Annotated in this window: 48 protein-coding genes (2 of these 48 only partly in view); 27 read left to right on the forward strand and 21 right to left on the reverse strand. The window is 74.9% G+C overall.

The annotated features are described in order from the left end of the window. Positions 1 to 1,260: the final stretch of an NB-ARC domain-containing protein gene (locus tag K1J57_RS01935; protein ID WP_220562771.1), read on the forward strand. 1,908 nt of this gene lie to the left of the window's left edge; only the last 1,260 of its 3,168 coding nucleotides appear in the window; its start codon lies beyond the left edge, outside the window; the stop codon is at positions 1,258 to 1,260. An 87-nt stretch (positions 1,261 to 1,347) separates the two neighbouring features. Here K1J57_RS01935 and K1J57_RS01940 read toward each other — a convergent pair whose 3' ends face one another. From K1J57_RS01940 to K1J57_RS01960, 5 genes are all read right to left on the reverse strand, one after another. Continuing rightward, positions 1,348 to 2,061 carry a YqjF family protein gene (locus K1J57_RS01940; protein WP_255646784.1) on the reverse strand — a complete coding sequence of 238 codons (714 nt, stop codon included), beginning with the start codon at positions 2,059 to 2,061 and terminating at the stop codon, positions 1,348 to 1,350. A 162-nt stretch (positions 2,062 to 2,223) separates the two neighbouring features. After that, positions 2,224 to 3,147 carry an ornithine cyclodeaminase family protein gene (locus tag K1J57_RS01945; RefSeq protein WP_220562773.1) on the reverse strand — a complete coding sequence of 308 codons (924 nt, stop codon included), beginning with the start codon at positions 3,145 to 3,147 and terminating at the stop codon, positions 2,224 to 2,226. After that, a complete protein-coding gene (locus tag K1J57_RS01950) occupies positions 3,144 to 4,496 on the reverse strand; it encodes an MFS transporter (RefSeq protein ID WP_220562774.1) in 1,353 nt (450 codons plus the stop codon). The genes K1J57_RS01945 and K1J57_RS01950 overlap by 4 nt, the downstream gene beginning before the upstream one ends. A 164-nt stretch (positions 4,497 to 4,660) precedes the next feature. Further along, the gene (locus tag K1J57_RS01955; protein WP_220562775.1) at positions 4,661 to 5,353 is read right to left on the reverse strand and encodes a GntR family transcriptional regulator; all 693 of its coding nucleotides are present in this window, start codon (positions 5,351 to 5,353) and stop codon (positions 4,661 to 4,663) included. A gap of 374 nt (positions 5,354 to 5,727) precedes the next feature. Further along, on the reverse strand, positions 5,728 to 6,675 hold the full coding sequence (locus tag K1J57_RS01960) for a helix-turn-helix transcriptional regulator (RefSeq protein ID WP_220562776.1): 948 nt from the start codon (positions 6,673 to 6,675) through the stop codon (positions 5,728 to 5,730). Between the two features lie 646 nt (positions 6,676 to 7,321). Between K1J57_RS01960 and K1J57_RS01965 the strand changes: the two genes are divergently transcribed. Continuing rightward, positions 7,322 to 7,537 carry a hypothetical protein gene (locus tag K1J57_RS01965; protein ID WP_220562777.1) on the forward strand — a complete coding sequence of 72 codons (216 nt, stop codon included), beginning with the start codon at positions 7,322 to 7,324 and terminating at the stop codon, positions 7,535 to 7,537. A 163-nt stretch (positions 7,538 to 7,700) separates the two neighbouring features. Here K1J57_RS01965 and K1J57_RS01970 read toward each other — a convergent pair whose 3' ends face one another. After that, positions 7,701 to 8,711 (reverse strand): hypothetical protein, encoded by a 1,011-nt coding sequence (locus K1J57_RS01970; RefSeq protein ID WP_220562778.1) that lies wholly within the window; start codon positions 8,709 to 8,711, stop codon positions 7,701 to 7,703. A 379-nt stretch (positions 8,712 to 9,090) separates the two neighbouring features. Here K1J57_RS01970 and K1J57_RS01975 point away from each other — a divergent pair, with 379 nt between their 5' ends. From K1J57_RS01975 to K1J57_RS02015, 9 genes are all read left to right on the forward strand, one after another. After that, on the forward strand, positions 9,091 to 11,112 hold the full coding sequence (locus tag K1J57_RS01975) for an acyltransferase family protein (protein ID WP_220562779.1): 2,022 nt from the start codon (positions 9,091 to 9,093) through the stop codon (positions 11,110 to 11,112). A gap of 301 nt (positions 11,113 to 11,413) precedes the next feature. Next, positions 11,414 to 11,971, forward strand: a complete 558-nt coding sequence (grpE, locus tag K1J57_RS01980) for a nucleotide exchange factor GrpE (protein WP_220562780.1) — start codon at positions 11,414 to 11,416, stop codon at positions 11,969 to 11,971. Continuing rightward, complete coding sequence (locus tag K1J57_RS01985; protein ID WP_220562781.1) at positions 11,968 to 13,599, forward strand: Hsp70 family protein; 1,632 nt, start codon at positions 11,968 to 11,970, stop codon at positions 13,597 to 13,599. The genes grpE and K1J57_RS01985 overlap by 4 nt, the downstream gene beginning before the upstream one ends. A gap of 68 nt (positions 13,600 to 13,667) precedes the next feature. Further along, positions 13,668 to 16,778: a fibronectin type III domain-containing protein gene (locus K1J57_RS01990; protein WP_220562782.1), complete on the forward strand. Its 3,111-nt coding sequence runs from the start codon at positions 13,668 to 13,670 to the stop codon at positions 16,776 to 16,778. Beyond that, the gene (locus K1J57_RS01995; protein ID WP_255646785.1) at positions 16,775 to 17,980 is read left to right on the forward strand and encodes a hypothetical protein; all 1,206 of its coding nucleotides are present in this window, start codon (positions 16,775 to 16,777) and stop codon (positions 17,978 to 17,980) included. The genes K1J57_RS01990 and K1J57_RS01995 overlap by 4 nt, the downstream gene beginning before the upstream one ends. Further along, the gene (locus K1J57_RS02000; RefSeq protein ID WP_220562783.1) at positions 17,980 to 20,406 is read left to right on the forward strand and encodes a GTPase-associated protein 1-related protein; all 2,427 of its coding nucleotides are present in this window, start codon (positions 17,980 to 17,982) and stop codon (positions 20,404 to 20,406) included. Before K1J57_RS01995 ends, K1J57_RS02000 begins: the two co-directional genes overlap by 1 nt. After that, complete coding sequence (locus tag K1J57_RS02005; RefSeq protein ID WP_220562784.1) at positions 20,403 to 21,923, forward strand: hypothetical protein; 1,521 nt, start codon at positions 20,403 to 20,405, stop codon at positions 21,921 to 21,923. The genes K1J57_RS02000 and K1J57_RS02005 overlap by 4 nt, the downstream gene beginning before the upstream one ends. Continuing rightward, positions 21,920 to 22,090 (forward strand): hypothetical protein, encoded by a 171-nt coding sequence (locus tag K1J57_RS02010; protein WP_220562785.1) that lies wholly within the window; start codon positions 21,920 to 21,922, stop codon positions 22,088 to 22,090. The genes K1J57_RS02005 and K1J57_RS02010 overlap by 4 nt, the downstream gene beginning before the upstream one ends. A gap of 135 nt (positions 22,091 to 22,225) precedes the next feature. After that, positions 22,226 to 22,528, forward strand: a complete 303-nt coding sequence (locus K1J57_RS02015; protein ID WP_220562786.1) for a YciI family protein — start codon at positions 22,226 to 22,228, stop codon at positions 22,526 to 22,528. Positions 22,529 to 22,550: 22 nt separating this feature from the next. Here the strand turns inward: K1J57_RS02015 and K1J57_RS02020 are convergent, their stop codons facing one another. Beyond that, positions 22,551 to 23,585, reverse strand: a complete 1,035-nt coding sequence (locus K1J57_RS02020) for a TAXI family TRAP transporter solute-binding subunit (RefSeq protein WP_220562787.1) — start codon at positions 23,583 to 23,585, stop codon at positions 22,551 to 22,553. Between the two features lie 233 nt (positions 23,586 to 23,818). Continuing rightward, a complete protein-coding gene (locus tag K1J57_RS02025; protein ID WP_220562788.1) occupies positions 23,819 to 24,241 on the reverse strand; it encodes a VOC family protein in 423 nt (140 codons plus the stop codon). A gap of 111 nt (positions 24,242 to 24,352) precedes the next feature. Between K1J57_RS02025 and K1J57_RS02030 the strand changes: the two genes are divergently transcribed. After that, the gene (locus K1J57_RS02030) at positions 24,353 to 24,931 is read left to right on the forward strand and encodes a TetR/AcrR family transcriptional regulator (RefSeq protein ID WP_220562789.1); all 579 of its coding nucleotides are present in this window, start codon (positions 24,353 to 24,355) and stop codon (positions 24,929 to 24,931) included. 58 nt (positions 24,932 to 24,989) lie between these two features. Here the strand turns inward: K1J57_RS02030 and K1J57_RS02035 are convergent, their stop codons facing one another. The 3 genes from K1J57_RS02035 to K1J57_RS02045 all read right to left on the reverse strand — a co-directional run bounded on the left by K1J57_RS02035 (position 24,990) and on the right by K1J57_RS02045 (position 27,032). Next, entirely contained in the window at positions 24,990 to 25,472 is a 483-nt protein-coding gene (locus K1J57_RS02035; RefSeq protein WP_220562790.1) for a YkvA family protein, read from the reverse strand. Between the two features lie 972 nt (positions 25,473 to 26,444). After that, on the reverse strand, positions 26,445 to 26,831 hold the full coding sequence (locus K1J57_RS02040; RefSeq protein ID WP_220562791.1) for a hypothetical protein: 387 nt from the start codon (positions 26,829 to 26,831) through the stop codon (positions 26,445 to 26,447). 45 nt (positions 26,832 to 26,876) lie between these two features. Beyond that, positions 26,877 to 27,032, reverse strand: a complete 156-nt coding sequence (locus K1J57_RS02045; RefSeq protein WP_220562792.1) for a hypothetical protein — start codon at positions 27,030 to 27,032, stop codon at positions 26,877 to 26,879. Between the two features lie 375 nt (positions 27,033 to 27,407). Here K1J57_RS02045 and K1J57_RS02050 point away from each other — a divergent pair, with 375 nt between their 5' ends. The 8 genes from K1J57_RS02050 to K1J57_RS02085 all read left to right on the forward strand — a co-directional run bounded on the left by K1J57_RS02050 (position 27,408) and on the right by K1J57_RS02085 (position 34,306). Further along, the gene (locus K1J57_RS02050) at positions 27,408 to 27,938 is read left to right on the forward strand and encodes a hypothetical protein (protein ID WP_220562793.1); all 531 of its coding nucleotides are present in this window, start codon (positions 27,408 to 27,410) and stop codon (positions 27,936 to 27,938) included. Positions 27,939 to 27,995: 57 nt separating this feature from the next. Further along, entirely contained in the window at positions 27,996 to 28,778 is a 783-nt protein-coding gene (gene cpaB, locus K1J57_RS02055) for a Flp pilus assembly protein CpaB (protein ID WP_220562794.1), read from the forward strand. Continuing rightward, positions 28,775 to 30,130 (forward strand): AAA family ATPase, encoded by a 1,356-nt coding sequence (locus K1J57_RS02060; RefSeq protein WP_220562795.1) that lies wholly within the window; start codon positions 28,775 to 28,777, stop codon positions 30,128 to 30,130. The genes cpaB and K1J57_RS02060 overlap by 4 nt, the downstream gene beginning before the upstream one ends. A 37-nt stretch (positions 30,131 to 30,167) precedes the next feature. Further along, positions 30,168 to 30,557, forward strand: coding sequence for a pilus assembly protein (locus K1J57_RS02065; RefSeq protein ID WP_220565297.1), 390 nt, complete (start codon positions 30,168 to 30,170; stop codon positions 30,555 to 30,557). Positions 30,558 to 30,661: 104 nt separating this feature from the next. Continuing rightward, the gene (locus tag K1J57_RS02070) at positions 30,662 to 30,985 is read left to right on the forward strand and encodes a TadE/TadG family type IV pilus assembly protein (RefSeq protein WP_220565298.1); all 324 of its coding nucleotides are present in this window, start codon (positions 30,662 to 30,664) and stop codon (positions 30,983 to 30,985) included. 99 nt (positions 30,986 to 31,084) lie between these two features. Then, positions 31,085 to 32,407: a CpaF family protein gene (locus tag K1J57_RS02075; protein ID WP_220562796.1), complete on the forward strand. Its 1,323-nt coding sequence runs from the start codon at positions 31,085 to 31,087 to the stop codon at positions 32,405 to 32,407. Between the two features lie 46 nt (positions 32,408 to 32,453). Further along, the gene (locus tag K1J57_RS02080; RefSeq protein WP_220562797.1) at positions 32,454 to 33,386 is read left to right on the forward strand and encodes a type II secretion system F family protein; all 933 of its coding nucleotides are present in this window, start codon (positions 32,454 to 32,456) and stop codon (positions 33,384 to 33,386) included. An 11-nt stretch (positions 33,387 to 33,397) separates the two neighbouring features. Then, a complete protein-coding gene (locus K1J57_RS02085; protein WP_220562798.1) occupies positions 33,398 to 34,306 on the forward strand; it encodes a type II secretion system F family protein in 909 nt (302 codons plus the stop codon). Here K1J57_RS02085 and K1J57_RS02090 read toward each other — a convergent pair. The 4 genes from K1J57_RS02090 to K1J57_RS02105 all read right to left on the reverse strand — a co-directional run bounded on the left by K1J57_RS02090 (position 34,303) and on the right by K1J57_RS02105 (position 40,097). Continuing rightward, positions 34,303 to 34,950 carry a hypothetical protein gene (locus K1J57_RS02090; RefSeq protein ID WP_220562799.1) on the reverse strand — a complete coding sequence of 216 codons (648 nt, stop codon included), beginning with the start codon at positions 34,948 to 34,950 and terminating at the stop codon, positions 34,303 to 34,305. The two genes, K1J57_RS02085 and K1J57_RS02090, sit on opposite strands and share 4 nt — an antisense overlap. Before the next feature lie 106 nt (positions 34,951 to 35,056). After that, positions 35,057 to 36,877: a protein kinase gene (locus tag K1J57_RS02095; protein WP_220562800.1), complete on the reverse strand. Its 1,821-nt coding sequence runs from the start codon at positions 36,875 to 36,877 to the stop codon at positions 35,057 to 35,059. A gap of 176 nt (positions 36,878 to 37,053) precedes the next feature. Further along, entirely contained in the window at positions 37,054 to 38,829 is a 1,776-nt protein-coding gene (locus tag K1J57_RS02100) for a S8 family serine peptidase (RefSeq protein ID WP_220562801.1), read from the reverse strand. A 269-nt stretch (positions 38,830 to 39,098) separates the two neighbouring features. Beyond that, positions 39,099 to 40,097 (reverse strand): nitroreductase/quinone reductase family protein, encoded by a 999-nt coding sequence (locus K1J57_RS02105; RefSeq protein ID WP_370634585.1) that lies wholly within the window; start codon positions 40,095 to 40,097, stop codon positions 39,099 to 39,101. A 533-nt stretch (positions 40,098 to 40,630) separates the two neighbouring features. Here K1J57_RS02105 and K1J57_RS02110 point away from each other — a divergent pair. Next, positions 40,631 to 41,896, forward strand: coding sequence for a DUF418 domain-containing protein (locus tag K1J57_RS02110; protein ID WP_255646787.1), 1,266 nt, complete (start codon positions 40,631 to 40,633; stop codon positions 41,894 to 41,896). A 113-nt stretch (positions 41,897 to 42,009) separates the two neighbouring features. After that, positions 42,010 to 42,645, forward strand: coding sequence for a DUF998 domain-containing protein (locus tag K1J57_RS02115; protein WP_220562802.1), 636 nt, complete (start codon positions 42,010 to 42,012; stop codon positions 42,643 to 42,645). A gap of 47 nt (positions 42,646 to 42,692) precedes the next feature. On the opposite strand, the gene K1J57_RS02120 is transcribed toward K1J57_RS02115, so the two are convergent. The 3 genes from K1J57_RS02120 to K1J57_RS33275 all read right to left on the reverse strand — a co-directional run bounded on the left by K1J57_RS02120 (position 42,693) and on the right by K1J57_RS33275 (position 48,959). Continuing rightward, the gene (locus K1J57_RS02120) at positions 42,693 to 44,810 is read right to left on the reverse strand and encodes a serine/threonine-protein kinase (protein WP_220562803.1); all 2,118 of its coding nucleotides are present in this window, start codon (positions 44,808 to 44,810) and stop codon (positions 42,693 to 42,695) included. A gap of 335 nt (positions 44,811 to 45,145) precedes the next feature. Next, positions 45,146 to 47,392 (reverse strand): serine/threonine-protein kinase, encoded by a 2,247-nt coding sequence (locus tag K1J57_RS02125; RefSeq protein ID WP_220562804.1) that lies wholly within the window; start codon positions 47,390 to 47,392, stop codon positions 45,146 to 45,148. A 1,177-nt stretch (positions 47,393 to 48,569) separates the two neighbouring features. Next, a complete protein-coding gene (locus tag K1J57_RS33275; RefSeq protein WP_260697156.1) occupies positions 48,570 to 48,959 on the reverse strand; it encodes a helix-turn-helix transcriptional regulator in 390 nt (129 codons plus the stop codon). Positions 48,960 to 49,049: 90 nt separating this feature from the next. On the opposite strand from K1J57_RS33275, the gene K1J57_RS02135 reads away from it, so the two are divergent. The 5 genes from K1J57_RS02135 to K1J57_RS02155 all read left to right on the forward strand — a co-directional run bounded on the left by K1J57_RS02135 (position 49,050) and on the right by K1J57_RS02155 (position 53,400). Next, the gene (locus K1J57_RS02135; RefSeq protein ID WP_220562806.1) at positions 49,050 to 50,039 is read left to right on the forward strand and encodes an LLM class flavin-dependent oxidoreductase; all 990 of its coding nucleotides are present in this window, start codon (positions 49,050 to 49,052) and stop codon (positions 50,037 to 50,039) included. 829 nt (positions 50,040 to 50,868) lie between these two features. Next, positions 50,869 to 51,069, forward strand: coding sequence for a hypothetical protein (locus tag K1J57_RS02140; protein WP_220562807.1), 201 nt, complete (start codon positions 50,869 to 50,871; stop codon positions 51,067 to 51,069). 160 nt (positions 51,070 to 51,229) lie between these two features. Beyond that, complete coding sequence (locus K1J57_RS33280) at positions 51,230 to 52,180, forward strand: OmpA family protein (protein WP_255646788.1); 951 nt, start codon at positions 51,230 to 51,232, stop codon at positions 52,178 to 52,180. Between the two features lie 45 nt (positions 52,181 to 52,225). Then, positions 52,226 to 52,717, forward strand: coding sequence for a hypothetical protein (locus K1J57_RS33285; protein WP_255646789.1), 492 nt, complete (start codon positions 52,226 to 52,228; stop codon positions 52,715 to 52,717). 200 nt (positions 52,718 to 52,917) lie between these two features. Further along, positions 52,918 to 53,400, forward strand: a complete 483-nt coding sequence (locus K1J57_RS02155) for a hypothetical protein (protein ID WP_255646790.1) — start codon at positions 52,918 to 52,920, stop codon at positions 53,398 to 53,400. 304 nt (positions 53,401 to 53,704) lie between these two features. Here K1J57_RS02155 and K1J57_RS33925 read toward each other — a convergent pair whose 3' ends face one another. The 3 genes from K1J57_RS33925 to K1J57_RS33930 form a co-directional block, all read right to left on the reverse strand. Then, complete coding sequence (locus K1J57_RS33925) at positions 53,705 to 55,693, reverse strand: tetratricopeptide repeat protein (protein ID WP_220562809.1); 1,989 nt, start codon at positions 55,691 to 55,693, stop codon at positions 53,705 to 53,707. 190 nt (positions 55,694 to 55,883) lie between these two features. Next, a complete protein-coding gene (locus tag K1J57_RS02165) occupies positions 55,884 to 56,399 on the reverse strand; it encodes a hypothetical protein (protein WP_220562810.1) in 516 nt (171 codons plus the stop codon). Next, positions 56,396 to 57,671: the 3' portion of a tetratricopeptide repeat protein gene (locus K1J57_RS33930; protein WP_220562811.1), read on the reverse strand. It continues 2,009 nt past the right edge of the window; only the last 1,276 of its 3,285 coding nucleotides appear in the window; its start codon lies off the right edge, out of view; it ends in the stop codon at positions 56,396 to 56,398. The genes K1J57_RS02165 and K1J57_RS33930 overlap by 4 nt, the downstream gene beginning before the upstream one ends.

Genomic DNA, 57,671 nt, shown 5'->3' on the forward strand with positions numbered 1-57,671 from the left:
CCGGGGGTGGACCCGCGCTGGCGGGGCCGGGCCCACCGCGCCGTCGGCGTGAACCTGTACCGGCGCGGCGACCCGGACGACGGCCGGGCGGCGATCGACGCGGCCATCCGGGTCTTCACCGAGCACCGGGACACCTGGTGGCTGGTGCGGTCGCTGTGCAACCTGGCGGAGCTGTACCGCTTCCAGGGGCACCTGGAGGAGGCGCACGGGCGGCTCGCCCTCGCGGAGCGGGAGCTGCGAGGGCGCCCGGAGGACCCGGAGCAGTGGACCCGGGTCCGGCTCCAGCAGGGGGAGGTGCTGCGGCTGCGCGGCTTCGAGCTGCACGCCTGGTTCGTGCTGGAGCACGGGCGCCGCCGGATCGCCGACTCCCCCAACGGGGACTGGTACCACGCCCGCTACCTGCGGGCCCTGGGGCAGCTGCCGTCGCACTCCCTCAACAGCCAGGCCGGGGTGTGCGAGCTGTGGCTCGACCCCCGCCGTGAACGCGAGCGGCGCCGGATGGCCGCGAGGGACGGGCGCCGGCCGCGGGAGCAGGAGAAGCGGGTGTCCGCGCTGTTCTCCGGCGGGGTGCCGCCCGCCGCGGACGGGTCCGCGCAGGAGGGCGGGGAGCCCCTGCGGACGGTGCTGGAGGGGTGGTTCGGCTTCGACCGGTCCGGGCCCGGGGACCGGTCCGGCCCGGTCCGGTGGCTCTCCCTGTTCCGCCGCGGCGAACGGCTGCGGGACTCCTGGCAGGTGTCCGACCAGGTCCTCCGGTTGGAGAGCGCCGAGCGGGTGTTCGGGGAGCTCGGCGACACCTGGGGCGTCATGCGCACCCGGCTGGTCCGGGGGCAGGTCCTGATGGAGAGGGACCGCAACGAGGGGAAGGAGGAGATGCTGGAGGCGGCCGAGGGCTTCCGGGAGCTGGGCGACCGGTGGTGGCACGCCCGGGCGCACCGTATGGCGGCCCAGGCGCTGCTCCGGGTCCGCCGGACGGCCGAGGCCGAGGAGTCGGCGCGGGTGGCGGTCGAGGGCTACCGGGGGCTGCGGCACCGATCGGGGCGGCTGCGGGCCATGAAGGTCCTGGCCCAGTCCCTCGTGGGCCGCGATCCGCTGGCGGCGTGGCGGACCCTGAGGAGGGCCGAGCTGATCGCGGAGGAGGGGGCGCGGCTCGGCCACGCGGTGCCCGAGGGCCTGGTCAGGGAGATCCGGGACATGCTGGACGCCCTGGAGCACGGCTCCGGCCCCGCGCTGGGCAGCGCGCCGCCCGACCGGGCCGCCTGACCCGCCGCGGTCCCGCTCCCCGGCCGGCGCCGGCGGCACCGCCCGCGGCGGTCGCGCCCTCCGCGCCGGCGGCTCCCGCCGCACCGGTCACACCAGCAACACCGTGAACCCCGTGTCCGTGCCCGGCGACCACAGGGCCGAGACCGGCCGCTCGGTGAGCGGCTCCAGGCCCGCCGCGCCCAGCAGGTCGCCCTCGTAGTGCAGGAACTCCGCCCGGTGCAGCGGCCAGGGGCGGTGGTCGGCGCGCAGCCACCAGGTGCGTCCCAGGTGGCGGGTGTGCAGTCCCCAGCGCGCGGTGAGGAAGTGCTCCAGCGGATCGGGCCGCTCCAGCGGTCCCCCCGCCCGGACCGCCCAGCGGCCGCGGGCCCGGCCGGGGGCGCGCCTGCGCACCGCACCGGCCCGCAGGCCGTCCCGCCCCCGCACCAGGGAGATGTCGGACCACATGTACGGGAGCCCGGTGAGCACCCGTGCCGCCGCGACCGCGTGGGCGGCGTCGGCGTCCATGCTCAGGAACACCACTCCGCGACGGCCGTGCCGGTCCACCGAGTACACGCGCACGTTCACCTCGTCGAACCCGCCGACGGGCACCGCCCCCGCCACCGAGTTGACGGGCATCCGGAAGGCGACCAGGCCGGCGTGGGCGGTCCCGCGGAACAGGTCGGGCCGGGTGCCGGCGGGCAGCAGCGGGGCGACCCGCGCGGGGTCCACCGGCCAGTGCAGGAAGACGACGTCGCTCCAGCGCTGGCGCAGCAGGACCGCTCCGGAACGCACCGGCGGGGAGTCCGGCGGCAGCTCCGGCACCCCGGCCGCCGCACCCCGTTCTCCCCGTTCTCCTCCGCCACCGCGCACAGGACCTCCCCGCCTCCAGTGTGGCCCCTCCGGGACGCCGCGGCCCCGGGCCGCCCCGCCCGGGGACGGCACCGGGACCGTACACCGGGCGGCGGCGGGCGGCGGCATCGGGGGTCAGAGCGCGGGGGCGACCCCCACCGCGACCGCGAGGTCCTGCCAGGACATCCCGGCGCCCTTGAACACGTTCGGGCGGTCGGTCGCGCGCCGTACCTCGCCCCGCACCAGCGGGGCCAGGCCGACCAGCGCGTCCTTGGAGAGCGCGCCCTCCGCCACGGCCATCACCACGTCGCCGCACTCACGCATCGCGGTCCCGTGGTCCTCGACCGCCACCAGCGAGCGGCCCATCAGGGCGCCGTCGAGTTCGCGCCGGTCCGGCTCGTGGGAGCCGATGGCGACGACGCACGCACCGTCGCGCACCAAAGCGCCGTCGAACAGGGGCTCGGCCGCGGAGGTCGCGCACACGACGATGTCGGCGTCGGCCACGTCGGCCGCGGTCCCCGGCGCCGCCGGGAGCCCCCGTCCGGCCAGTTCGGCGGCGGCCGCCGCGACCCGGCCGGGGTCGCGGCCCACCAGGCGCACGTCCGCCAGGTCGCGGATGCCCGCCATGGCCACGGCGTGCTCGACCGCCTGGGGCCCGTTGCCGAACACCACCAGCCGGGACGCCCCGGGGGCGGCCAGCCGGTCGGCCGCCACAGCGGAGGTGGCGGGGGTGCGCAGCGAGGTCAGGGCGACGCCGTCGACGAGCGCCCGCGGGGTCAGGGTGCGGGCGTCCATCAGCACGTAGACGGCCTGGATGCGCGGCAGTCCCAGGTCCGGGTTGCCGGGGGCCACGGAGGCCACCTTCACCCCGACCCACTCCCCCAGCGTGGAGGGCATCAGCAGCAGGTGTCCGGAGCCCGCGGCGGTGTTGGAGCGGGCGGGGTCCCCGGCGGGGTCGAACCCGTCCAGCAGGGCCCGCTCCACCAGTTCCCGGGCGCGGTCGGGGCCGATGCGGCGGGCGACCTCGGCGGCGTCGACGAAGGGCAGTCCGGCGGTCATGCCGCGGCCCCCTCTCCCTCGCGGGCCTCCCGCGCCTCGCGGGCGGCGATCGCCGCGGTCTCGCCGCGCACCACGCGACCGGACACGGACACGGCGGCGATGGAGATGACGGCCAGCACCACCAGGTAGGAGGCAATGGGCCCCCAGGCGCCGTCGAACCGGGAGAGCAGCCAGGTGGCCAGCAGCGGCGCGGTGCCGCCGGCCAGGGCGGCGCCGATCTGGTAGCCGAGGGTGACGCCGGTGTAGCGGACCCTGGTGGAGAAGATCTCCGACATCAGGGTGCCCAGCGTGGCGGTGACCGGGGGCCACACGACGCCGAGGCTGATGACGACGGCGGCGTACACGGCCCAGTCGACGCGCAGGTCGAGCAGCATGAAGAACGGCGCGGCGAACAGGGCGATCAGCAGCGAGCCGACGAGGAAGACGCCGGGGCGGCCGAACCGGTCCGAGAGCGAGCCCATGAGCAGGATCGACAGGGTGCTGACGAAGGCGCCGACGCTCACCGCGTTCAGGACCGTGGCCTGCTCCATCTGCAGGGTGCCGGTGGCGTAGCTGACGACGAACGTCGCGAAGATGTAGAACGGGGCGGTCTCGACGACCTTGGCGCCGACGGCGACCAGGACGGAGCGCCAGTGGTCGCGCAGGGTGTCCTTGATGGGCAGCTTGGCGACGTTGCCGGTCTCCTTGGCCTCGCGGAACGCGGGGGTCTCGTCCAGGCCCTTGCGGATCCACAGGCCGACGAACACCAGGATGAGGCTGGCGATGAACGGCAGGCGCCACCCCCAGGATTCGAAGGCGTCGGCGGGCAGCATGCTGACCAGCGCGAACGCGATGGTGGACAGGAGCATGCCGATGGTGACGCCGGTCTGGGGCACGGAGCCGAAGAAGCCGCGGCGGTTCTTCGGGGCGTACTCGTAGGCGAGCAGCAGGGCGCCGCCCCACTCGCCCCCGATGGCCAGCCCCTGGATGACGCGGCAGGCGATGAGGAGCACCGGGGCCAGCACGCCGACCTGCGCGTAGGTGGGCAGCAGGCCGATGGCGACGGTCGAGGCGCCCATCAGGGACAGGGTGATGACCAGGGTCTTCTTGCGGCCGATGCGGTCGCCGATGTGGGAGAAGACCACGCCGCCGAAGGGGCGGATGAAGAAGGTCAGGGACAGCGACAGGTACGACAGCAGCAGCGAGATGACGGGGTCGTCGCTGGGGAAGAACTGCTTGTCGAAGATCAGGGCCGCGGCGGTGGCGTACAGGAAGAAGTCGAACCACTCGATCGCGCTGCCGCTGAGGCTGCCGATGAGCACACGGCGGTTGGTGGCGGCTCCGCCCACCACGCTCTGTTGTGAGGACACGCGGTCACTCCTCGGGTCGGGGCCCGACATCGCGTGGGCCGATCAACCTGTGCAACGTACAATTGTACGTTGCACAAACGCAAGACCTGGGCATTCCCGACATGATGACAGTCCTGTGACGGTCGTATGACGGCCCGGCCCCGTCCGCCCGGGGCGTACCGCCCTCAGCCCTCGTCGCGCCCGGCCCAGATCCCGCGCACGTGCCCGAGGTGGCGGCGCATCAGGTCCTCGGCGCCCGTGCGGTCCCGCGCCTCGACCAGGTCCAGCAGCAGGTGGTGCTCCCGGGCCGTGGCCTCCAGGCGCCCCTCCTCGTACAGCCGGTGCAGCGCCGACAGCCGGGACAGGCCGCGCAGCCGCCGCACCTCCTCCACCAGCCGCCGGTTCCCGGCGATGGACAGCAGCTCCAGGTGGAAGGTCATGTCGGCGGCGATGAACTCCCGCAGCTCCCCGGTCCGGGCGGTCTCGTCCAGCCGGTCGGCGACCGGCCGCAGCGCGGCGACCTGCTCGGGGGCGGCGGTCTCGGCGACCCGGCCGACCGTCGGCACTTCGAGGAGGGAGCGCACCTGGAGGATCTCGTCCAGGTCGACGTCGTCCAGTTCCACCACCCGGTACCCGCGGTGGCGCAGGGTCTCCACCAGGCCCTCCTGGGTGAGCTCCATCATCGCCTCGCGCACCGGCGTCGCCGACACCCCGAGCCGCTCGGCCAGCGCGGGCGCGGAGTAGATCCGGCCCGGCTCCAGCTCTCCGGCCACCATCGCCTCGCGCAGCACGTCGACCACCCGCGAGCGCAGGCTCGGACGCGCGGCGAGCGAGCCCAGGACCGGATTCCCGCGGCCCTCGGGCAGATCGACGCTCATGCCGTTCCCCTCAACTCGACGTCCGGGCTCCCAGGATGCCACCCCCGGCGGGGGACCCGGTCCGGAGGGGAGGTTCGCGGACCGACAGGGAAGGCGCACCGGGGCGCCGCCGCAAGGGCGGGCCCGAACCCCGCGGCACCGACAGGGAGGGCGCACCGGCACACCGCCGCAAGAACAGGCACGGGCCCCACAGCACCGCCCGGGAGGGCGCACCGGGGCACCGCCGCAAGAACAGGCACGGGCCCCACAGCACCGCCCGGGAGGGCGCACCGGGGCACCGCCGCAAGAACAGGCACGGGCCCCACAGCACCGCCCGGGAGGGCGCACCGGGGCACCGCCGCAAGAGCGGGCACCAGCCGGGGAGCGCGCCGTGCTCAGCCGCCCATCCCGGCCGCGGCCTCCTCGATGAGGGCCAGCGACTCCGCCGGGCCCAGGGCGTGCCCGGCGACGAGGTCGTCGAAGGCCGAGGCGTACTCCGCCACCGGCGCTCCCCCCTCCACGAGGCCGGCCCCGCCCGCGCCCTCCAGGTAGAGGACGTCGTCGAGGGGCCCGTCGAACGACAGCAGGGTCATCGGCCCGCGCATCCCCGGGTGCACGCCCCTCCCGAAGGGGACGACCCGGACGTCGACCCCGTCCAGGGCGGCCTCCGCGGCCAGGCGGCGCAGCTGCGCGGGCATCAGGCCGGGGTCGGTGCCGGCGCCGACCCGGCGGCGGATCACCGCCTCGTCCAGCACGTGGACCCGGCGGGGCGCCCGGCCGCTATCGTCCAGCCGCTCCCGGCGTTCGCGGCACAGGTCGGCGAGCGCGGCGGCGCCGTCCGCGCCGTCCCTGCCGCCGTCCGCGGGGTCCGCCCCGGGGCCGGCGTCGTCGCCTCCCGGGTACAGCAGCGGGGCGACGGCCCGGGCGTAGGCGGGGGTCCGCAGGAGGTCGGGGACGAACGCGTTGTGCGCCTGCCGGATGAGCGCGGCGCCCGCCTCGAAGCCGACCATGCGCAGGTGGTCGGCGGGCACCCCGGCAGCGCGGTACCGGCCCCACCAGCCCTCCCGGCCGGCGCACCGGTTGAGCGCCACGAGCCGCCGGACCCGCTCCCCCTCGCCGAGCCCGTACAGCCGGAGCATCGCCTCCAGGTCGGTGCGGCTGATGGACTGCTTACCGCCCTCGATCCGGATGACCTTGGCCTGCGACCAGTCCAGCCGCTCGGCCACCTGCCGCTGCGTGCGCCCGCTCTCCCGGCGCAGGCGCACGAGCTCGCCGACCAGCAGGGCCCGCTGCACGACCGGCCCCTGGTCCGCGCCCGCGGCGCGCGCCGCCTCCTCCGCCACCCGGTGGAACCCACTCCCGAGAAAAGACCGACACCCTCACCGGAACGGGGTCCCCATCCCGTCGACATTGTTAACCGAACAACAAAAGTGACTGATGTCTGATTCTGCGCAAGTCGCCTTCTCCAGAGACATTACCGGACGACATTCACCCATGCCACCCCGCCATCCACCACCTCGAATAACACTTCCCGGCATATCGGCATCACATGGAGTGATTGCACTCAGTCTGCGGGGTATCAATTTGTCAGCAAACATCACCGGAAGCGAAAATCGGAAAGGAGGTGGGCAGTGGGCCGCCCGACCGCGGCCCGCAGACGCAGGAGGGCCGCCCCGGCGGACCCCGCGAACCTCTGCCTGCCCAGCGAAGGGTGTCGCGGTGACCCGCAGCGAAGCGGCCCCGCCGGACCGGTGAGGGTCCGGGTTCTCACAGGTTCCCCGGTCACGGACCGTCTGACAAGGGTGAGGACCGTTCCGCGCGAGCGCGTCGGCCGACCGTCGAGGACACCCCCGTGCATTGCCGTGCCTCCAGAGACAGCCCCAGCCCCACCGGCCCCACGGCTCCCGTCGGGATCGAGGACCGTTATCAGTCCCGAACCGAACACGGAGCGCACCCCTGTCCAGCACGAGCAGTCCGAAAGGGGCGACCATGACCGAATCGCCGCCCGTCCCGCCACCCGAGCGGCCCGACTCCGAGGACCGGATCAGCCTCCGCGTCGCCGTCATCGCGACGCTGGGCGTCCTGTCCGGGGCCGTGGCCGGGTCCCTGACCTGGCTCGCCCACGGCAACGTCGCGAACGCCGCTCTCGTGGGCCTGGGCACCGTCGCGGCCGCGTACGTGTTCTTCCAGCGGATCATCCACTGAGGAACCGGAGCGGAGAGCCGGGCCCCGGCGCGGACCGTCCTACGCGCCGGGGCCCCTCCGTGTCCGGGGGCGGGAGCCGGGGGCGCGGTCGGGGTCACAGGACGCGGAGCGGACGAGGGCCGCGGGGCGGACGGCGGACAACGGGTGACGAACGCGGGCGGCCTCAGGGGCCGTCGGCCTCCAGGGACTCCGGGTGCCCGGCCCGGATGCGGCGGGCCACCTCGTCGAACCCGCTCCGCTCCAGGACCGCCACCTGGTCGCGGACGAAGGCGTCGCGTTCGGGCCCCGGGGCGAGGGAGTCGATCATCCCGCGCAGGATGGCCACCTGGACGTCCCGCTCGGCACCGCCGTGGTCGCCGTCCTCCTCGGCCGGCCACCAGTAGCTCTCGTACCCCTCGCCGTCCACGTCGCTGCCCGGTCCGGCGCCCGGGGCGTCCAGGTCCTCGTCGCCGTCGTCCTCCAGGTCCGCGGGCGGGGGCAGGGGCGCGTCGGCGGCGCGGGCGGGGCGGACCGCAGGCAGGGGCGCCAGGTCGTCCTCGGCGACCCGGGCGGCCTCGCGCACCGCACGGTCCTTGCGCAGGTCGGCCATCCGGCGCAGCCGGCCGGCGTCGCCCTCCGACAGCCGTAGCTCCACCTCGTCGGCCCACACCACGATCCCGCTGCCCAGGACCGCGTGCTCCACCGCCAGCCGGGCGGCCAGCTCGCACTCGGCCATGCCCTCGTCGGCGGGGTCGCTCTCGCGCACCAGCTCGGCGGCGCGGGTGACGACCGCCAGCACCGCCGGGCCCATGGGGTTGCGCAGCCGCAGGTCGACGGTGCTGGACCAGCGCCAGTGGACCACCGCGGAGAAGTGCAGGTCGTAGTCGTCGGCGGCGCTGGGCAGGGCGACCGGGCGGATCCGCCGGCCGTCCCGGGGGCGGGCGGGCGGCGCCGCGGCGGACCGGGTCCGGCCGTCGTCCCCGTCGGCGTCGGCGCCCGGGTCGATCCCGGGCTCCTCGCCGGAGCGGCGGCCGGACCGCGCGCCCCGGGCCGGGAGGAGGGCGCGGAGAGAACGGAGGGCGCGCGGTTCGAGGGCGACCGCGACCGCCAGGGACACGGGGATCCACAGCAGGCCCCACAGGCCGGTCAGGGGGTAGAGCGCCGCCGGGACGAGCACCGCGGCGATCGCGAGCACGACGGGACGGACGCGGATGACGGGGGCTACGGTGGGCCTCCTCTCGCACACGGCCGCTGGGAAGGGACGCGGGCCCGGGGGTAGGGTCACGGAACGCGGGCCCCGGGCCGTGCGCGCCGCCGACCGGGGACGTTCTCCGTATCGGACCAGTCTGCCCGAGATCCGGAGCGCGTGCGCCGCCCTCCGGGGTTCCGGCGCGGGTGTGGCGAACATCCGGCCACGGGAGGATGTCGCCGCGACCGACATCGGGGGAACAAGAGGGCGCGTGTCGGCCTTCTGTGATCCGGCCCCTCGCATGACATAACAGAATGCGGACACACCTTCCCCCAACGACCGTTCCCCCGCACCGACCCTGTTCCCGCTCCCGGGGAGTCCCGCGATGTCCTCCGCTCCCGCTTCCGCCGCCACGGAACGCCGTTTCCGTCCGGAGGTGCAGGGACTGCGCGCCGTCGCCGTCCTGCTCGTCCTCGTCTACCACCTGGATCCGTCGCTGCTGCCGGGCGGCTACGTCGGCGTCGACGTGTTCTTCGTGATCTCCGGCTTCCTCATCACATCGCTGCTCTACCGCGAGGCGTCGGGGCAGGGCCGGGTCTCCGTGGCCCGGTTCTACGCGCGCCGCGTCCGGCGCCTGCTGCCGGCGGCGACGGTGGTGCTGGTGGTAACGGGGGCCGCGTCGTACTTCCTGCTGCCGGTGACCCGGCTGACCGACACGATGTGGCAGCTGGTCGCCTCGGCCGCGTACGTGGAGAACCTCTACCTGGCGCGGCAGTCGGTGGACTACCTGGCGTCGGAGGTGGCGCCCTCCCCGGTGCAGCACTTCTGGTCGTTGTCGGTGGAGGAGCAGTTCTACCTGGTGTGGCCGCTGCTGTTCATCCTGTGGGCGGCGCTGCGCCGCCGGGGCGCGGGCACCGGGACGCTGGTGGCGCTGCTGGGTTCGCTGCTGGCGGCGTCGCTGCTGTGGTCGGTGGCCACGACGGGCGGGGAGCCGTCGGCGTACTTCCTGCCCACGACCCGCGCCTGGGAGCTGGCGGTGGGCGGCCTGCTGGCCGTCGGCCTGGCCCACGGCCGCCTGTCGGAGCGGGTGCGCCTGCCGCTGGGCTGGGCGGGGCTGGCCGCCATCGTCGCGGCGGCCGTGTTCTACGACGAGGCGACCCCGTTCCCGGGGTGGGCCGCGCTGCTGCCGGTGCTGGGGGCCGCGGCGGTGATCGCTGCCGAGCACGTGCAGGGCCCCCTGTCGGCGTCGGCTCCGCTGAGCACCGCCCCGGCGCGCTGGGTGGGCGACGTGTCGTACTCGCTGTACCTGTGGCACTGGCCGCTGATCGTGCTGGCCCTGGCGGTGACCGGCCGCGACGAGCTCGGCTGGGCACTGGCCGCCGCCGTGGGCACGGCCTCGCTGCTGCTGGCCTGGGCGACCAAGGTGTGGGTGGAGGACCCGGTCCGGGACCACCGCCTGGTCCGCGGCGGCCGGGGCGCCCTGGCCGCCGCGGTCTCGGGGGTGCTGGTGGTGGCCGCGGTCGGCGCGACCCTGTACGTGCGGGTGGACCGCGTCGAGTCGGTGGAGTTCGACCCGAGCGTGCACGTGGGGCCGCAGGCGCTGGGCCAGGCGCCCACGGGCGACCCGGTCTACCCGCCGCCGGTGCGGGCCGAGGACGACGCCCCGGTGCTGTACGACGACGACTGCCAGGCGTCCCAGACGGCGGCGGCGCCCGAGGACCCGTGCGTGTACGGCCCCGAGGACGCCGACCGGACGGTGGCGGTGGTCGGGGACTCGCACAGCGCCCAGTGGGTGCCCGCGCTGATGGGCCTGGGCGAGGAGCGGGGCTGGCGGCTGGTGCTGTACACCAAGTCGTCGTGCGCGTTCACCGACACCATGACCAAGGGCCCCGAGGGCGGCCCGTACGAGTCGTGCCAGGAGTGGAACCGGGCCGTGGTCGAGGAGCTGACCGAGCTGCGGCCCGACCTGGTGGTGACCAGTTCCTCCACCTCGGCGGTCCCGGCGCAGGGCGGCGAGGAGGACCGGGTGCCGATGCTGGCCGAGGGCATGACCCGGCTGTGGGGCGAGCTCGGCGAGGTGTCGGGGCCGATCGTGGCGCTGCGCGACACCCCGCGCCAGCGCCGCGACGTGGTGGAGTGCGTGGCCCGCAACCCCGAGGACCCCGGGGAGTGCACCATCCCCCTCTCGGAGGCGTTCAAGCGCGACGACCCCCAGGAGCGGGCCGTCGACTCCCTGCCCGGCGAGACCGCCCTCGTGGACATGAGCGACCTGTTCTGCGCGGGCGGCGAGTGCCCGGCCGTGATCGGCAACGTGATGGTCTACCGCGACTCGGGGCACATCACCAACACCTACGTCTCGCTGCTCACCGACCACCTCGGCGAACGCCTCGACGAGGCCCTCTCCTGATCCCCGGGTCCCGCGCGGCGCGCTGTGCGGCGCGCCGCGCGGGCCCCGGGCCGCACAGGGCCACCGGCGGCCCCGGGGGTATACGGACGGCCATCGGGAAACCGATAAGTCACTCCCGGCCGCATTTCGGTCGCATTCCGGAAAAGTTCTCCAGAGAACAAAAGGAGACGAATGTGACCTGGGACGCCACACCCTCCACGGGTTGACGTGTTTCCCTTTTTCCGCCACCTCCGCCGGAGTATCCTCGGCAAAAGGAGACCGGTAACGCCACTTGTGGAAATCGGCGGTGAAAGGCGGCCCGATGACGGCGTCCGACGACACGGCAACCCCCGACTCCCCCCGCCCCCTGGAACAGGTCCTCGCCTCCCTCGACGACCGGCTGTCCGCCCTCGACGAGCGCGCCCGGCACCGGGAGTCGGTCATCGACCGCCTGCACGCCGAGAACCGTGAGCTGCGCGCCGGCCAGGACCGCACCCTCTTCGACCCCGTCGTCACCGACCTCGTCCACCTGCACGACCAGCTCGCCCGCGAGGCCCGCGGCCTGCGCGAGCGCGGCGAGGAGCGGCTGGCCGACCTGCTGGCCGGGTTCGCCGACGACACCCTGCTCTCCCTGGAGCGGCTGGGCGTCGAGCCCGTCCACGCCGACGTCGGCGACCCCTTCCGCGCCGACCTGCACCGTCCGCTGGCCACCGTCGACCACCCCGACCCGGCGCGCGACGGCACCGTCGCCGAGATCACCGCCCCCGGCTTCCGGGACACCGTCACCGGGCGGATCCGGCGCCGGGTCCACGCCCGCTTCTTCCGCCACGTCGGCCCGGCGTCCCCCGAGGGGGCCGCCACACCTGGGAAAGGCTCATGACCACCTACGGAATCGACCTGGGCACCACCTACTCCTGCACGGCGTTCGTGGACGGCACCGGCCGGGCCACCGTCACCAAGAACGCCATGGGCAACGACACCACCCCCTCCGTCGTGTACTTCGAGTCCGCCCACAACGTCGTGGTCGGCGAGGAGGCCAAGAACACCGCCCTCCTCTTCCCCGACATGGTCGTCTCCCTGGTCAAACGGCAGATGGGCACCGACGCCCGCTACGAGTTCCACGGCCGGGCCCACGACCCGGAGTCGGTCTCGGCACTGATCCTGCGCGAGCTGGCCCGGGCCGCCGGCGAGCACACCCGGGACAAGGTCGAGGACGTGGTCATCACCGTGCCCGCCTACTTCGGCGTGCACGAGAAGGAGGCCACCCGCCGCGCCGGGCTCATCGCCGGCCTGAACGTGCTGGACGTGGTGCCCGAGCCGGTGGCCGCCGCCCTGCACTACCAGAGCCTGGACTCCGGCTCGGGCGTGCGCCACCTGCTGGTCTTCGACCTGGGCGGCGGCACCTTCGACACCACGGTCATCCGGGTCGAGGACGAGGACGTGCGCGTGGTGTGCACCGACGGCGACCACCGGCTGGGCGGGGCGGACTGGGACCACAAGCTCGCCGACCTGCTGCTGGAGCTGTTCACCGAGCACCACCCGGACCCCGACCCGGCCGGGGACGAGCAGTTCCTCCAGGACGTGGCGTCGGCGGCCGAGCAGATCAAGCGCTCGCTCAGCACCCGCGAGCGCGCTCGGCACAACCTGCGCTTCGCCGGGTCGACGGTGCGCGTGGAGTTCACCCGCGGCGACCTGGAGGCCCTCACCTCCGACCTGCTGGAGCGCACCCTCACCATCACCGAGCGCACCCTGGAGGCGGCCCGCGAGCGCGGAGTGGAGCGGCTGGACGACGTCCTGCTGGTGGGCGGGATGACCCGCATGCCGGTGGTGGCGCGGTCGCTGCGCGAGCGCTTCGGGTTCGAGCCGCACCTGCACGAGCCCGACCTGGCGGTGGCCAAGGGCGCCGCCCTGTTCGCCCTGGTCCGGCAGGTCAAGAACGTCATGGAGGCGCCGGACCGCGACCCCGCCGAGCGCGCCCGCCGGGCCGAGGAGGTGGGCGCCGCCCTGGGCATCACCCGGGAGGAGGTGGAGCGGCTGGCGAACAAGACCGTCACGGGCGTGTCGCCGCGCGCCTTCGGGGTCAAGGCCACCGACGGCTCCGACCCGGTGTTCGCGACCGACCCGGGCCGGGCCCGCCAGTACATCAGCCACCTCATCCGGGCCAACACGCCGCTGCCGGTGACGGTGGAGGACGGGTTCGCGACGGTGTGGCCGGACCAGGAGCAGGTCGAGATCGACGTGTGGGAGCAGGCCGGCTCGGTGGCCTCCGAGGAGCTGGAGCACAACCTCCGGATCGGGGACGCCCTGCTCACCGGGCTGCCCAAGGGCCCGGCGGGGACGCCGTTCCGGATCGAGTTCAGCCTGGGCGCCACCGGGATGCTCGCGGTGCGCGGCTGGGATCCGGCCGGCGGCAGCGAGATCCGGTTCGACATCCGGATCGGCGGGATGGGCGAGGAGGAGGTGCGCCGGGCCCGGGACGCCATCGCGTCGATCCGCACCTCGGGGTGACCCCGGGGCCCGCCGGACGCGGGCGCGGGGACGGTGCGGAGCGGACTGCGGCGAGGGAGCGGACGGCGGTGCCCTGGGACGTACGGGAACGGCGGCGGTACGAGGACGAGGTGCTGGCGGCGGCGCGCACCGGCGGGCCGCCCGCCGACCTGTTCGTGCGCTACGGGGTGGGCCCGGAGCTGGAGCGGCGGCTGGCCGCCGACCCGGGGGCGTTCGCCGCGCACGTCGCGGCGGTGTGCACCTACTGGCGGGGGCTCCAGGCGCGGCGCCGCACCCTGCGCCGAGTCCTGGTGGACCTGGTGGCGGCGCACGAGCGGCTGGACCGGGAGGGCGCGCTCACCCACGCGCACTTCTCCCGGGTGCGGGACGAGACCGCGCGGCGGGCGCTGGCGGAGTGGTCCGACATCGTCGACGGGCTCGCCACCTCCCTGGTGGACCGCTGGTCGCTGCGGGCGATGGCCGGGTCGGTGGGCCTGCCCGAGGCCGAGGCCGAGCACCTGCTGCGGGAGCGGGGCGTGCGGGTGGTGGAGCGCCTGCCGGAGCTGCCGGTGCAGCCGCCGGTGCGGACCTTCCGCAGCCTGCGCGACAACCTGCGCACCCGGGGCGCGGTGTTCTCCCCCGAGGTGGTGTTCGGGGCGGGGCGGCTGGCGGGCGGATTCACGGTGGTGGACGGGTTCCGGCTGGCGGACGGCGGCGTCCTGGACGACGCGGCGCTGGACGAGGCGGTGGCGCGGGTGCAGGTGGAGCCGCTGACCGAGGGCAAGGCGGCGGCGGAGAGCGTGCTGGGCGTGCTGCGTTCCTGTGGCTCCCAGGTCGAGCGCGACGCCGTGGTGCTGTGGGAGGTCGCCGAGGACCTGCGGGCGCGGCCGGCCGAGGTGGGCGAGGCGGCGCTGGCCCGCCCCTGGGTCCGCCGGGGGCTGCTGGAGCCGGAGGCGGCCCTGCTGGCGGCGGCGGTGCGCCGCCGCCCGGCGGGGTCGGACCGGATCGCCCGCGCCGAACGCGAGGTGCGCGACCTGCTCGCCGACGACCAGCTGCGCCAGGCCCAGGCCGCGGCGGCGGACCTGCCCGCCGACCACGGGCTGGCCGCCCAGGTCCGGGAGCGCGCGGCCCGGGTGGACGAGCTGTCGGCCCGGGCGGAGGCGGCGCTGCGCGGGGGCCGAGACGAGGAGGCGGCGCGGGCGCTGGCCGACGCCTGCGCGCTGGCCGCCGACGACGAGGCCCTGGTGGCGCGCCTGGGCGAGGTGCCGCCGCTGCCGCCGCGCGAGGTGCGCGCCCGGGTGGAGGGGCGCGGCGCCGTGGTGGTGTGGCGGCCCAGCCCGAGCCTGGTGGGGCGGATCGGCTACCGGGTGCTGCGCCGGGTGGGCCGCGGCGGCCGGGAGGTGCCGGTCGGAGAGGTGAACGGAACGGAGCTCATCGACCCGGGGCTGCCGGTGGGCGCGGAGGTGCGGTACACGGTGGCGGCGGTGCGTGAGGGGCGGGGCGTCTCCGAGCCGGTCGGGACCGACCCGGTGCTGCTCGCCCCGGAGGTCGCGGACCTGTCCGTGCACGCGGGCGAACGGGACGTGTCGGGGTCGTGGCGGGTGCCGCCGGAGGCGGTCCGGGTGGAGGTGGTGCGCGGCGAGGGCGCCCCGCCGCGGGGCGGCGACGGGGTCCGTGTGGCGACCGACGGGATGGGGTTCCGGGATCCGGACGTGCGGCCGGACGTGGAGTACTACTACCGCGTGCGGGCGGTGTACCTGACCTCGGGAGGTTCGGCCTGCGGCTCGGAGGGGCTGGTGCGCCGGGTGGTGCCGGGCCCGCCCCCGCCACCGGTGGAGGACCTGCTGGTGGTGCCGGACGACGAGGGCGGGTTCACCGCCTCCTGGACCCCGCCGGCCCGCGGGCGCGTGTCCCTGCGTACCGCGCCCGCCCCGCCGCCCTGGCCCCCGGGCGCCCGCGTGCCCCCGGCCGACCTCGCCGCGCACGGCGCCCCCGTGCCCTTCACCGACCCGCCCGCGCCCCCCGGGCCCGGCGGCGCCGGTGGTGCCGCCGAGTCCGGAGTGGTCCGTAGCGGACGGCGCACCGGCCGCCCGCCGGTGACCGCAACGGTGACGCCTGCGCCCCCGCAGACCCCTGATGCCCGCGGGGTACGGGTGACGCCCCCACCGGCGATGCCCGAGCCCTCCTGGACCGCCGGTGCCCCCGGGACGGCTGGAAGCCGCGGGACGGCCGGTGCCTCTGGGACGCTCGATGCCCACAAGGCGATTGAGATATCCGAGACGATCGGGCACCGGGTGATGCCCGAGAGCACTGGTGCCCCCGGGACGGCCGATGCCCACGAGGCGATCGGGACATCCGAGACGACCGGGCACCGGGCGGCGGCCGAAGGACTCGGTACCGCCGGTGCCCCTGGAACGGCCCGGCACGCCGAGACGCCCGGGCACCGGGCGGCGGCCGAGGGATCCGGCACGGCCGGTGCCTCCGAGGGAACGGGCACTGCGCGGTCGGAGCGGGTGCGGGTGGGGGTGGCGCTGGGGGCGGGGACGCACCACGTGGTGGCGGTGACCTCGTGCGGCGACCAGGCCGTGGTCGGCGGTTCCGTGCGGGTGGTGGCCGTGCCCGCCGTGGCGGGGCTGCACGCACGGCGGTTCGGCGACCTGGTGCGGCTGGGCTGGACCTGGCCCGACGAGGCGGCCGCCGCCCGGGTGTCCTGGCGCTCCTTCGGCTCCCCGCAGGGCGGAGAGCGCCTGTGCGAGCGCCCCCGGTACGAGGCCGGGGGCGGGTTCGAGGCCCCCATGGGCCCCGGCCCGGTGCGGGTGGCCGTGCGCGCCGTCGTCGGCGGCGTCCCGGGCCCGCCCGCCGCCCTCACCGTCCCCGGCGGCCCCGTGCTCGACTACCACGTCGTCCCCGCCGGGCTGCTGCGCCGCGACCGGCGGGTCACCCTGGCCGCCCGGACCGACTGCACCTCCCCGCGCGTCGCCGTCGTCTACGCCGAGGGCGGGTTCCCGCCGGACCGCGCCGACCAGGGCCGGGTGCTGGCCGTGTTCCCGTCCCAGCGGCTCACGGCGGGCCGGCGGCTGTCCCTGCGGGTCCGCCCGCCCCGGCCCTCCGGCCCCGCCTGGCTGGTGTGCCTCCCCGTGGGGGACGACCCGGACGGCACCCGGCTGTGCCAGCCCTCGGTGAAGGAGCTCCGCCTTTGACCGCTCTCGACCTGCTGCGCCCGGCGCGCGCCGACCGCCTCGTGTGCCCCTACTGCTACACCCGGCTCACCGAACGCCTCATCCTGTTCCGCTGCACCGGCCGCCCCGGCCCCGACGGCTCCCGGTGCGCCCCCGTCGACGACGCGGCGGTCCGCGCCCACCTGGGCCGCCGCGAGCGCCTGCCGCCGGTGTTCGCCGCCGACGGCCGCCGCCCCCGCGCGGTGTGCCCCGACTGCGGCGCCTCCACCGCGACCCGGGTGTGCGTCACCTGCCACGCGCGGCTGCCGGTGAACTTCGGCCGCATCCCCGGCCGCCTCATCGCCCTGGTCGGCGCCCGCGAGTCCGGCAAGACCGTGTTCATGACCGTGCTCATCCACGAGCTGATGCACCGGGTCGGCGCCCGGTTCCAGGCGTCGGTCGGCGGGTCCGACGACCACACCCGGCACCGCTTCCACACCGACTACGAGTCCCCGCTGTACGACGACGCCCGCCTGCTGGCCGCCACCCGCCGCACCGGGGCGGCCCGCGAGCCCCTGGTGTTCCGGTTCACCACCCGCCCGCGCGGCCCGTGGTCGCGCCGCCCCCGGCACACGCTGCTGTCGTTCTTCGACACCGCGGGCGAGGACCTCACCACACAGGAGAGCGTGGAGACCAACCTGCGCTACCTCGACAACGCCGACGGGGTCATCCTGCTGCTGGACCCGCTGCGGATGCGGGGCGCCCGTGCCGAGGCCGCCCCCGGCACCCCCCTGCCGCCGCCCGAACGCTCCGAGCACCCGCCGCTGGACATGCTCAGCCGGGTCACCGACCTGCTGCTGCACCGGGCGGGCTCGCCCTCGCGGCTCATCCCCGTTCCGATGGCGGTGTGCCTGACCAAGCTCGACGTGTTCCACGACGCGCTCGACCCGGGCTCGCCGCTGCGCCGCCCCCAGCCCGACGCCCCCTACTTCGACGAGTCCGACAGCCGCGACGTGCATGTCCAGATCCGGCGGCTGCTGCACCGGTGGGACGGCGGCCGCATCGACGCGCACATCACCAACCACTACGCCGACGCCCGGTACTTCGGGGTGTCGGCGCTCGGGCACGCCCCCGACGCCGAGCAGCGCCTGCGGGGCGGGGTGCGCCCCTACCGGGTCGCCGACCCGTTCCTGTGGATGCTCGGCGGCTTCGGTGTGGTCCCGTCCCGCGAAGGGCGGTCCTGATGGGTTTCGCGCAGCTCTACTACACCTCGTGCGAGCACGGGCTGTCGGGGTACGCGGGCTACCAGTTCAACGCGGCCACGCCGGGGGTGGACCAGCGGGTGCTGCAGGAGGTGGAGCGGTTCACCGTGTACGAGCCGCCCGGCGGCCGGGTGGAGGAGCACCCGGTGAACCTGTGCTACTCCCCCGACCTGGGCGGGTACCCGGTGGTGAGCCGGATCGTGTCGTGCGGCCCGGACCCGTCGGGGCGGCCGGGCAACTACTTCGCGCACAGCCTGGTGGGGGCGGGCGGACCGCTGGCGGCCGAGCTGTGGGACGCCGACTTCTGGGTGTCGGCCCCGGTGTCCGACCGCGACCTGCCGGTGCTGGAGGTGCCCGGCGGACCGCTGGGCCGGGCGCGCACCGACTCCTGGGTGCGCCGCCGCCCGCCGGAGCTGGTGGTGCGGCTGCTGGCGGCGGTGGACGCCGCGATCGCCGGGGGGCGGCCGGTGGTGCTGGTCGCCGACAGCGCGACGGTGGCGCACTGGGTGGCGGCGCTGGCGCACCTGCTGCCGCCGGACCGGGCCCGGGCCATGGCGTTCTCGACCTACTGCGCCAGCCCCCAGGAGACGTTCGCCCACGTGGTGGGGGTGCCGCCGGGCGTCGACCTGGAACCGCTGCGGGGCCGGTTCACGGTGGTGGACCCGGTGGTGGGCGCGCTGGACGCGCTGCCCGCCCCGCCGCCCGCGAGCGGGGAGGCGGCCGCCCGGGCGGTGACGGCGGGGACCGCGGGGGCCGAGCGGCTGTGGCGGGCGGCGGGGCGCCGCGCGGGCGGCCGGGAGGCCTCCCTGGCGGACTGGCACCCGGTGCTGGTCGCCACCGAGCTGCTCGCCGCCCCGTCCGCCGCCCCGCCCGGCGCCCCCTCTACAGGTGTGACGGCGGCGGAGCTGCGCGCGGTGCGCGCCTGGCTCCCGGCTGCCGTGGAGTGGCTGCCCGCCCGGGACGCCGCGGCGCTGGCCGACCGGGTGGTCGACGACGGGGCGGCCGACGCCCGCGTGCTGGCCGACCTGCAGAGGGTGGCGCACCGGACGGGTTCGCCCGCGCTGATCGGCCGGCTGGACCGGCTGGTGGTCCACCGCTGCCTGGACGGGATCGTGGCGGGGGCGGCGGCCCCGGCCGCGCTGCCGACGCGTTCCGAACCGGTGCGGGAGGCGGCGCGGGAGCGGATCGCCGACCTGCTCTCGGCGCCGTTCCCCGGCTCCGCCGCGCCCGGCCGGGACGGCGTTCCGGAGTGGACGCCGCCGGAGCGGGCGGTGGAGCTGCTGCGCTGGTCCCGTGCCTGCGGCCTGGTCCCGTCGGCCCTGGCGCTGGAGCGGTACGGGCACGGGGTGGTGGGCCCGCTGCTGGCGGCCGCCCCGCCGGGGGACGCCCCCGGACCGGCGGTCGAGGCCCTGCTCTCCGCCCACCCGGAGGTGCGGCGCGGGGCCGCGGCCCGGCTGGCCGACCTGCCCCGGGACCGGCTGGGCGAGCTGGCGTGCGGCCCGGTGGGCGCGCTGTTCACCGGGGACCGCGACGGCGGGGCGCTGCTGCGGGAGCTGCGGCGGTTGGGCCTGGACGGGCGGGAGGACCCGGCCCGGCTGCTGGAGGAGGTGGCCGTGATCCGCGTCGGGGGCCGGGCGGCGGGCTCCCCCGGGGTACCGGCGCACGACGTGGACGCGGCACTGTTGGACGAGGTGTGGGGGCGCGGGCACGGCCCCCGGGCCGCGCTGCGCACGCTGCGGGTCCTGGGGACGGGGGTGCGGACGGCCCCGGACGTGGCGGGGTGGGTGTGCGCTCCGCTGCTGGCCGCTCCCCCGGTGGGCGCCGAACCCGCCTGGCACGCCCTGGCCGAGGAGGTGGCGGGCCACGCGCTGCGCGGGGGGATCCCGGCGGAGGCAGAACGGGTGCTCGGCGACCGGGCGGCCCTGGAGGCGGCCCTGACCGCCTGGTCGCGGACGGTGGAGTCCGGCGCGGCCGACGCCCCCGGACCGTGGCCCCTGCTGGCCCGGTCGCACCCCACCCCCGTCGACGTGTCGCTGCGGGCCGTGGCCGCGCTGCTGCTGGACCGGTGGGGGCCGCCGACCGCGGCGCGGGTGCTGCGGGACTGCCCGGAGGAGGTGTTCGTCGCCTACCGGGAGGCGGCCGCCCACCGCCTGTGCGACGACCCGCCGGACACCGGCGCCGCCGCCCGCGTGTACCTGGCGGCGCTGCGGTCGGGGCTGGGCCCCGGGCGGGCGGCGGTCGTGGAACAGGAGGTGCTGCTCCCGGCCCTGGCGGGCTGGGGGCGGCGGAACACCGGGCGGGTGCGGCGGCGGCTGCCGCGCGGGGAGGCCGCCGGGTTCGACCTGTGGGTGCGCGGGCACCGGTCCCGGCGCGGCCTGTTCGGGGTCCGGGGAGGTGACCGGGTGTGAGCGGCGTCCGCGGACACGACGGCGGTGCGGCCCGGCCCGAGGCCGCCCTCCTGGGCGTTCTCCTGCTGGTCTCGGTGGGCGCGGTCGTGGTGCTGCTGCGCTGGTGGATCCTGGCGGCGGTGGTGAGCCTGCTGGTCGGCACGGGGGTGCTGGCCGCGGTGGCGGGCCTGGTCGTGCTGACGTGGCTGTACCTGCGGGAGGTGCACCGGGTCATGCTCGGCGGCGACCACCCCGCCGAGCCCGTGCCCGACGGCCGAGAGGAGCCGGCCCACCGCGGGTACCACGGCGGCCCGGCCTGGTGGGACCTGTGCGCGGCGGTGCGGCGCACCTGGCGGGCGTCCGCGCTGTGGGGCGTGCTGCTGCTCCCCCACGTCACCGCCCACGCCCTGGTGGTGGGCGCCTACCTGGCCGCCGCCTGGTCCCTGGCCGGGGCGCTGCGTCTGGTGGACACGGGGCTGCGGACGGTGCGCCGGATCCGGATGGTGTGCCCGGAGTGCTACCGGCGGCTGCCCTACCCGGCCTACCTGTGCGGCCGCTGCGGGCGTCGGCACGACCGGGTCCGCCCGGGCGCGCGCGGCCTGCTGCGCAGGCGCTGCCGCTGCGACCGCACCCTGCCCACCCTCATCCTGCTGGGCGCGGCCGACCTGGAGACGCTGTGCCCGCACTGCGACCGGCCGCTGGAGCACCGGCCCGGGGAGGCGCGCGAGTTCCTGCTGCCGCTGTTCGGCGGCACGGGGGCGGGCAAGACCCGGCTGGCGGCGGGACTGCACCTGGCCCTGGAGCAGGCGGCCCGGCACGGGTCGGACTCCTACCTCGAACCACTCGGCGAGGAGGCGGCGCGGCTCTCCCGCGAGGGCGCGCGCGTGTCGGCCCCCGACCACCGCACCCGCCCCACCCCGCCGGGCCGCAAGGTGCGCGCGGCGACGGCGCGGCTGGGGGCGGGGCGCCGGGCCCTGGTCCTGCAGGTGTTCGACGCCGCCGGGGAGCGGTTCAACCGCTCCGCCACCACCGAGGAGCTCGCCTACCTGGGCGAGGCGTCCACGTTCGTGCTGGTGGTGGACCCGCTGGGGATCCCGGCGGTGTGGCGCTGCCTGACCGCCGCCGAACGCGACCGGCTGGCCGGGGAGCGCTCGCACACCCGCGACCCGGAGCTGGCCTACGGCACGGTGCGCGACGAGGTCGAGCGCGGCCGGCGGTCTCCCGAACGCGGCCCGAGCGGCCGGCTCGCGGTGGTGGTCACCCGCGGCGACCTGGTACGCGGCACCTCCGTGGACCCGGGCGCGGCCCCGGTGCGCGAGTGGGCCGAGCACCGCCTGGGGCTGGGCAACCTGCTGGCCCGGGCGGAGGCGGACTTCGGGACGGTGCGGGTGTTCCTGACCTCGGCGGTGGCCGGCCCCGACGGGCGGGCCGACCCCAGCCTGCACGGGCTGGCGGCCTGGCTGCTGCTCCCCGAGGGTCGGGCGTTCGCCGAGCTGGCCTGCGGCCCGGCGCCCGCCGCGGCGGGCGGCGCCCGGTGACCCCGCCGCCGGTCCCGCGCGGCCACCGTGCGGCGCGCCGGGCCATCGCCGCCGCCGTGTACGTGCTGGCCGTCGCCCTCACCCTGGTCCTGGCCGCCGCGCTCGTCCACGCGGGCACCGACATGGTCGTGCGCACCTGGGAGTACGCCGCCCACCGCGCCCGCTGACCCGGGCCGGCCCCGGTCCCCGGGCGGTCCGCGGCGCGCAACGGGGCGACCCGGCGCCCCGGCCGCGCGCGGGCGCGGGCGCGGGCGGTCCGGGATCATGGGGCGGTACAACCCAGCCACCAGGAGGGACGCCCCATGGCCGTCTACGCCGTCACCTACATCTACGCCGAGAACAGCACCGCCGCCCGCAACGAGCACCGCCCCGCGCACCGCGAGTACCTGAACGGGCTCTCCGAGCAGGGCGTCAACCTGGTCTCGGGCCCGTTCGGCGCCCAGGACGACCCGGGCGCGCTGCTGCTGTTCCGCGCCGACTCGGCCGAGGAGGTGCGCGCCCTGCTGGAGAAGGACCCCTTCGTCCTGGAGGGCGTGGTCGCGGAGACCGTGGTCCGCGAGTGGATCGCGGTGCTGGGCCCGCTGGCGGAGCACCTCCGGCCGTAGGACGCGGGACCGCCGGGGCGTGTCAGAGCAGGCCCTGCTCCTCGTAGTAGCCCCGCACCCCGGGGTGCAGGGTGTCGGGGTCGATCCCGACCAGCGCGTTCTCCACCCGGACCCACTCCCCGTGCGTGGCCTCGGCCAGCCCCGCGTACATGGTCTCCACCAGCAGGCGGGCGAGTTCCCCGTCGAGCCCGGGCGGGGCGTAGAGCGTGTCCCAGGTGCTCACCAGGGTGATCTCCTCCTCCTGGCCGAGGTAGGTCCGCGCGTCGACGGCGACCGGGGAGTAGAAGGAGACCTCCCCGGCGACCTCCTCCGCCGTCCCTGCGCCGATGTCCAGGACGCGCACCTCATATCCGAGGGAGTCGATGGTGTCGACCTCCCCGGCGGGGAGCGCGTCCATGATCGCGTACGCGTCGGCCACGTCCTCCTCGAACAGGCCCCGGCCCAGGGGTGTGTCCCGGTCGTCGACGAAGGCGACCCGGTCCGCCAGGCCGGCGGTCTCCAGGACGAGCCCCGCGGCCGACTCGAGGTCCTCGGGGTGCGCTCCCTCCCCGATGGCGACGGTGCGCCCGGCGAGGTCGTCGAGGGTCCGGATGCCGGAGTCGGCGGGGACCACGAAATGGAGCGCCCCCGAGGGGCGGACGTTGCCCAGCACCCGCACCTCCTCGACGCCCTCGACCGGTTCTCCGCCCGGCGCGTCGGTGCCGTGCAGGACTCCGTGGTGGAACACGTTCGAGGACATGAGCACGTCGGTGCGGTACGGCCCGTCCTGCCGGACGCCCTCCACCCCGCCGAGCAGGCCGGCGAAGTCGTGCGCCGGGTCGCGCGCGGTGTCGGTCTCGAAGGCGACCTGCGGGATCTGCTCGCTCCAGAGCTCGGCGAGGTCGTCGGCGACCCCCTGTGCGTCGCCGTTGTACCAGGCTTCGGACCAGGCGTAGCCGAGCACGTGGTCGCCCGCGTAGGCGGGCGCCTCCGGTTCCTCCGACGCGGCCCGTTCGGCCGCGGGGTCCGGTGAGAACGGGTCCAGGTACACCAGGCCCGCGCCCAGGCCCACGGCCACCAGTGCGGCACCGGCGGCCAGGGGCCATTTGAGTGAACGACGGGACTGTTGTGCCCCATCAGGGGATGTGTTCACCTATGTCCTTTCAAGGACTGGTTCTTCTGTTGTAGGGCGGGATTGTACGCCTTTCCGATTCGCTGTTCGCCGAACGAACGCCGTACCCGCCGTGAACTCCGTCCGCACCCCGGCCTGGGACCGGGGCGCGGACGGAGTTCACGGCGGAGCGCCCCGGCTCACTCCGGGAGGAACCCGTTGTCCTTCAGCCACTGCGGGTCGGGCTCGACCATCTGGAGGATCTCCACGAACAGCCCCTGCGGCCCGGCGACCTGGAAGCGGTACTGCCCCCAGGCCTCGCGGCTCAGCGGCAGCGTGACCTCCAGCCCGGCCTCGCGCAGGCGCTTCTCCTCCGCCTCCACGTCGGGGACGAGGAAGGCCACGAGGGCTCCGGAGACGGCCCGGCCGCGCAACCCCTCCGGGGAGGAGTCGTGGTCGCGGGCGACGAAGTCCAGCGAGAAGTTCTTGTGCTGCGGGTGCTGGGTGTTGATGTACCAGCCGATGTCGATGCCGAGCTCGAACCCGAAGTGCTCGACGAACCAGTCGGCGGCCGCGCGGGGCTCGTCGCACAGGTAGGCGGTGCCGATGAGGTTCACATGCATGGTGTCTCCCTGGGGTAGGCTGTTGACCACTGCACTTAAAGTACTACACGTGAAGTTATTCGTGCAACACGCTTCCCCTGGCCGGGGGAACGCAGAGAGAGGAGGCGGACGATGGTCCGCAGGAACCCCGAGCGCCGCCGCGCCCTGCTGGACGCCGCCATCGACGTGCTCGCCGAGGAGGGCGCGCGCGGGCTGACCTTCCGCGCCGTGGACGCCCGCGCGGGCGTCCCCACCGGCACCGCGTCCAACTACTTCAGCGACCGCGCCCAGCTGCTGCTGCAGGCGGGCGCCCACGTCCACGTGCGGCTGACCCCCACCGAGGAGTTCATGGCGTCGTTCGCCGACGCCGCGCCCAGCCGCGAACAGACCCGCGCCGGCATGCACGACCTGCTGCGCCGGATCCGGGGCGACCGCAACGGCTACCTGGCCCTGCTGGAACTGCGCCTGGAGGCCAACCGCCACCCGGGCATCCGCGCGGAGCTCACCCGCACCATCCGCGACACCCTGGAGGACAACGTGCGCCTCCACCTGGAGGGCGGCTTCCCCGGGGACCGCTCCACCGTGATCACGCTCTACCTGGCGATGACCGGCCTGTTCCTGGAGTCCCTGACCCTGCCCGACGTGCTCGGCGACGAGGACACCGGGGCGCTGGTGGACCGGATGATCGACACCATCGTCCCCCCGGGCTGACCGGGTCCGGACGCGCCGAAGGCGGGCCGCGGCCCGCCTTCGGTGTCGTCCCGGGTGTCTAGCGCGGGGCCTTGCCGGGCTCCCGTCGGGGAGCCGCGCGGCCGGCCTCGGATCCCTGCGGGGGCACGCCCGAACCCTGGGCGCCCGCCCCCGGGCCCGCCTGCCCCCGGGCCCCCTGCCAGCCCGCGTTGGCCTGGGAGAAGGCCTGCTGCGCCCGCTCGTCCCGCTCCTTGCGGAGGAAGCGCTCGCTCTCGCCCAGCAGCATGGTGGTCAGCCACACGGCGGCGCCGACGTCGTCGGTGAGGCCGAGCAGCGGCACGAACAGCTCGGGGACGAAGTCGATCGGCGAGACGATGTAGAGCGTCAGGGCGATCATGCCGAGCATCTTGGCCGCGCTCATCTCGGGGTAGCGGCCCCGGACCTTGGCCCACATCATGCGCGGAACGGCTCCGGCCCGCTGCCACACGGAGATGTTGCCGTCCGTGTTCTGGATGACCTGCCAGGCGGCGGCGCCCGCGGCGGCGCGGTTTTCCTTGCGCATCGTTCGTCTCCTCTGGGGGGCGCGTGGCTTCTCACGATATGACGCGAAACCCGCTCTGATCGTTCCCGGTGGGACGGCCGCCAACCGCGAAGAGACGAATACGACACCCGACCGTGCACCTGGGGCAACACCCATCCCTGCGCCACCACCCTCCACGTCCGCCCCAGGGTGCGGGAAAAACGGGAGTGCGGTTGTCCACAACCGGACCCTGGTCCCTGGTGACGAAAGAAAAAGGAGGGCATTCTAGGGGGGTCGCCAGAACGCCGCACACACGCGAACGCAGTACCAGAACAACGGACACCAGCCAAAAAAGAGGACATAACAGACAAAAGGCCCAAGAGTCGACGACCAGCACGGTGACCCGGCGCCCCCCGTGGCCGCACGCGGTCGCCGGGACCCCCGGAACCCCCGCGTACCAGGGCCGCCGGAGAACGACGGCCGCCCCGCGGCCCGCCCCCACGTGCCCCGGGGTCCGACCCCGCCCTCCCTCGAGACCGAGATCAGCGCCCTTCCCCCGTCGATCGCGGAAAAACGCGAGGGCTCCCGCGCCCTGGCACACATTCGTTACGATGCGACCGAGTGGGGCATTCCACACGGAACGCCATCCGGCACATCCCACCCCAGGCGCAGAACCGATGGAGCTTGCCCAGTGTCCACAGCCCTACCTCGGTCGGCGACGGCCGTCGCCCTGTTGGCGGACATCCCCAGCACGGGCCACGTGGGCGAGGTCCGGGCGCAGCGCTTCACGATGCACGGCGACGGCATCGGCGAACGCAGCGCCGCGTTCGTCGCCTTCGCCCGGCAGCAGATCGCCGAGGACCGCAAGGTCGTCGCGCTGTACCCGTCCTGGCGGGAGGACGACGCCCGGCGCGCCGTGAACTTCGCCCGCGGAGCCCTGCGCACCGACCACATCGCCGGCGTCCCGCTGGACCTGGCGCCCCTGGCCCTGTCCCTGGTCGCCGACCAGCTGGCCTACCTGGCGCCGTACCTGCCGCCGGGCATGGTGGCCGCGCTGTCCGCCGAGCTGCCCCGCCACCTGCTCGCGGGCGCCTGGCTCAAGACCGTGTCGGGGCTGGAGACCATCCCCACCTCGGTCCGCCAGCACATGGGCTCGTACGCGCCGACCGTGTCGTTCCTGGCGTACTGCGCGCCCATCCTGCGGGTGGAGCGGCTGCGGCCCGCGGAGGTGGCCCGGCGGCTGCCGTTCCGGCCGGTGCAGCCGGTACAGCTGCTGTGCTCGACCCCCGACCCGGCCATCACGGCCGTGTTCGACGACAACCTCCCGCAGGCGATCCAGCCGGTCGCGACCCGCTCCCTGCCCGCGCAGCCGCTGGGGCCCGTGTACTGGGGGACCTCCAAGTACGTGGAGTTCGTGGCCCTGAGCGCGCACCCGCAGGCGCTCGCCTACGCGGCCGGGGCGGTGCGGGCCTCGGCCTGCTCCTGGTGCGGCGAGCCCATGACGGCGGCCCCCTGCCCGTTCTGCGCCTCCGGCTCGGCCCGCAGCCCCCTGCGGACCCGGATGTCCGGGCCCGCCGACGCGCACCCCCCGGTGACCGACACCGGCACCTGGACCCGCCCCGAACCCCGCCCGAACGGCGGCCGGCAGGCCCCGCCCCCGGACGCGGTCTCCCCCTGGGCCGCTCCCGGCACCGGCGGCCACCGCACCGCCGACCCGGCACCGGACACCCGCGGCGCGGCCGCGGCCGCGCCCCTCCCGGACGGCGGCCTCCCCCGGCCGCCGCGCGCCCGCGCCCGCCGGCCGCCGCCTTCGGCGACCGGCCCACGGGCGCACCGGCCGCACCGGGCCCGTCGGCGGCACCGGGTGCCCCGGCGGCCCCCTCCGGGCGTCCGCCCGCCGACACCGCCGCCGCGTGGGCCGCGCGGACCGGCGACGGCCACCGCACCGCCGCCGCGGCCCCCGACCCCGCCCGCGCCATGGGCCCCGCCCCCTCCCGCGCCACGGCCCCCGGCCCCGCCCCGGGGCCGCAGACCCCGCCGGCGGACGGCCGCCGGCCCGTCCGGGAGCACCGGCCCGCCGACGACGGGGTGTGGGTGCGGGGCGAGCCCGTGCCCGGCGACACCGCGGCGGCGTGGGCGGCCCGGGCCGCCGGATCCCCGCGGGGCGCCCGCGAGGGCGCCGCCGCGACCGGACGGAGCGACGAGCACGACCGGCCCCCGTACGGCGACCAGCACCTGTCCCTGGAGGCCGAGGCCCTGCCGCCGGTCACCGTGGACGAGGACGCCTGGCACTCCACCGTCGACGGCCTCCCCCACGGCGCCCCGCGCCCCACCGCGCCCCGACCACCCGCCGACCCCGACCCCGGGGACCGCGGCGGAGCCCCCGCCGCCGACCCGCGGGCCGCCGGCGGCCCCGACCCCCGACCACCCGCCCCCGACCGACCCGAGAACCCTCCGCTCGCGGGACGCGCGCCGCGCCCCGAAATCCCCCGGACCTACTCCCGCTAGGACCCCGGCCCCGGACGGGTCGCCCGCAACGAGCCTGGAAACGGAAACAGACCTCCCATGAACCCCCGTCAGCGACGCGGCGTCCTCCTCATGGTCGTGGCCGCCCTCGGAGCCGTCGCCGTGTTCTTCTCCGTGTTCGCCTACCTCGACTCCAGGGAGTCGCAGCTCGGCGACTTCGAGACGGTGCTGCGCCTGACCGAGGACGTGGACGCCTACCAGCCCCTGGGCCCGGACTCCGTGGAGACCGTGCAGGTGCCGGCCATGTACTTCGACCCCGAGGTGTTCCTCTCCGACCTCTCCGAGATCGAGACGCCCGCCGACCAGGAGCTCGTCGCCGCCTCCCACCTGGAGGCGGGCGTCTACCTGCAACGGGGCATGGTGCAGCCGCAGCCCACCCTCACCACCGGCGAGCGCGAGATCGCGATCATGGTCGACGCCGAGACCGGGGTGGCGGGCAAGGTGCAGCGCGGCTCGTTCGTCGACATCTACGCCACCTTCCAGCCCCGCGACCACGGCGAGGCCTGCGCCGTCCGGATCCTCACCGAGGTCGAGGTCCTCGACATCGGCGAGCTGCGCACCCAGGAGACCGAGGCCGGCGGCGTCGCCGGGGTCGTACCGGTCACGTTCCGGCTGGACCCGCAGGCCGCCCTGCGCCTGGCCTACGCCGAGGACTTCTCCACCAAGATGCGGCTGGCCCTGGTCAGCGCGGCCGGGGGCGGCTCCCCCGGCGAGTCCGAGTTCTGCAGCCAGGACATGGACGACCTCGTCGGCCAGGGTTCCCCCGACGAGGGCAACGAGACCGGCGGGGACACCCGCCGCACCCCCGGAGGCGACCGATGAACTTCCGCGTCCTGGCGGGCATGCCCACCTCCGAGACGGAGATGGTGCTGGCCGCGCGCTTCGACGAGCTCACCTCCGCCGACCTGGTCGCCGTCCGCTCCACCAGCGCGGCGCTGATCGACGCCGCCGGCGAGTTCCCCGACCTCGACGTCGTGCTCATCCACCAGGACCTGGGCCCGGCCCCGGTGTTCGACGCCATCCGCGACCTGTCCCACCGGCACCCGCAGCTGGCGATCCTGCTGGTGTCCTCCGCCATGGACGCCGACACCTTCACCGGGGCCATGGAGGCGGGCGCCCGCGGCGTGCTGGCCGCCGACTCCGGCATCGCCGAGCTGGAGAACCGGATCGCCCGGGCCGCCGACTGGTCGCGCACCCTGCGCCGCCACCTGGAGTCCGCCTCCCTCGACCTGCCCGCCTCGGGTGTGCGCGGGCGGGTGCTGGCGGTCAGCGGCGCCAAGGGAGGGGTGGGCACCACCACCTGCGCCGTGCACCTGGCCTTCACGGCGGCCGCCGCCGGCCGGGTGGTGTGCCTGGTCGACCTGGACCTGCAGACCGGCGACCTGCCCGCGTTCCTCAACCTGCGCCACCGCCGCTCCATCGGCGACCTGGTGGGGGCCGGCGACGAGATCACCCCGGGCATGCTGGCGGAGACCCTGTACGTGGACCCGCGCGGCCCGCACGTCCTGCTCGCCCCCGAGCACGGCGAACGCGGCGAGGACGTCACCGCCCGGGTCGCCCGCCGGGTGCTGACCGCGCTGCGCTCCCGCTACGAGCTGGTGGTGGTGGACTGCGGCACGATCATGAACGAGGCCACCGCCATGGCCGTGGAGCTCGCCGACCGCGCCGTCGTCGCCGTCACCCCCGACGTGCCCTCCCTGCGCGGCGCCCAGCGGCTGATGGGCATGTGGGAACGCCTCCAGGTCCGCTCCCAGCAGGACGTGTACGCGCTGGTCAACCGACACAGCCGCAAGAACGAGATCCAGCCGGACTTCCTGCGCCACCTGCTGGGCACCCGGGTGCTGCGCACACCCGTCCCGGCCTCCTACCGGGGGCTGGAGCCGGGCGAGAACAACGGCGACCCCACCCGGGTCACGGACGAGGGTCTGCGCAAGGCGTTCTCCCGGCTGGCCGCCGAACTCGACCTGCTGAGCCCGCCCGCCCAACCGGGCAACGGCAAGGGCGGGGCGCCCACCCCGCCGGGCGGCCTGGTCTCCGCGCGCACGGTGATGGAGGGCGGCCAGTCCACCCGGGACGTGTCGGGGTTCGTGCACGCCTCGGCCGACCCGCGCCGGTCCGGCGTCCCGGGCGGCCCGTCGCGCGACCCGGGCGGGCACGGTGGTCTCGGTGGCTGACCGCGGGGGCCGGACGTCGGACCGGGGCGGGGTGATCGTGGAGTTCGCCGCGGTGGTGCCCTTCCTCATGCTGGCGCTGGCCCTGGTGTGGCAGGTGCTGCTGCTCGGCATCACCTCCATGTACGCCTCGCACGGGGCCGCCGAGGCGGCCCGGCAGGCGGCGGTCACCCCCGACGACATGGCCCGCATCGACGAGGAGGCCCGCAAGCGGGTCCGCGCCCCCTGGGACGGAGAGGACGTGATGACCGTGGAGATCGTCGAACGCGACGGTGTCCGCCACGCGCGCGTCACCCTGGCCATGCCGATCTTCCTGCCGGGGGCGTCCGGCCCCTGGGACATCAGCGCCGAGTCGCGGATCGTCACCGAGGTCGCCCCGCGCGGGAGCGTGGGCGACCCGGCCGACCCGCGGGGGGCGGGGTCGAGTTGAGCACCCGCCGCGCCCGCCGCCCCGACCGCCCCGGCCTCCGCGACCGGCTCCGCCGGGGTGCCCGGCACCGCGGCCGGGGGCGCCGCGACGACCGGGGCGGGCCGATGCTGGAGTTCGCCATGGCGTTCCCGGTGCTGCTGCTCACCGCGGTCATCGCCATCGAGGCGTTCCTGGCGTTCGTGGCCGCCGAGCGGCTGGAGTCGGCCGCCCGGGCCGGGGCCCGGGTCGCCGGGCTCCAGGGCCTGGAGGGCGCCGAGGCCACGGCGCGCGAGTCCCTGCCGTCCTGGCTCGACGACGCGACCGTCACCGGCGGCGCCAACGACCACGAGGGCTTCTACGTGGAGGTGTCCCACCCGCTGCCGGTGGTGTTCTCGTCCGCCGGGTTCGGGATCACCGTGACACGACGGGTGGACATGCCGAATGTGTGAGACGCAGGACCCGCACGCGGGGGCGTACCGGACCGCGGGGGCGCGGACGCGCACCGCGGCGGCGGGGGGATCCGGGGGAACCGGGGGAAGGAGTCGGCGATGGGCCTGAAGGACCGGCTGGAGGAGGACCGCGCAACGGAGGCGCGCACCGACCGCGGCAGCGTCACGCACTGGCGGCGGCGCCTGCTGGAGGAGATCAACCTGGAGGACCTGACCCGGCTCACCCTGGCCCAGCGCCGGGTGCGGCTGGAGAAGGTCGTCGGGCACATCCTCACCCGCGAGGGACCGGTGCTGTCGGACCGGGAGCGCTCGGTCCTCATCCGCAGGGTGGTCGACGAGGCATTGGGGCTGGGCGTCCTCGAGCCCCTGCTCGCCGACGAGAGCATCACCGAGATCATGGTCAACGGGCCGGACAACGTGTTCATCGAACGCGGCGGGCGGATGCAGCGCGTCGACGCCGCGTTCAACGGCGAGGAGCAGCTCTACCAGACCATCGACCGCATCGTCTCCCTGGTCAACCGGCGGGTGGACGAGTCGTCGCCCATGGTGGACGCCCGCCTGCCCACCGGCGAGCGGGTCAACGTCATCATCCCGCCACTGTCGCTGTCGGGGCCGGTGCTCACCATCCGGCGGTTCCCCAAGCCGTACCCGATCGACGAGCTCGTGCGGATGGGCAGCCTGGACCAGGCCACCGGAGTGCTGCTGTCGGCGATGGTGCGCTCCCGGTTCAACCTGGTGGTGTCCGGCGGTACCGGCACCGGCAAGACCACGTTCCTCAACGCCCTGTCGGCGTTCGTGCCGCCCACCGAGCGCATCGTCACCATCGAGGACTCCGCCGAGCTCCAGCTCATGCAGGAGCACGTGGTGCGGCTGGAGTCGCGGCCGCCCAACATCGAGGGCCGGGGCGCCGTCGCCATCCGCGACCTGGTGCGCAACGCGCTGCGGATGCGGCCGGACCGGATCATCGTCGGCGAGGTCCGCGGCGAGGAGACCATCGACATGCTCCAGGCGATGAACACCGGCCACGACGGGTCCCTGGTGACCGTGCACGCCAACTCGGCCGACGACGCCATCCACCGCATCCAGACCCTGGCGACGATCGGCGACGGCCGCATCCCCTACGAGGCGATCCGCGACCAGATCAACAACGCCGTGGACGCCATCGTGCACCTGGGCCGCTGGCCGGACGGGTCGCGGCGGGTCAACGAGATCAGCGTGGTGTCGTCCAAGCGCCGCGAGGAGTTCCGGCTGGAGACGGTCCTGAGGTTCGAGGCGCTGCCGCTGGGGGCCAACCGGTCGGTGGAGGGGCGGTTCCGGCACTCCCCGCTGCCCCGGCACATCGCCGAGCGGATCTACCACATGGGCGAGACCGTGCCCGCCGTGTTCGGCGTGGTGCCCGCCGAGGAACGGAACGAGTGGTGAGGGCACCCGCGCCCCGGGTGGCCCCCACCCCGCGAAAGGAGCCGCGGTGAACTGGCAGATGGCGGCGATCCTCGCCGGTCTGGCCCTGGTGCTGGGCCTCGTGCTGGCGGCCCTGTGGCAGTTCATCGCCAGCGCCGAACAGCGGCGGCTCATCGCCGCCCGCAGCGCCCTGGACCAGGCCGAGTACGCGGCGTCCACCCCCATGGCCCGGCTGGAACGCGCCCTGCACCGGACCCAGTGGGGTTCCCGGCTGGCCCGCCGGATCGCCCGCTCCGGGACCGACATGCGGGTGTCCACGTTCGTGGTCGCCCTGGTCGGCGGCTCCCTGCTGGCGGTGCTCGTGGTGTGGCAGGTGCTGGCGCCGTTCTTCGGCCTGCTGGCCGCCGCGGGGGTGGCGTTCCTGTTCTTCTCCTACCTGAACCGGGCCGAGGCCAAGCGCCGTGAGGAGTTCACCGGCCAACTCCCCGACCTGGCGCGGGTGCTGAGCAACGCCACCTCCGCGGGGCTGGCGCTGCCGACGGCGGTGGCGATCGCCGCCGACGAGCTGGACGGACCGGCCGGCGAGGAGCTGCGGCGGATGACCGAGTCCATGAAGCTCGGGGCGTCCTTCGAGGAGGCCGTCGCCGAGCTGCGCGAACGCATGCCGTCCCGGGAGCTGGGGGTGCTGCTGTCGACGCTGCTGGTGGCCTCCCGCTCCGGCGGTTCGCTGGTGACGGCGCTGCGGAACATCTCCACCACCCTGGAGAACCGCAAGGAGACCCGGCGCGAGGTGCAGACCATCCTCAGCGAGACCACCAGCACCGTGTGGGCGCTGGGGTTCATGTCGGTGGGGGCGCTGTTCCTGATCAACGCCATCGAGCCGGGCATCCTGCGCACCATGACCACCTCCCCGGCGGGCATCGGGGTGCTGCTGGTGGTGGCGGCGCTGTTCGTCACCGGTTTCGCGCTGGTCACCCGTATCACCAAGTTCGACCTGTAGGAGTCCGTCCGATGAACCTGGCCTGGGTCGTCCCCGCCGCGCTGTCGGCGGCCGCCGCACTGGTCGTCCTGACCGCCGCGTACGGGGTGTTCCTGATGATGTCGCAGACCCGGGTCCGGGTGGACGAGCCGGCGGGGCCGCCGCCGCGCACCCGGGAGGAGCGCACGTTCGTCCTGCACCGGATCACCGAGGCGCTGGGGCGGCCGTTCTCGGCGATGGTGCTGGAGTCGCTGGGCGAGACGCGGCGGCGGTCCATCGCCCGGCGCATCGAGGCGGCGGGGAGGCCCGACGGGCTGACCCCGGACCGGTACCTGCGGCGCAAGATCGGCGAGATCGCCCTGTACGGGTCGCTGGGGACGCTGATGTTCTTCGTGGGGAACCCCCTGCTGGGGGTCATCGTGCTGGCGTTCGCGGGGCTCACCGACCTGAACCTGTACGTGCAGGCGCAGGAGCGCGCCGACCGGGTGCAGTCCCAGCTGCCGGACTTCCTGGACGTGCTCGCGGTGACCGTCAGCGCGGGGCTGTCGTTCCGCGCCGCGGTGGGCCGGGTGGCGGAGTCGATGCCGGGGGTGCTGGCCGACGAGTTCACCCTGGCGCTGCGCCAGATGGAGCTGGGCACCTCCCGCCGGGAGGCGTTCGAGATGCTGCGCCGCCGCAACCGCAACGACTCGCTGAGCAAGTTCGTGACCGCCATCCAGCAGGCGGAGGAGCTGGGCGCCCCGCTCAGCGACACCCTGGTGAACATCAGCCAGGACATGCGCCGCGCCGACGCCCAGTACATGCGCCGCAAGGCGCAGCGGCTGAACCCGCGCGTCACCATGATCACCGCGGTGACCCTGCTGCCGGGGCTGCTGCTGCTCATCGTCGGCTCGATGTTCCTGGGCACCGAGGTCGACCTCGGCACCATCCTCGGCGGCTAGCCCCTGCGGCGTTCCACGAGGATCGCGATCCGGGTGACCGCCACCAGGGCCGCCGACCAGAGGGCGTACCCGGTGTACATCCCGCCGCCCCGGGCGATCTCGTCCCACAGGGCGGGCGCCGGCTCCGCTCCGGAGCCGAACACGGCGGCGCCGGTCGCCACCAGGGCGACGGGGGCTCCGGCCACGGGGATCAGCCCGGAGAGGTTCGTCTCGACGGCGACGAACAGCAGCGCGGTGAGCAGGACGGGGAGCCCGTAGAGGATCAGGCGGTCGCCGAGCGCCCACTGCGCCAGCCAGGCGGTGTCGATCCGGCCGATGACGGGCAGCAGCGGGTACAGCTCGGCGACGGTGAGGGTGATCATCAGGCCGACGCAGATCAGCAGGGTGGCGCCGGCGGCCAGGAGGACCTTCGCGGCGGACAGGCCCAGGCAGGCGAGGACCACCAGGAGCACGGGGACGAGGGGGGCGGCCAGCCGGGCGCCGGGCATGGGACCCCCGTCGAGCCAGTGGACGCACGCCAGCGCCAGGGTGGCGGCCGCCGCGGCCAGGACGACGCGGCCGCAGAACCCGAGGACCCCCGCCGCGGTCCGAAGCGCCCCGGCGGCCGGTGGACGCCGCCGTTCGGCGGGGGGTTCCCCGCTCATGGGGGCCTCCTCGGGAGCGGGCGCGGAGCGGGGCGGGACGCCGCCGCGAACCGCGGCGGCTCTACCTCTCTCGGACGCTCGGCGGAGGCCCCGCGCCGGGCCGGGGTCAGAGCACGCCGGTCCGGAACAGCATCACCACCAGCACCCCCAGCAGCACCGCGCCCACCACGGCCGCGTTGACCAGCAGCCCCGCGCGTCCGCCCGGGGCCGGCTCGCGCACCATCGTGGCGGTCGTCCCGGCCGCCTCCTGCGGCGCGCCCCACGCCGGGGCCGTGTCGGCCGGGGCGGTAGAGGTCCCGGTTCCGGCGGGGGACATGGCCGAGCCCTCCGGCGTCACCGGCTCCGCGTAGATCCCGAAACCCGCCCCGGACCCGGCGGAGGCCGAAGACGCCACGGCCGACCCTTCCGGCGTCACCGATTCCGTGTGAATCCCGGAGCCCGTCTCGGGTCCGGCGGGCTCGGGAGGCGCGACGGCCGAGCCCTCCAGGGTGACCGGTTCCGTGTAGATCCCGAAACCCAGCGTCCCCGTCGGCTTCACCGGCCCGGCGTCGGCAGCGGATTCCGCGGCACGCGCGCCGTCGGAGGCGGCGGGGACGTCCGCGTCCGGCGGGGAGGACGCTCCACCGCCGGTGGAGGCGCCCGCCGCCGCCACGGCGCCGGCCGCGGCCGATGCCATCGAGTCACCCGTGACGACCGTGACGTCGGGGTCGTCCGCGGCGTCCGGGGCCGTGGAGGTCTCCGGGGCGCTCGTGGCGGCGGAGTCCGACGAGCCGCCGGAGGCGTCCGCGACGGCTGCGGCCCCCGGGCCCCCGGGGACCGCCGGGGTCGGTGCCCCCGCCTCGGCTGTGGCACCCGGGGCGGACGCGTCGCCTGGAACGGCCCTGGTCTCCGAGCCACCGGAGGCATCCGGGCCGCTCGCGACGGCCGCGGCGGCCGCGGCCTCAGAGGCGGCCGGATCACCTATGTCCTCAGAAGCGGCCGGGTCGCCCGTGTCCTCGGAGGCGGTGGGGCCACCCGGGACGCCTGCGGCGGCCGCGCCGACCGCCCCGCCCGGGAGCGCGGCGCGCAGCCTCTCCGCCGCCTGGCCCCCGTCGCGTCCGTCCAGGTGCCGCAGCGCCACCGCCAGCACGTCCTCCGCCGAGGGCCGTTCGCCCGGTTCCGGCGACAGGGCCCGCGCGACCACCTCCCGCAGGCCCGCCGGCACCCCCTCCAGGTCCACGCCGTCCTGCCGGGCGCGCCGCTCCATCTCCACCAGCGCCGCCCGGCGGCCCAGCCGGGAGGCGGGCGACTCGCCGAACGGCTCCCGTCCCGTCGCCGCCAGCACCACCAGGGCCGCCCACCCGAACACGTCCGCGGCGGCCGTCGACCGCCCGTCCTCGTACACCTCCGGGGCCACCCAGCCCGGGACGCCCCGCAGCCCGGGCGCCTCCGGCGCCTCGGCCCTGCGCCCCAGCCCCGTGTCGAGCAGGCGCGGTCCCGCACCGGTCAGCACCACCGCGTCCGGCCCCACCTGCCCGTGCGCGGTTCCCTCCCCGTGCAGCACCGCCAGCGCCTCGGCCACCGCGGCCGCCAGCACCACCGCGCCCCACTCCGGCAGCGCCCCATGCGCCGCCACGCGTCCGCGCAGGTCCGGCCCCGGCTGGTCGGGCAGCACCGACCACGGCCGTCCGTCGTGCTCGCCGGTCTCGACCGCCCCGACCGCGCACACGCCCCCGGACTCCGGCTCGGGGAGCGGCTCCCCGGCCTCCCGCCCGCGCGCCAGGCCGAGCAGCACGGGCTCCCCGCCGTCGCGGCGCGCCGCGTACAGCACGCCGCCTCCGCCGTCGGACACCCTTCCCTCGATCCGGTACCCGCCGACCTCGCTCGGGTCTTCGGAGGTGAGGGGTTCGGTGCGCGCGCAGAGGCTCTGCGAGGGGTGCGGCGTCATGAGGGGTGTGCCTCCGTTGTCCTGTTCCGGTACCGGACATCGTCGCGCCTGGCGCGCCCACCGGCAAACCCGTTGGCCACTGGTGGCCGCGCGCCCGCGGACCCGTCCCGTGCGCGCGGCCCCTCCCCGGGGGATCGGGGAGGGGCCGCGCAGGGGATGGGTTCGTGGGGCGGGTGTTACAGGCGGACCGTCCTGGTCGCCGTCGAGGTCGCCCCGTCGGCGTCCGTGACGGTCAGGGTGACGGTGTAGGTCCCGGGACCGGGGTAGAAGTGCCAGGTGTAGTCACCGCTGCCGGTGGTCCCGTCGCCGAAGTCCCACGTGTAGGACACGATCGGGGCGTCGCCCGCGGTGGAGGAGGCGGCGTCGAACTCGCAGAGGTACCAGAACGAGTAGCACCCGCCGTCGAAGTCGGCCGTGGGCCCGTCGCCTCCGCCGGGGGACCCCACCGACACGGTCGCGGTGGCGCTGTCGGTCGCCCCGGAGTCGTCGGTGACCGTGAGGGTCACGGTGTAGTCGCCCTCGGCGCCGTAGGTGTGCTCCACGGTGGTGCCGCTGTCGCCCGCGCCATCGCCGAACTCCCACTCCCAGGCGGTGACCTCACCGCCGGAGGTGGAGCCGGAGCCGTCGAAGGAGCAGGTCAGGGTGGTGTCGTCGCAGGCGTGGGTGATCGACGCGACCGGGCCGTCGGGCGGGGTGGTGCCGCCGTCGGCCGGGAAGGTGGCGGGGTCGCCCACGTCCAGCAGCGGCTCGTGGTACCCGTCGCCGGAGGTGTCGTCCCAGTCCTGGTTGCCGGCCGAGACCAGGGTGTCGTAGATCGCCATGACCCCGTTGCGGTCGGTGGGCTTGGCGTTGCCGACGGCCAGCAGCGCCAGGCCGCCCGCGGCGTGCGGGGAGGCCATGGAGGTGCCGCTGGAGCTGCCGTACCCGCCGCCCGGAACGGTCGAGATGATGCAGGACCCGGGGGCCGCGATCTCGACGACCTGGCCGTAGTTGGAGAAGTAGGACAGGGTGTCGTCGTCGTCCCCGGTGCACCCGAGTGCTCCGCCGTTGCCGCCGGGGGCGCCGTCGGAGTCCGCCATCGAGGACACGGTGAGCACGTCGGGGTGGTTGGCGGGGAAGAAGTTCGCCGCGTCGCGCGAGCTGTTGCCCGCGGCCACCGCGAACGCCACCCCGGAGTCCACGGCCGAGGTGATCGCCTGGCCGAGCGCCTGGTCGGTGCAGCCCTCGCAGCCCAGGCTCATGTTGGCGACGGCGATGTCCCCCGCGTTGGCCGCCACGTAGTCCACGCCCGCGGTGATGCCGGCCAGGCTCCCGCTGCCGCTGGAGTTGAGGACCTGGACGTTCCAGATGTCCGCGCCCGGCGCCATGCCGACGACGCCCTCGCCGTTGTCGATGGCCGCGATGCTGCCCGCGACGTGGGTGCCGTGCCCGTTGCCGTCGGAGGCGGTGTTGGAGACGCAGGTGCCGCTGGTGCAGTTGACGGAGTTCACCACGTTGAGGTCGGGGTGGGCTCCGTCGACACCGGTGTCCAGGACGGCGACGGCCACGTCCGGGACGTAGTCGTCCTGCCCGTTGATCGCGAGGCCGGGGTTGTCGGGGGCGAAGGTGCGGGCGATGCCGTCGGGCACGTCCTGCTCGAAGGTGTGGACCGGCTGGTCCTCCTGGACGTAGGCCACGTCCGAGTCCCGGAGGAGTTCGGCGGCCTCGGCCGCGGTCATCTCGGCCGCGTAGCCGGTGAGCGCGTGCTCGTAGACGCCGATCGGGTCGTCGCCGTGGCGTTCGGCGACGTCCTGCGGGATGGCGGAGTCGTCCAGGACGACGATGTAGGTCCGCTCGGTGGTGTCGGAGGTGTCGAGGAAGTCGGGGACCTCCTCCGCGAGGGCCGGTGCTGCGAACATGACAGGCAGCAGGGCGACGGCCGCGAGGGCCGCGCCTATCTTGCTCTTGCGCATGATGCGGAGAACCCTTCGGGGGGATGGTGGGGGACGGGGGATGTGGAAGGGTGGCCACCCGGGATCAAGAATCCGTCACGGAGGGCGACCCTGACCATACGTGTTCACTACGTAACTTCGTACACGTCGGGGGGTGCTACGTAGTGCCCCGGCGGCCACTACCTACCCGGCGCCCGCCGACCCCGTGAGCCGGTCGCGGCCTTCGGGGTCGGCGGTGTCCGAGCAGGTCGGCGCGGTCCCGGACCGGGCTCCGGCCGACCGCGCCGGCGTCAGCCCGGCAGGGGGACCTCCGCGAGCAGGGGCAGCAGCCCCGCCTCCTCCTCGTCGAGATGGGCCTCCAGCTCCCGGCTCATCCTCTCCAGATCAGCGCGGAACGCGGCCGGGTCGGCGGTGGCGACCTCCGCCAGCAGCGCCTGGATGCCCTCGCGGATGCGGTCGACCTCGCGGTGCTGCTCCGACAGCCGCTCCAGGGTGCCGGCCAGGTGCGGGTACCGCTCCGCCAGGGAGGGGAACAGCATCTGCTCCTCCCCGTCGTGGTGGAACCGCAGCGACTCGCAGAACGCCAGGCAGTGCTGGCGCAGCTGGAGGCTGAGCCCGGGGGCGGGGACCTCCCCCTCCCGGGCCGCGCGCCCGTCGCGGTCGGCGAGGTAGGCGTCGGTCTCCTCGCGGATCCGGTGCAGGTGCCCGCGCAGCCAGCGGTGGACCTGCACCAGCTTCTCCGCGAGGTTCGCCGCGGCCTCCTCCGCCTCCGGGCTGTCCCCGGCGACCGCCGGTTCCAGCACCACCACGGGCAGGACCCGGTCGGTCCCTGCCTGGTAGTCGCCGTACCCGGGGGCCGCCCGAACGGCCTCGGCGAACAGGCGGTCGCGCTCCTCGCCCTCGGCGGGGACGGCGACCGCGGAGAACTCCTCGGTGCCCAGCTCGACCCGGACCATCGGGTGGGCGAGCAGGTTGTGGTACCAGGCGGGGTGCCGGTCCGAGCCCCCGGCGGAGGCGATGACGAACAGCCGCCCGTCCGCCCGGACGTAGCCGAGCGGGCTGGTGGTCTCGCGGCCGCTGCGCGCGCCGACGGTGGTGAGCAGCAGCAGGTCGCCGCCCTCGAACATGCCGCCGACGCGGCCGCCGTTGGCGCGGAACTCCGCGACCACGGGCCGGTTGAAGTCGCTCACGTACGGCTCGGGCCGGGCGAGCGGTCCGGGGCCGCCGGTCGCGGCCGGGCCGTCGCCGCGGGCGGCCTGCGAGGTGTCGGTGTCCTGTGTGTTCTGCAAAAGGTCTCCTCTCGGTACGGGGAATGCGGGTGGGCGGCCGCCCCGAGAGGTCCGTGCGCGCGGGCGCCGCGGACACGGTTTCAGGGAAGGGGGGCACGCCGACGCCGGCGTCCGCGGACACGGGGGAACGCGGACGGGGTCGGGATGCGGGAACGGGGAGGCCGCCGGAGGGCGCGGCTGTACGCCGCACCGGAACGCGTATCAGGCGTGCTGGGTGCTCATGGTCGGCTCTCCCTCGGATCGTGTGCTCGCCCGTCGACCCGACCGGCCCACTGCTCGTGGTCGGGGACACGTGGCACGCGCGACACGGTATGCCATGCCCCGGGGCGCGTCAACCGCCGGGGCCGGGACACGGCGGGGGCGCGTCCCCCCGCTCTCCGAGGGGCGTCCGGCCGCGGGGCCCGGTCCGGTAGGGCCCGCCCCACCCCCCATCGACGGGACCGCCCCAGCGACCGGGGCACCCCGCCCTCCGTAGTTTCAAAAGCCTTGGCGCGTCGGCGGAAACGGCCGACATCACGGAACAGGAGACACCGATGGCTTCGCACACCCCCCGGGACCGGACGGGGTCCGCACGGGCGGACGGCCCCGGACCGGCACGGCGCTCTCTGGCCCCGGACCTCGCCCGCGGGTTCATGCTGCTGTTCATCGCACTGGTGAACGCCGGCTTCTTCCTCACCGGCCCGGAGACGGTGCGCACCCTGGCCGACCAGGTGGTGACGTTCGTCCAGCTCACCCTGGTGTCGGGGCGCGCGATCCCGCTGTTCGCCCTGCTGTTCGGCTACGGCGCGGTGATGATCGCGCGCCGGGTGCGGGCCTCCGGCGGGGGCTGGGTGCAGGCGCGCATCCTGCTGCGGCGGCGCGGGTGGGTGCTGCTGGCGCTGGGGGCCGCGCACGGCGTCCTGCTGCTGCCGGTGGACATCCTGGGCGCGTACGGGCTGGCGCTGCTGCTGTTCGTCGGCCTGGTGCGGGCGCGCGACGTGACGCTGTGGTGGACCGCCGGGGTGCTCGCCGCCGCGTCGGCGGCCGTCCACACGGCGTGGGCGCTGTCGCTCCCGGTCGACGGCGGGGACGGCGGGGACTCCTCGGTGGCCGTGCCGTCCCTGGTGGAGCCGTCCTTCGTCGCGGCGTCCGTCGAACGGTTCAACGAGTGGACCCTCTACACGCCGATCACGATGCTGCTGGTGGCGATGCCCACGATCGTCCTGGGCTTCTGGGCGGGGCACCGGCGCCTCCTGGAGGAGCCCGGGGCGCACCGCCCGCTGCTGCGGTCCGCCGCCGCCTGGGGGCTGGGCGCCGGTGTGCTGACGGGACTGCCCAGCGCCCTGGTGGCGGCCGGATGGGTGCCCGCGGGGCCGCGCCTGGACGGCGCGCTGGCGGTCCTGCACGAGCTCGGCGGCTGGGCGGGCGGCATCGGCTGGGCCGCGCTGATCGCCCTCCTCGCGGCCCGCTGGGAATCCCGCCCCGCGCGCACGTCCCCGCCCGACGCTACCCGGGCACCCGTGCCCGCCCCCGGGCCGGCGGTGGCGGCCGTCGCCGCCGTGGGCGAGCGCTCCCTGAGCTGCTACCTCCTGCAATCGCTGGTGTTCACGGCGGTGTTCGCCCCCTACGGCCTGGGCCTGGGGGCCTCCCTGGGCGCGGCGGGCGCGGCCGCCGTGGGGGTCGCGACCTGGCTGGCGTCCGTCGCGGCCGCCGAGGCCCTGCGCAGGGCGGGCCGCCGCGGTCCCGCCGAGGTGCTGGTGCGCCGCCTCACCCGGCGCCGCGAACCCCTGGTCGCGCCCCCGCTGCCCCGCGCGGAGTAGGGCGCCTGCTCCCCGGGGAGCAGGCGCCGTGCTCCCCGGGCGGTGCCGGACCGCCCCGAAGAGCCTCTCGGCGGGGGACGCGGCGGCCGGTACCCGCTCCGTACCTTTCCACCATGACCTCCTCCCCCTTGAACACGCGGACCGCGATCCTCGCCGGGAGCGGCCTGTGCGCCGCCGCCTTCGTCCTCTCCGACCTCGTCAACCGCGAGATGAGCCCGGTCGCCGAGACCGTCAGCCGGTTCGTCAACACCGGCCACGGCTGGCTGGTCACCGTGGGCCTGGTCGGCCTCGCCCTGGCCGGGGCCGCCTCGGCCGTGCGGGTGGCCGACCGGCCCGGCCGGGTCCTGCTCTGGATCTGGGCCGCGGGGATCGCGGTCTCCGCGGTCTTCCCGGCCGACCCGCCCGGCAACTGGGCGGCCCCCTCCGTCTCCGAGACCGTCCACGGTCTGGCCGCCTGGGCGGCCCTGGGCTCCTTCACCGCCGCCGCGGTCGTGCTCGCCCGCCGGTGGCGCGGCCTGCCCGGCACCCCGCGGGCGCTCGCCCCGGTCACCACCGTCCTGACCGTCTCCATGGCCCTGTTCGTGGTCACCCTGGTGGACGCCATGGCGTTCCGGGAGCTCCCGGCGCTGCTCGGTGTGACCGAGCGCGCCGTCATCGCCGCGGACCTGGTCTGGATGTGCGTCGCCGCCTTCCGCGTCCCGGCCGCCCCCGCCGCGCCGGTGCCGGACCGCGTCCCGGAGCGCGCCTGATCCCGCGCACGGCGGGGCCACCCCGTCCGGGGCGGCCCCGCCCGCCGTCACCTCTGGACCTCCTCCGGTGCCGGGACCCCCACCTCCAGGTCTCCGTCCAGCCCCGCGAACGTGTACCGCGTGTACCAGTACTCCGGCGCCGGGACCGGCTCCGCGAAGGCCGCCGGGGCCGCCTGCGCCACCGGCCGCCCGTTGAGCACGGACCCGCCCTGCGGCGGCCCCTCGGTGGAGAACGCCAGGGGCTCCCCGTCCTCGGTCGCCACCAGCGTGAACGCCGACTCCTGCGGCGACTCCTCCGAGGGCCGGAACGTCCCCTCCACCAGCACCGCCGGGACCCCGTCGGGCGGGTCCTCCCCCGCCAGGTGGCCGTAGGCGTCCTCCGTCGGCCCGGGCGCGTCGAACACCGTCTCCTCCTCCGAGGTGACGGTGCCGGTCTCCACCACCCGGGCCATCGGCTCCAGGATCCGCTCGGGGTCGAACACCGCCTCCGACGCGCCCAGCTCCTCGGGGACGGCCGGCCGCCACACGGCGGGCCCGTTCCAGGCGGTGGTGTCGCTGTACAGCAGTTCTCCGTCCACCAGCATCAGGTCGCTGGCGCGCGCCCCGCTGACGGTGCTGGTCCAGCGCACCGCCTCGGGGTCGGCCTGGTACAGCACCCGGTCGAACAGGGTGGGCTCGGCCGCGGTGTCCGCGGGCAGCGGCTGCCCGTACCCCTCGCCGTTCCCGGCGTGGGTGAGGATGGTCAGCTCCAGGGTGCGCGCCCGCGTCAGCCGGTCGAGCGAGGCGGACACCAGGTCGATGCCCGTGGGCGCGGCGCTCTCCCCCGGGCCGTCCGGGCCGCCGGGGTTCTCGGAGACGGGCTCGGCGTCCTGGGCCAGGGCGTCGAACAGCGCGTACCCGCCGCCCCCGGCCACCGCCAGCGCGAAGCAGCAGGCGGCGCCGACGGCCAGGATCCGCCCGGCACCGCCGCGCCGTTCGCGGCGCTCGCGGCGCCGCCGGCGGGAGCGCCCGCCCCGGCCGCCGGCCGCGGCCTCCTGGACGCCCCGCCCGCCACCGTCGCGCTCGGGCCCGGGCCCGCCGTGCGCCTCCCCCGGCCCGTCGTCGGGGGCGGGCACCATGATCAGCTCCCCCGTGATGGGGTCGCGGGTGCTGACCAGCCGCCGCGCGTTCCGCACCCTGGTCCCGGGCGTCCAGGTGCGCCGCCCCGAGGCGGCCGCCTCCTCGTCCAGTCCGCGGGCCGCCTGCGTCCACAGCTCGGGCCGGTGCCAGGACACGTCCACGTACGGCCAGTGCGTGCGCGCCGCCCCGTGGAGCCGGTCGCTCCACTCCTCGCGGACCGTGTCCTCGGGGACCCCCAGCAGTGCCAGGCACTCCAGGTAGACGTCCTCGGCGGAGGGCCGCCGGGCCGGGTCCCGCTCCAGGGCCCGTTCCAGGACGCGCGCCAGCTCGGGCCGGAGCGCGGACAGGTCCACGTACCCGCGTGCCCGGACGGCGGCGTCGGCCTGCGAGACCACGGTGCCGAACGGCGGCAGGCCGGTGCCCGCGAAGACCACCGTGCACGCCCACGCGAACACGTCGGACGCCTCGTCGGGGCGGCTGCCCGCATAGCGTTCGGGCGCCATCCAGCCGGGGCTGCCGACGGTGGTGTGCGAGTCGCCGTCGTCCACCTGGCGGGCCAGCCCGAAGTCGACCAGGCGCGGCCCGGTGGCCGTGACCAGCACGTTCCCGGGTTTGACGTCGCCGTGCGGGACCCGGCCGTCGTGCACGTCCATCAGCGCCTCGGCGACCCCGGCGGCCAGCACCAGCAGCGCGGCGCCGCCCATCGGACCGCGCACCCCGGTGTGGCGCCCCAGGTCGAGGGCGGGCAGGTACTCCACGGCGGACCACGGGCGGTTGCGGTGGACGCCGCTGTCGAGCACCCCGAGCGCGCACGAGCCGGGCACCCGGCGCAGGTGCACGACCTTGTCGTCGGGATCGGCCGCGGACACCCACTCCTCGCCCATGACCTTGAGCGCCAGCGGATGCCCCTCGGGTGTGAGCGCGGCGTAGACGGCGCCCAGGGCGGAGTCGCCGAGCCGGCCGATCAGCCGGTGCGCGCCCACCCAGGGCGGGTCGTCGGGCACGAGGGGCCGGACGTTCGGTGGTAAGACGACTGTCGGTGCCATGGGGGGTTCGCTTCCACTCTCCTGGGACCAGGGGTTCGGGAATATCAGGACACGGCGCTCGCATTCGGTGGATACCGAACGTACATTCCCCGATGCTCCGGGGCCAATGGTGCGCACGGGTCGCGGGCCGTGCACCGGGTGAGAACCTCGGGCGGGCGCCCGCGGTTCACTTCATGACCGATTCTTCACCGAACTTCGCACGAAAAAGGATATGCGCAACGGCCCTCCCAGCACCGGCCCGGACCCGCCCCATGTCCGCTCACGGCCACGGTCGGCGAATAAGGACACCGCCGGAAAAGCGGGTTCTCGGATGTTCCGTAACGTTTTCCCGATGATCACCCGAACGTACCGGAAAAGGTCGAGGACGGGCCTTCTTCCCCGGCCCGGCCGCCCACGCGCCGCAGGGCCTGTTCCAGCACCGGCAGTGCCGTGGAGGCGTCGCCCTCCACCGGCCCGGGTCCCCCGGCGGCCGGCGGCACCCCCGGCGGGGTGTCCCGCGCACGGTCGTCCTGCCGGTCCCGACGGACATTCCGGCTCCTGAGCGACCTCGCCGCCGCGGTCGCCGCCCCCGCCCCGGCGGCGACCGCGGCGACCGCTCCCAGCACGGCCGCCACCCCGGACCGGTCCAGCAGCAGCGCGACCCCGGCGAAGACGAACAGCAGCACGGACATGCCCGCGTAGAAGAACACGTTGTCGTCCCGGGCGTCCCGGTCGGCCGGGGAGCCCGGGGAGCCGGGGTCGCTCCGGGCGGGTCCCCCCTCCCCCGGGGCGGCGCCGGCGCCCTCCTCCGGGGCGGCGGGGGCACGCATCCTGCGCACGGTCCGCGCCGCCAGGTTCAGCTGCGGGGACGCCTCGCGCAGGGTGACGGCCAGCGCCCACTGCGCCTCGGGGGCGGCCATCAGGACGGCCTCCCGCACCGCGACGCGCAGTTCCGCGTTCTCCGGGTCCAGGTCCCGCGCCGCCAGGGCGGCCAGTTCGCCGCGGTCGGTGACCGGGGCCGCGGCGGCCCCGTGCGCCAGGGCGACCAGGCGCGGGAGCGGCGGGGAGAAGAGCAGCCCGCCGTCGGGGAAGGCGTCGGCGAACGGGGAGTTCCACTCACGCTGGGCGTCGACGGCCTCCATGAGCAGGTGCAGGTTCTCCGCCGTGCGCGCGTACCGGGCGCAGGGGGTGCCCCGGCCGCACCCGTGCGCCTCGGGGGTGCGGCAGTGGTGCCTGCTCAGGGTGCGCAGCAGCCCGGCGCGGATCGCCCCGGCGATGCCCGCCAGGAACGGCACCGGGTCCCCGGCCCCGTCCACCAGCAGGTGCCAGGACAGGTCCTCGCCCCGGTAGGAGGGCCGCAGGGCGGGCGCCATCCGGGCCACGACCCGGGCGAGGAGGAGTTCGTCCCCCGCCCCGTCCCCGGAGGAGGCGGGGGCGTCGGCGAGCAGGTCCCGGGCCGCGGCGTCCAGCGGCGGCCACTGCGCCAGCCTGCGGCGCTGCTCCGGCGAGCGCAGGAACCCGACGGCGGTGTCCCACCGCTCCTGGAAGGCGTACGCCAGGGACACCGGCGAGGTGTGGTCGACACCGTCGAACCGGAAGGGGGGCTCCTTGCGGATCTCGGCCGCGGCCGCGGCGATCTCTTCCACGGGCACCCTGATCGTGGTGGTGTCCCCGCCGTCGGCGCCCGCCGTCCCCCGTTCCGCCTCCCTCTCCGCGCCCAGGACGGCGGCGATCTCCTCGGCGGACATCAGCCGGGTGGCGGGCCGGTCGGGGTCGGGCCCGGTGCCGGGGCCCTCCTCCCCCGCACCGGGGTCGTCCCGGTGCCCCAGCAGCGCCATCAGCACCTCCCGGGCGGTCGGACGGTTGCCCGGTTCCCTGTCCAGGCAGCGCCGCACCAGCGGCAGCAGTGTTTCCGGCACCCCGTCCAGGTCGGGCTCCCCGGTGGTCACCCGCATCAGCAGCGCCGGCATGTTCGGCGCCTCGAAGGCGCCCCGCCCGGTGGCCGCGAACACCATGACCAGGCCCCAGGCGAACATGTCGATCGCGGTGGTGACCTCCCCGCCCCCGAACTGCTCGGGGGCCATGTACTTCGGCGTGCCCAGGATGGCGCTCGCGCTCGTCCCGGTCCCCTCCAGCGCGCGGGAGATGCCGAAGTCGATGACCCTGACCCCGTCCCGCCCCAGCAGGATGTTGTCGGGTTTGAAGTCCCGGTGCACCACCCCCGCCCGGTGGATGGCCACCAGCGCAGTGGCGGTGGACACCGCGAGCCGGTACAGGTCCCCGTCCGAGCCCGGCCCCCTCCCCCGGATGTAGCCCTCCAGGGGCGTGCCCTCCACGTACTCGGTGGCGATCCACGGCGGGTCCCCGCCGGGGTCGGCGTCCAGTACCCGGGCGGTGCAGAACGGCAGCACCGACTTGATCAGCCCGATCTCCCGGTCGAACCGCTCCCGGAAGTCGGCGTCCCCCCGGTGGCGGACGTGCAGCACCTTGACGGCGGCGCGGTGGCCGTCCCGGTGCTCTCCCAGGTACACGGTGCCGAAACCGCCCGCGCCCAGGAGGCGGCGCAGGCGGTATCCGCCGACCTCGGAACCGATGTCGACCACGGGGGACTCCTTGTCGCTCTCTGCTCGGGCGCCGCTCCCCACCGCGCACCGGGAACGCACCGTAGCACCGCGGGGTGAACGGGACACGCGGGGTGCCGCGCCCATCCTTCTCCGCAGGGGCGGGGGTTCCGAGGACGCTGACCGCATGTGGCCACGACGCCCCGCTGGCGGTCGGGCGGGGCGCCGGGGCGGAACCCGGCGGCGGAACGCCCCGGGAGGGCGGTCGGCCGGGGACGGAGCACGGCTCCACCACGCCCGGCAGCGGACGGCTCCTGGAACGCGCCTCACCAAGCGTCCATCCAGGGAAAGCGAGCGCCAGGTGCCGGGACGGAACACGGCCCCACCGCACCCGGCGGCGGATCACCCCCGGAACCCACCCCACCGAGTGTCCGTCCCACGGAACGGACCGCAGTCGGGACGACAAAAAGGAAAACCCGCACCGAGGGAATACCGGAATTCCGGAAATGGCGAAGAAGAACAGCAAGAGCGCGTGTGAGGCGTGACGACATCCCCGGGCGTTCCGTGCCGGTTCATCCCCGGAGAACATCCACCGGACGCACGATCACCGCCTTCCACATCTCCACAGGGTGGAAATCCCGAGACCGTTCCACCGATCCACCCAGCGGAACGGCTGGGAGCACGTTCTCCGAAACGGCATCGCACACGCGCGTTCCCGCGCATGCGTAGAGCAACGGCTCCGGGCAGGGGCAGCGAACGGGCACGACGCATCCGAAGAGAGGGGCGCACACTCGTGTGCGCATGCCGGGGACGGTCAGCGGCCACGGTCGGACACTTCCTTCGCGCGGGGTTCACGTGAAGCGGCACAACGCGGCCGGGCCCGTGGGAAAACTCCGTTTTCCACACCCGACCCCACATGCCATAACACCCAGGGGATGGAGATCCGACCCGCCCCGGGGGATAAAACGGACCTACCTGCCACTTATTCGCGAGAAACAGCATGTTTTCTTGAATACGTCCGGGCCTTCGCCCTTTCCCCTAAAGTGGGGGGCCGGGGCCGCCACCCGGCCCCTGGGGCGGGCGGCGCCCCGCGCTCCCGTTCACTCCTACTCCCGGGGGCGCGGGGTTCCGCTCGCCTCGTCGCCCCGGCGCACCGGAGCGCGGACGGGAACGGGAGACCCGGGCGAGACCTAAAAGGATCCCTGCCGCCCCGGGCCGACTAGACCGGCCGGACCGCCGCCTCCGCGGCCGCGTCCGCGCCTGTGTCCGAGGACACCGTGTCCCCGCAGGCGAGCGCGCCCCGCTCACACGAGAGCACCGTCTCCAGCAGCCCAGGGAACCGCTCGGACACGTCCCCGTCCCGCAGCGAGATGAAGCACCGGGTGCCCTCCGTGCGGCTCTGCACCAGACCCGCGTTGCGCAGGATCTTCAGGTGGTGGCTCAGCGTGGACTGCGCGATCGGCAGGTCGATGTCCTTCCAGGCGCGCTCGCCGTCCCTGGCCGCGAGCATGCGCACGATCTTCAGCCGGGTGGGTTCGGCCAGCGCGGCCAGCACCGTCACCAGCTCGACCCCGTCGAGCGGTGGATGGTGTTGCTCCCTCGCCGCCACGCGAACCTCCTCACACCGGCGTTTCGCACCAGCATAGTGGGACGGGTGTATCTTCGATATTCGACGATCATCGAACACCGAGGGACAAGCATGCCCATCACCCTGTCCGTGCTCGACCATGCCGGCATCTCCGAGGGGTCCACACCCGGGCAGGCCCTGCGCGACGCCCGCGACCTGGCCCGACACGTGGAATCGCTCGGCTACCGGCGCTTCTGGCTGTCCGAGCACCACAACATGCGGGCGATCGCCAGCGCCGCCACCTCCGTCTCCCTCGGCTTCATCGCCGAGGGCACCTCGACCATCCGCATCGGCGCCGGCGGCGTCATGCTGCCCAACCACTCGCCGCTGGTCATCGCCGAACAGTTCGGCACCCTGGAGTCCCTCTACCCGAGCCGCGTGGACCTGGGCCTGGGCCGGGCCCCGGGCACCGACCCGCGCACCATGATGGCGCTGCGCCGCGACCACTCCGCCGCCTCCGCGTTCCCGCACGACGTGCAGGAGCTCCAGTCCTACTTCGAGCCCGCCGACCCCGGCCAGCCGGTGCGAGCCATCCCCGGCGAGGGCCTGCGGGTGCCGCTGTGGATCCTGGGGTCGAGCCTGTTCGGCGCCCAGCTGGCCGCGCAGCTGGGGCTGCCGTACGCCTTCGCCTCCCACTTCGCGCCCGACGCCCTGTACGAGGCGCTCAAGGCGTACCGGGAGAACTTCACCCCCTCGCGCCAGCAGGAGACGCCGTACGCGATGGCGGGGGTGAACGCGTTCGTCGCCGACACCGACGAGGAGGCCCGGCGCCTGTTCAGCACCATGCAGCAGGCCTTCCTGGGAACGCTGCGCGGGGCGCGCGGGCTGCTGCGCCCGCCGGTGGACTCGCTCGACACCATGTGGCGTCCCGGGGAGCGGGAACGCCTGGACCACATGCTTCGTTACTCGTTCGTGGGTTCCCCGGAAACGGTGCGCCGCAAGCTCGAGCTGTTCGTCACCGACACCGGTGTGGACGAGCTGATGGTGTCGTCGATGATCTACGACAAGGAGGCTCGCCTGCGCTCTTTCGAGCTGCTGGCGGAGGTCGCCGGTCTGGGCTGAGTCCCGTCCCCGCCCCGGGGGGCACCGGGCAAGGGTGGCGGCCGTTGGGCGCTGTTGGCAGGCGGCGCCGGCCGCCTCCCCCGGGTGGGGAAGACGAAGGGCCGGGCACCCCGCGGGTGGGTGCCCGGCCCTTCGGTGTGCCCGGACCGGCCCCGGGTCCGTTCGGCGACGCCTCTCACGGCAGAGCCGGGTGTCCCCCCGGTGCCGACCGTGAGCATCCCCGCCGGAGCAGGGAATCCTTCCAGGACGTGAACTCTCGCCGTCCCCCGGCCCCGAGCCGGGTGAAGAAAGCGCCCCCGAATCCCCTCCGCGCTCGCGGACGACCGCATTCGCACCGGTCATAGGCACGATCGCCCACCGATCACCGGACAAGTAGTGACGCCTCACGTGTCGGCTGAGAAGATGGTGACCCGTCGGGCACCGACCGTTATACGTGTTCATGGGCGCTCCACCCGAATGCGGTTCCGCACCCGGAAGGGCGATCGGAACCGCGAGAGGCGTCCCCACCTGCGTTTTCAACGGAGCCGAGAGGGCCTGTGGACAAGGTGTGGTGGCCGGGATCGACGGGCATCGTGAAGGAGGATGACCTCTTCTGGACAGGTACAGGGCGTATGCCCGGGACATGTGCAGGATAGTGAGAACCCCGAGGCGGCTGCGCGAGCAGGAGCCTCGCCCCGTAGCCGAGTCGTTGACACCGGTGAATCCTTACCCTTGGTTCACCTTGATGAAGGCCACCAGGCCGAAGAGATGCCCGGCCGCGGGCCACGAGGACGTGGCCCGTCGCCCCGGATCTCCTCCCCCAAGGAGCTGACCCCTTGTGAAGACGCCAATGAGCAAGCTGTGGGCGACCCTGAGCGCCCTGATCGTCCCCCCGTCCAAGAAGAACGACACCGGCGCCACCATCATCGAGTACGCGGCCATCCTTCTTCTCATCGCCGCCGCCGCCACCCTCATCTGGGGCCTCGGCATTCCCGAGAACATCAGTGGGTCGATCGGTACGGCCGTCTCCGAGATCCTCAGCGGCCCCTGACCCGGACAGAAGAACAAAGAACGAAGGCCCCATAGTCCGGGCGAAGCATCGAACAAACGAGAACCGCTTGCTTTCCAAACCCTCCACCCCGAACAAAAGAAGACAGGCATTCTCTTCCGGGGTAACAGCAACACTTCTCCTGACGCTGACCGCATGTGTGGTGTCCCCAGAAGACGGAAGCACCCCCCGACCGGAGGACGCCGGAACCCTAGAAAGCAATCCACCCGATGCGCAGGGAGGGGACACCGAGGGGAACCCGATCGCCCACGCGGCGACGACCACCACACCCCTGGGCCAAGACCTCGAGATCGGCGTTGTGGCCCTAGAGCGACTGGAAAGCGACGCACTGAGACTTCGCCTACAGGTGTCCAATAAATCCACGGAAAGCATATCGCTTTTCGACGGCCTATCCGAGCCGAACGACCCGAACACGGCAAGCCTGGTATCCCTGGTCGATGCAAGCAATCAAAAAAGATACCTCAGCTACGACCAGAGCAATGGACAATGTTTCTGCTCCCCACCCCTGGAAGGCCCCATACCGGCAGGGGAAAGCGAGGAGATCTGGGTTATATACCCAGAACCCCCGGTCGACCTAGAACAGATGACGGTCGTGGTACCGCTGGCTCCACCGATCATGGACGTACCCATCAGCGACTCCACGGAAAGAATGGAGAATATAAGCCTGGCGGACGCCCAGATACTCAACCTGACGATGATATCGGACAACCTGGAGGATCAAACCGGTCGCACCGAGAGCGGCGAGGAAGTGAGCATCATCCTGTCCTCCGACGTGCTTTTCGAGACCAACAGCTCCGAACTGAACTCTGAAGCAGAAGAGATACTGGAGCAGGTCGCCCTGGAGATCGACGACTCGTCGGCCACGACCGTGAAAATCGACGGCCACGCCGACAACACGGGAAGCGATGCGACGAACGTCCCGCTCTCCGAGGAACGAGCCGAGTCGGTCAAGGAGGCACTGGCGGATCTCCTGACACGATCTGGAGTCGATTTCGAAGTCGCCGGCCATGGATCGAGCGACCCGATCGCCGACAACAGCACGGAAGAAGGACGAGAGAGAAATCGCCGTGTCAGCGTGACGTTCGAAAAGTAGGCGACCATGAAGCGAAAAAGAAGAAAAGCAGCAAGCACTCTCTGCATGGCCGTTCTCGTAGCCGCCACCATGTCAGCGGGAATCAGCTCGGCGGCCCCCGCATCGAAGCCGAGAGATCTCGATTCCCTTGGGTCTGCCACTGGGAATGAAACCCAGTCGAGCAACCTCGTCGCAGAAGCCAACATCGCAGAGAGGAACGAGGCCGGGAATATACTGTCCATCACGTGGAGCATTGAGAACACAGGAAGCGATCGAGTCACTCTGACCTGGCTCGCCGGGAGGTCATATCTTTACTCAGGCGCCAACTACGCCGGAGTGACCGCCATGGCCGCAGACGGATCGTCAAGATTCCATCCCATCATGGACGAATCCGGTTCCTGCCTGTGCTCAGGAGACAGCTCGTCGGCCTTCAAAGAGTGGGTGAGTCCCGGAGAGAAGGTCTCATACTGGTCGATGTTCTCCGTCCCCTCCGATGTCGAGAGCATCACCTTGGAGATTCCCGGGTTCGAGCCGATCGAGAACATTCCCATTTCCTGACCGCCCCCGACCAAAACCTTCTGGAGAATGATTTGTCTGGCTCCCGGCACACGAACTTCGGGGAACCGCGGAGGCCGTCGCCTTCGCGGCCTGCGGGGCGTGCGGGGGAACGCAGTGGACCCCCGCGCCTCTGGCGTTGGCTGTGGCCCGCGAACCCCCATGGCGGCGACCGGGGCGCGGCACTGACCGAGACGGCGGCCGTGCTCATCCTCGTCGCCGCCGTCATGGTCGCGGTGTACCAGCTGGAGCTGAGCAGGACCTTCAACGAAGGCGTGCGGCAGATGGTGTGCCTGGTGCGCGGCCCCTCCTGTGGGGAGACCTGGACCGAGGCCGATCGGCCGGAGGCGCCGGAGTCGTACGAGTGGGGCCAGGGCAACCCGAACCGGGTCGACAACCAGAACATCGCCCGATCCCTCGCCGAGGGCTACGGCTGGCAGGACGCCGAGTGGCAGTGCCTGAGCAACCTCTGGGGGGCTATGTCGCACTGGGACCACACGGTCACCGACCCGGATACGGGGGCGGTCGGCATTTCCGGGTTCGTCCCGGGGGTGCACGGCAACCTGCCATCCGGGTTCCGGGACAGCGCCCAGGCCCAGATCGAGTGGGGGCTCGGGCACATCAGGGACACCCACGGAACCCCGTGTGTGGCCTGGTCCTACTGGCAGGGCAGCGGCTCCTACTGACCGGGATCCGACCAGCGCCGTGGCCCCTGCCGGATCCATCCGCTCTCGGCGGTGGTGGGAGCCCATGCGCTTCCGGCACGGCTCGAAGCCGGGCCCGGCCCACCCCGTCCCCCGGGCAGGCCGAATACCCCTCGGTTCAGGGAGTCGCGCAGCAGAACCCCGGGTCTCCCGCCCCCTCCGCGCACTCACCACCGTGGGTGCCGTGGCCGCTCCCATCGACGGAGCCGCCCGCCCCGCCCCCGCCCCCGTGCCCCTCCCCCTGCCCCACGCGCGACGCGTGCACCCGCCCGGCCGGGGACACCGGTCAGGGCTGGGTCTCCTCCCGCTCGGCCTCCTCCTCGATGAAGCCGATCACCTCGGCCAGGTGCTGCTCCACGTCCAGGGTCTCCTGGGCCTCCGGTCCGGCGACGCGGCGCAGCGCCGCCAGCACCTCCCGGTACTCGGCCTCCGCCTCCTCCAGGAGGCCCAGGCTCGCCCACGTCGCCGCCATGCGGCTGCGGACCCGCAGGGTCTCCGAGTGGTCGGCGCCCAGCGCCCGGGTCTGGGCCGACACCAGGTCGCCGAGTTCCGCAGCCGCGCCCTCCAGGTTCTCCCGGCCGCCCGCCCGGACCAGCGTCACCACCAGCGCCTGCCAGACCCGCCAGGTGTCCGGGTCCCGCTCGCCGTGCCGCAGCAGGTAGCCCCGCACGATCGCCCGCAGCCCCAGCACCGCTTCGTCGTGGATCCCCATGTCGCTCAGCGTCCAGGCGGCGACGAACAGCAGGTCCAGGCGTTCCTGGTCGCCGGGTTCCCGCCCCGGCAGCCGGCCGGCCTCGGTCAGCGCTCGCACGGTCTCCGACGCGGCGGCCCGGTAGGCCTCCAGGCGCCGCACCATCGTCTCCGCCTCGTCCGTGTCCGGCGCCGCCTCCGGGCCCGCGTCCGGCGTCACTCCCGGCGGGTCGGCGGCCTCCAGGGCGCGCCGGTGCGACTCCATCGCGCCGGTGAGCCCGGCCTCCTGCCGTGCCGGGTCCCACCGCAGCGCGCGCAGCAGCTCGGTCCGCATCGCCAGGGTGTGCGGATGGTCCTCGCCCAGCGCCCCGTCGAGCCTCCGCACCAGGGCCTGGACGAGGTCGGCGACCGCGGCCCGGTGCTCCGGGTGCCGCGCTGCCACGTCGCGCAGGCCGGCCGTCCACTCCCGGTGGTAGCGCCGCACCTGCCGGTGGCCCGCCCCCAGGACGCGTTCGGCGGTCTCGACCACCGGGGCGAGCTCGAACGCCGACTCCGCCTCGGCCCCGCGCCACCGGGGCATCCGGCCCAGGTCCCAGCGGCGGGCCAGGGTGTCCGGATGGTCCGGGCCCAGCACCCGGCAGGAGGCCACCACCAGGGAGAGCAGTCCCGATTCCAGGTCCGGGAGCCGGTCCGGCTCCCGGTCGGGCATCGTTCCCGGCCCGGTGCCGCGGTCCCGCGCGCCCCGCCGCATCAGGTCCTCGTCGACCCGGCAGGCCAGCTCCCAGGCCTTGAGGGTGTCCGGGTGGTCCGCCCCCTGGACCCGACGCCGGTCCCGCAGGACCTCGCCGATCTCGGCCCCGGCCTCCTCCGGACGGGCGAGCGCGCGCAGCGTCAGGGCCAGGCTCTGGCGGGCGGCCAGGGTGTCCGGATGGTCGGGGCCGAGGGTGCGCAGCCGCCCCTGCCACACCGCCCGGTACTCCGGGACGGCGGATTCGCGCCGGTGCTCCCACAGCAGTGCGGCCAGTTCCTCCCGGGCCGCCAGGGTCTCGGGGGCCTCCGGTCCCAGCGTTCGTGCCCGTTGCCGGGCCCGGTCCTGCAACCGCTCCCGCTGCGGGGCGAAGCCGGCCCTGCGCTCGTCGCGGCGGGCGCGGCCCCGGAGCCTGCGCACCCGCCGGTAGGCGGACTCCGCCTGCCGCAGGGCGCCGTCGGCGAGCTGCGTGCGGGCGATGTGCAGGGCCTCCTCCCGCGAGGAGCATCCCAGGAGCATCTGGAACTCCGCGTCCGGGACCTGGTCTGTGTACCCGCGGGGCGGCTCCGGGTCCATGCCGGTCACCGTGTCGGCGGTGAGGAACAGCCGCGGCATCCGCGCCCGGGGGGCGGTCAGCCACTCCCACGCCTCGGCGAGGGACTCGAGCTCTCTGGTCAGGGCGTCGTCCCCGGCTCCGGGGTCCGCGTCCTCGGGCAGGTAGCGGGTGTGCAGCTCCTCCACGGCCGAGCGGCGCAGCGGCCACGGGTAGCCGCAGCGGCGCATGCCCATGACCGCTCCCAGCAGCGCGGCGGCCCGCAGCGGCATCACGATCCCCACCGTCCTCTCCGCGGGCCGCCCCGGTCGGGGACCCGCTCCGGTCTCCCCGGAGGGGGCCCCGCGGCCGCCTCCGGCCGTTCCGGCCCGCGCACCGTCGCCGCCCCCGCGCCGCGGACGCCCGGGACGCAGGACGAGGCTACCGCCCGGCCTCCGGCCGCGGTGGACGTTCGCCCGGGAGGGCCGGATGCGGTCACGGCCCGCCCCACTCCGGCGGGCAGGCCGCCTCCCCAGCGCGGGCGAGTTCCCCCTCGACCTCCTCCCGCGCGGCCGGGACGTCGGCGCCCTGGTGGATGCCCGCCGGTGCCCCGGCCGACCGGGGCACCGTGACGAACACGTCCGTCCCCACCGCGAGCGCCTCCAGCGGGTCCGCGTAGGCGGGGTCCGGGACGGTCACCCGCGCCGTCTCCCCTCCGGAGGCGGGCTTGACCCACTCCCGCACGGCGATGGTCACCTCCACCAGGGGCTCCTCCGCCGCCCTCGGACCTTCCCCGCGCGGTTCCGTCACCGCCTCCACCGCGCTGACCTCGCCCTCCACGATCACGTCGGCGCAGGCGATCTCCTCCGCCAGGGTCCGCCGCCGGTCCACGGCGGGGCCGGTCCCGTCCCCGTCGAGCAGCACCACCAGGGCCGCCGTCAGGGCGCCCGCGGCCGAGACCCCCGCGATCCCCCACAGGGCGGGGTGCCCGCGCCGGCGCCCCCGCGTCACGATGTCCCCTCCTGGTCCTGGGCGTCCCGATCCAGGGCGTCGGCGGCACCGGCGGCGGGTTCGGTCGCGGCCGCCCGGAGCGCCTCGTTCATGCGCTGCTCGCTGCGCAGGGTGTCCTCATGGTCGGGCCCCAGCACCCGGACCCTGATCTCCCACACCGCCCGGTTCTCGGCGGCCGCCTCCTCGTACCGCTCCAACCGCTTCCAGGCCAGGGCCAGCCTGCTCCGGGCCCAGAGGGTGTCGGCGTGCTCGGGACCCGACACACGGGTCCGGACCTCCAGCATCTCGCGGAGTCCGGCTTCGGCCTCCGCGAACCGGCCCGCCTCGTGCAGCACCAGTACCTGCCTCTCCCAAGCCCAGAGGGTCTCCTCGTGTTCCGCGCCCAGGACCCGCGCCGAGGCCTCCCACATCGCCCGGTACTCGGTCAGCGCCTCCTCGTACCGGCCCAGATCCTCCAGCGCCAGGGCCAGTCCGCTCCAGTCGGCCAGCGCCTCCTCGTTCTCGGGGCCCGCCGCCCGAGCCCGGACCTCCAGAAGCCCCCGGTACTCGGCCGCCGCCTCCTCGTAGCGCTCCTGCACCCGGTGCAGTTCGGCCAGCCGGCTGCGGAGCTCGAGCGTGGTCTCGTGCTCCTCCCCGGCGTCACGACGCCACACTTCGAGGGCTTTCCGCAACCCGCACTCCGCCTCGTCCATCCGCCCCAGCCGCCAGGACGTCATCGCGAGGTCCTGGTGGTAGGCCACCAGGTCCGGGTGGTCCTCCCCGAGGTCGCGGATGAGGTCGTCCCGAGCCGCGGCGGCCTCGGTGTAGTGCTCCTCATAGCACCCGGCGTCCCGCAACGCCGTGGTCATGGCGTACCGGGAGGCCAGGGTGTCCGGGTGGTCGGCGCCCAGCACTCGGGCGCGGTCCTGGTACACCGCACGCCATTCGGTGAGGGCCTCCTCCTTCCGCCCCAGGGACGACAGCACCCGGCCGAGCCGGTGGCGGTCCGCCAACACGAGGGGGTCGTCGGGGCCCGACATCCGTGAGCGGATCTCGTACAGCGAGTGCGCCTCGGGCTCGGCCTCCGACCAGCGTCCCGCGTTGACCAGTACCGTCACCAGGGTGTTCCGGGCCCTCACTTTGAGGGGATCGGCGGCATCGGGTCGGCGGTCCAGGACGGCCGCGATGTCCCGCAGTTCCGCCTCCAGGCCGATCCGGTCGACGTCACCGCCTTCGGCTCGTTCGGCCTCGTAGCCGTCCATCAACGTTTCGAACCGGGCCCTCTGGCTTTCC

Origin of the sequence: Nocardiopsis sp. MT53, assembly GCF_019598965.1 — a bacterium.
Taxonomy (GTDB): domain Bacteria; phylum Actinomycetota; class Actinomycetes; order Streptosporangiales; family Streptosporangiaceae; genus Nocardiopsis; species Nocardiopsis changdeensis.

Coding starts and splice junctions, on each gene's coding strand:
- K1J57_RS02000 (WP_220562783.1), top strand. CDS start 17,980: ATGGGTTTCGCGCAGCTCTACTACACCTCGTGCGAGCACGGGCTGTCG.
- K1J57_RS01975 (WP_220562779.1), top strand. CDS start 9,091: ATGTCCTCCGCTCCCGCTTCCGCCGCCACGGAACGCCGTTTCCGTCCG.
- K1J57_RS02115 (WP_220562802.1), top strand. CDS start 42,010: ATGACCTCCTCCCCCTTGAACACGCGGACCGCGATCCTCGCCGGGAGC.
- K1J57_RS02015 (WP_220562786.1), top strand. CDS start 22,226: ATGGCCGTCTACGCCGTCACCTACATCTACGCCGAGAACAGCACCGCC.
- K1J57_RS02025 (WP_220562788.1), bottom strand. CDS start 24,241: ATGCATGTGAACCTCATCGGCACCGCCTACCTGTGCGACGAGCCCCGC.
- K1J57_RS02120 (WP_220562803.1), bottom strand. CDS start 44,810: ATGGCACCGACAGTCGTCTTACCACCGAACGTCCGGCCCCTCGTGCCC.
- K1J57_RS33285 (WP_255646789.1), top strand. CDS start 52,226: ATGGCCGTTCTCGTAGCCGCCACCATGTCAGCGGGAATCAGCTCGGCG.
- K1J57_RS02050 (WP_220562793.1), top strand. CDS start 27,408: ATGGGCCCCGCCCCCTCCCGCGCCACGGCCCCCGGCCCCGCCCCGGGG.
- K1J57_RS02060 (WP_220562795.1), top strand. CDS start 28,775: ATGAACTTCCGCGTCCTGGCGGGCATGCCCACCTCCGAGACGGAGATG.
- K1J57_RS02075 (WP_220562796.1), top strand. CDS start 31,085: ATGGGCCTGAAGGACCGGCTGGAGGAGGACCGCGCAACGGAGGCGCGC.
- K1J57_RS01955 (WP_220562775.1), bottom strand. CDS start 5,353: ATGAGCGTCGATCTGCCCGAGGGCCGCGGGAATCCGGTCCTGGGCTCG.
- K1J57_RS02030 (WP_220562789.1), top strand. CDS start 24,353: ATGGTCCGCAGGAACCCCGAGCGCCGCCGCGCCCTGCTGGACGCCGCC.
- grpE (WP_220562780.1), top strand. CDS start 11,414: ATGACGGCGTCCGACGACACGGCAACCCCCGACTCCCCCCGCCCCCTG.
- K1J57_RS01985 (WP_220562781.1), top strand. CDS start 11,968: ATGACCACCTACGGAATCGACCTGGGCACCACCTACTCCTGCACGGCG.
- K1J57_RS02140 (WP_220562807.1), top strand. CDS start 50,869: ATGAGCAAGCTGTGGGCGACCCTGAGCGCCCTGATCGTCCCCCCGTCC.
- K1J57_RS01965 (WP_220562777.1), top strand. CDS start 7,322: ATGACCGAATCGCCGCCCGTCCCGCCACCCGAGCGGCCCGACTCCGAG.
- K1J57_RS02100 (WP_220562801.1), bottom strand. CDS start 38,829: ATGCGCAAGAGCAAGATAGGCGCGGCCCTCGCGGCCGTCGCCCTGCTG.
- K1J57_RS02035 (WP_220562790.1), bottom strand. CDS start 25,472: ATGCGCAAGGAAAACCGCGCCGCCGCGGGCGCCGCCGCCTGGCAGGTC.
- K1J57_RS02090 (WP_220562799.1), bottom strand. CDS start 34,950: ATGAGCGGGGAACCCCCCGCCGAACGGCGGCGTCCACCGGCCGCCGGG.
- K1J57_RS01945 (WP_220562773.1), bottom strand. CDS start 3,147: ATGACCGCCGGACTGCCCTTCGTCGACGCCGCCGAGGTCGCCCGCCGC.
- K1J57_RS02135 (WP_220562806.1), top strand. CDS start 49,050: ATGCCCATCACCCTGTCCGTGCTCGACCATGCCGGCATCTCCGAGGGG.
- K1J57_RS02070 (WP_220565298.1), top strand. CDS start 30,662: ATGCTGGAGTTCGCCATGGCGTTCCCGGTGCTGCTGCTCACCGCGGTC.
- K1J57_RS02095 (WP_220562800.1), bottom strand. CDS start 36,877: ATGACGCCGCACCCCTCGCAGAGCCTCTGCGCGCGCACCGAACCCCTC.
- cpaB (WP_220562794.1), top strand. CDS start 27,996: ATGAACCCCCGTCAGCGACGCGGCGTCCTCCTCATGGTCGTGGCCGCC.
- K1J57_RS02110 (WP_255646787.1), top strand. CDS start 40,631: ATGGCTTCGCACACCCCCCGGGACCGGACGGGGTCCGCACGGGCGGAC.
- K1J57_RS02085 (WP_220562798.1), top strand. CDS start 33,398: ATGAACCTGGCCTGGGTCGTCCCCGCCGCGCTGTCGGCGGCCGCCGCA.